The sequence below is a fragment of the Heyndrickxia camelliae genome, from assembly GCF_002844575.1.
Classification (GTDB): domain Bacteria; phylum Bacillota; class Bacilli; order Bacillales; family Bacillaceae_C; genus Margalitia; species Margalitia camelliae.
In genome coordinates this window covers 1-57,671 of sequence record NZ_PIQO01000020.1, presented here as the reverse complement: position 1 = coordinate 57,671, position 57,671 = coordinate 1, and the positions used below count along the sequence as shown (strand labels likewise).

The window sequence follows — 57,671 nt, the reverse complement described above, 5'->3', positions numbered from 1 at the left end:
CTGTAACGCTTTCGATTCTTTGGTTAACCACAAAGATTATTAGACTAAGCCAGCACTTTTCGACCTTTCCATTACTTAATCTAGGAAACATAGATATAAAATGACGAAAAGTATCTTTAGTTAAACCATCATATGAATTAGGAGTGAATATGTGACAAACTATGGGTATATACCTAGTTTTTTAAAATGACTGTACAAGTGATAAATCTACAACTTCGTCCGTATATCCCAAAGTTCAGGGAAAAAACGATGGTCTAAAACTTTTTTTAAATAGCTTACCCCCGCTGAGCCACCCGTACCAGGTTTGTGACCAATAATTCGCTCTACGGTTTTCATATGACGAAATCTCCATTGTTGCAGCCAGTCTTCAATGTCTACAAGTTTTTCTGCTAATTGATATAGATCCCAATATTGATCAACATTTTTGTATACCTCTAACCAAGCTGCTTCAACAGTAGGGTTCGTTTCATACGGTACAGAGTAGTCCCGTTCTATTAGCTGTTGATCAATATGGAATCCGTGCTTATTTAATGCTAGAATTGCAGCATCATATATACTTGGGGATTGAAATGCTTCTGCTAGTCTTTGATGCAAGACAGGATCTTTTTTATAGATTGCTAATATATGTTTTGTCTTATAACCTAATGCAAACTCAATCATCCTATATTGATAGGATTGAAAACCAGAGGCTTGACCTAATTTAGCACGGAATTCCATATATTCTGAAGGGGTTAAAGTTGATAAAACATCCCAGGCCTGAATAATTTGTGATTGTATTTTGGAAACACGTGCAAGCATTTTAAAGGCTGTTGCCAGTTTATCCGTTTGAATGGAACGAATTGCTGCTCTAAGTTCATGTAAGATTAATTTCATCCATAATTCACTTACTTGATGAATAATAATGAAAAGCATTTCATCATGATGATTGGATAATCTGTTTTGACTTGTAAGCAGGCGATCAAGCTCTAAATATTCCCCGTACGTCATTTTATTTGTAAAATCTGTATAGATGCCCTCTGTCGATTTCTTATCTGACATATTTTCACCTCCTATGTTATTTTGTAGAAACAGGTTTTATTATTGCTCGAACAGGACTGCCATCGGCTTCTTCTATTAATAACGGTAAAGAAATTAAATGGTAATCCCCTGGTGATACATGTGATAAAACAACATTCTCCAAAATATGAACCCCATTTTCAAAAAGTGTGTGATGGGTTTCTAAATCTTTACTATCTAAGGCATCTACTGAAGGGATATCCACTCCTAACAGTTTTATTCCCTTTTGCTTTAAATATGGACCTAGACTAGGAAGTAAAATAGGTATACTATCAGGAAAAATGTTCGGGTTGGCAGTTGATTTTGTTTTAAATAATAATCTGCTTATTCCCTCTAAATCAAATTTTTCAAGCTCTTTTGCACCGATAGTATCAAAAGGAGATACATCAATAATCCTAGCAATTCCAACATAAGTATTAATATCTAAATCCTTCACTTTCCGACCTTCTGTATCAAAATGATAAGGTGCATCTATATGTGTACCTGTATGGACGCTCATCGTGACTTTTCCTATATTGACTGAACCGCTTTCTTCCTTAGTAACTGCAACCTCATAGGAAAAGGGGGTATCACCTGGCCAAACAGCAATATCATTGGTTAAAGGTTGTGAAATATCAATCCACGTCATGACATGTTCTCCTTCCTAAGCAATTATTTCTCTAGTATTTTCATATTCTTTATATGTTTTCTGAATCATAATTTCTTTTAGGATGGAAATTGCATGGAATACATCTTTAAAGGAATTGTAAAAAGCAATAGGAGCAAGTCTAATTCCATTTGGTGCTCTGAAATCGGGAATAACCCCATTTGCCTTTAGCGCCTTGCAAATGCTTGCAGCTTCCTGATGTTCGAGATAAATATGACCTCCGCGTTTTGTTTCTTCTAAGGGATTAGCAATTACAAATCCGTATTCCAATAGTTCGTCCTTTATAAGGTCAAGCATATAATTTGTGAGTTTAATGGATTTTTCTCTTATTTTTAAGATGCCTACTTCCGAAAATAATTCTAGTGATCCTATTAATGGTGCTATGCTTAGTACATGTGGGGTTCCAATTTGATATGCACCAGCATTATCGGCAGGAGTTAATACATGTTCCATATCAAATTGGACTTCTTTTTTGGAGCTAAACCAGCCGGCAAGACCAGGAGCTTTTCCGAAATGATGTTGGTGAACAAATAAACCACCAACACTACCTGGACCGGCATTTAAGTATTTGTAATTGCACCAAAAAGCGAAGTCAACATTCCAATCATGTAGTGAATGTGGAATGGCACCAATGGAATGGCATAAGTCAAATCCAATATAAATATTTCGTTCACGTGCAGCTGCGGTCAAACGCTTGATATCCAGTATTTGTCCGCTTCGATACAGAACGGCAGGCAATACTACTAAGCTGATATCTTCTGTCATGGCAGCAATAATATCGTCCTCTTGAAGTGTTCGCCCATCCTTACTTTTTACTCTAATTAAATGAGTATCTGGATTATATCCTTTATGCTTGATTTGGCTCTGCAATGCATAAATATCGGATGGGAAATTTAATTCGTCCGCTAATATTTTTGTTTTATTTCCTTTTGGTTGATAAAAGGTTGCGACTAGTTGATGAAGATTAACAGTCGTGGAACCGGTTACAATAATTTCATCCGATAAAGCTCCTACAAGCGGAGCGGTTACGTCACCGAGTTTTTCTGAAAGATAAAACCAAGGATATTTTCCTTTCGTCCATCCATCTATTCCAAATTGCTTCCAAGAATCCAAGACTTGTAAAAGTGAACTTTCAGCACGTCTAGAAAGGATTCCTAAAGAATTTCCATCTAGATAAGTCATATTTTCGGGAAGGTAGAACTCCTTTCTATATTTTGCTAAATCATCTTTTGCATCTAATGCTTTAGCAAAATCCAGTGAGTATTTTTTCATACATGTATTCCTCCTATTCTGGTTGATAAATTGCATTTTCCTTACTATATAATCATAATACTAAAACTGAAAATATCATAAATTTTAAATATTAAAATAATATTGACAAATATCATCTCCTAAACTTACTATTATTTAGAAAGTATGAAAAATAAAGAAAGGGAAGTGAAGAAATGGAAAAAGGGAAACAAACCCAACAAAAAGGTCGCAAGCATATCGATTATGAATCAATAGCCTCATCCAGTAAATTCAAAGAACTTGTTTCAACCAAGAAAAAGTTTATTATCTCTGGCAGTATTTTCTTCTTAGTCTTCTACTTTGCACTACCAATACTAACCTCCTACACTACTATTCTAAACAAGAAAGCTTTTGGCGAAATCTCTTGGGCATGGGTATTTGCATTTTTACAATTTATCATGACTTGGGTATTATGTACTATGTATGTTAGAAAAGCTGCAACATTTGATAGGCTTGCGGATGAAGTAATATCCGAAAATATAAATAAAGGGGAAGTTGGAGCATGAGTGGAATGGTCATTACTTTATTCCTCATCATTGTAGCACTTACTTTAGTCATTACCTATTATGCTGCTAAGAAAACAAAAACCGCCGATGAATTTTATACCGCTGGCGGTGGTCTGAACGGTTGGCAAAACGGATTTGCTATAGCTGGGGACTATTTATCTGCTGCATCTTTTTTAGGGATTGCAGGAATGATTGCCTTAAATGGCTTTGATGGATTTTTCTACAGTATCGGATTTCTAATCGCTTATCTTGTTGTATTATTTATAGTTGCAGAACCATTAAGAAATCTTGGTAAATATACGCTTGCGGATATGATAAATTCGAGGTTTGATGCAAAAAAGGTTAGAGCAGTCGCTGCTTTAAGTACGATAACGATAGTAATTTTTTATATGATTGCTCAATTGGTCGGTGCTGGAGCTCTTATCCAATTATTATTTGGCCTTGATTATTGGGCTGCTGTTTTAATAGTCGGAGTCATGATGACCATCTATGTATTATTTGGTGGAATGACGGCAACAAGCTGGGTACAAATTGTCAAGGCAGTTTTGTTGATGATTGGTACACTCGTTATTTCCTTCCTAGTATTGTATAAATTTAATTTTAATATCGTAAATATGTTTCATGAAATGAAAACGATTACGCCACTTGGTTCAGATTATTTAAATCCTGGGGTTAAATATAAAATGCCATTGGATACATTATCTCTTATGTTAGCACTAGTACTCGGAACAGCAGGGCTTCCACATATATTGATGAGGTTCTTTACAGTTAAAAATGCAAAAATAGCAAGAAGCTCGGTTGTAACTGCTACATGGGTTATTGGCATTTTCTATGTTTTAACGATTTTCTTAGGGTTTGGTGCAGCGGCATTTGTGGGATTTGATAAAATTAAAGAAGCAAACGCAGCTGGAAATATGGCTGCTCCACTGTTGGCAGGTGCACTTGGAGGGGATTTCCTAATGTCGTTTGTATCTGCAGTTGCATTTGCAACCATACTTGCAGTTGTTGCAGGACTGGTTTTATCAGGTGCATCTGCATTTGCCCATGATATTTATGGCCAAATTATTAAGAAAGGAAATGTAACAGAAAAGCAACAAATGAAAGCCGCAAGATATGCTTCCGTAGGTGTAGCGATTCTTTCGATTCTACTTGCACTCATTGCGCAAAAAATGAATGTTGCCTTTCTGGTATCCCTTGCATTCTGTGTAGCTGCTAGTGCGAACTTACCAGTTATAATCTTTACAATCTATTGGAAGAAATTTAATACAGCGGGGGCAGTTACGGGAATGCTTTGTGGTTTACTGTCTTCTCTTATTCTTGTAATTATAAGTCCAAATGTATTTTCACCAGTAGAAGGTGCAGCTATTTTTATAGGTAAACCGCTTATTGATTTAACAAATCCAGCAATAATTTCTGTACCTCTCGGGTTTATTGGGGCGTATATCGGCACAGTCGCGTCGAAAAAACAGGATGTTAAACGTTTTGCAGAAGTCTCTGTTAAAGCGAACACGGGCTATCGTGAAAATGATATCTAGTAACAACGAAAGTAATGCTATAAGGGCATTACTTTTTTTATGGTCAAAAATAGAATGAAAGAACTTAAAAAGAGAATATATGTGATTATTAAATGATTTCATTAAATTTAGTATTTTTCGAACTATTTTCCTATATAGTATAGACGAGAATTAAATAATTTTGTACAATGTTTTCAGAATATTATTTGTTGTAGGAATAATCCTAAATAAATGATATTTCACTGGGTCTAATTCCTCAGTAAAATCATCTAACAAAAAATCTCAAAAGTGGGGGCAGAAGATGAAAAACAAAAAGATTATGGGAATCATGATGTCATTATTGCTGTCGACAGGTGTCATAGCAGGCTGTGGAACTGCATCAACTGGAGGTTCAGGGAAGGACAGCAAAACAATAGTCATTGGTGAAAACCTAGAATTGTCTGGTGCCGTTGCTTCTTACGGTTCATCAGCTGATAAGGGAATTGCATTGGCATTGGAAGAAATCAATAAAAAAGGCATCGATGGCAAGAAATTGAAAATTGTAAAAGTCGATAATAAATCAGATGCACAGGAAGCAACTAGTGCTGCACTAAAATTAATTAGTCAGGATAAGGTGTCTGCTATTATTGGTGCAGCAACGAGCGGAGATACACTCGCACAAGTAAAAATTGTAGATGATAAAAAAGTTCCTCTTATTACAACATCTGGTACAGCGTCAAATATTACTTATGATAAGGGGAAATTGAATGAATTTGTATTTAGAACTTGTTTCATTGATCCGTTTCAGGGGATTGTATCTGCCAACTTCGCTAGCAACAATTTAAAAGTGAAGAATGCAGCAATCTTTATTGACAGTTCAAGTGATTACGCAAAAGGACTTGCGAGCAACTTCAAGGATACCTTCACCAAAAATGGTGGAAAGATCGTAAAAGAGGAAGCATATTTAGCGAAAGATACAGATTTTAGAGCGCAGCTGACAAACATTAAAGCAAAAAATCCTGATGTAATTTTCGTACCTGGCTACTATGAAGAAGTAGGTCTCATTGTGAAACAAGCCCGTGATTTAGGTATTAAGGTACCTATTATGGGCGGTGACGGATGGGATTCACCTAAATTAGTGGAGATTGCCGGTGCAGATGCCCTTAATAATACCTTTATCACAAACCACTATTCTTCAGGAAATACAGAGGATCAAAAGGTTCAAGATTTCGTAAAAGCATACAAAGATAAATATGGTCAAGAACCAGATGGATTTAATGCTCTTGGATACGACTCTCTTTATTTGATTGCAGATGCAATTAAACGTGCAGGCAGCAGTGACCCAGTAAAGATTAAAAAAGCTCTTGAAGAAACCAAGGATTTACAGCTAGTAACAGGAACATTTACATTTGACGATAAACATAACCCGGTAAAATCGGCTGTTATTCTAGAGTACGTGGATGGTAAACAACAATTTAAAGCGAAAATTAATCCTTAAAAAAATACCACTTAGCAGGGGGACTTGTCCCCCTATTAAAGTTTTAAGACAGGAAAATGATATACAAGGAGAGTGCGTAAATGGAATTCATACAACAATTAGTAAATGGTATATCTCTCGGAAGTATATATGCACTAATCGCGCTCGGCTATACGATGGTGTATGGAATTGTGAAATTAATTAATTTTGCCCATGGCGATGTTTTCATGGTCGGTTCATTTATTGGTTTTTATTCTATTACTTATTTACATTTAGGTTTTTTTCCGGCATTGCTTTTATCGATGCTTGTATGTGCAATTTTTGGAATGTTAATAGAACGTATTGCCTATAAACCATTGCGGAATGCAACTAGAATTGCCGCTCTTATAACGGCAATAGGTGTTTCTTTATTTATCGAATACGGAATGGTATATATTCGCGGAGCGCAGCCTGATGCTTATCCAAGGAATGTTTTACCCAATAAAACATTTGACATATTTGGTGTAAGTATTAGCAGCCAATCCATATTAATTCTAGTTACATCTATTGTACTTATGATTATTCTTCAATTTATTGTTCATAAAACAAAGACAGGAAAGGCAATGCGTGCAGTTTCCCATGATGCAGAAGCGGCCAAATTAATGGGAATTAATGTAGATCGAACAATCTCGGCCACTTTCGCCATAGGTTCTGCTTTGGCGGGTGCTGCAGGTGTTATTTTTGGTATTTATTACATTAAGATTGAGCCCTTAATGGGAATGATTCCGGGGATTAAGGCATTTGTTGCTGCAGTTCTTGGTGGCATTGGCATCATTCCAGGAGCAATGGTAGGCGGTATTTTACTTGGGGTTATCGAATCAATTGTTAGTGCATTAGGATTTTCTTTATGGCGAGATGGAGTTGCGTTCGTTGTCCTAATTCTTATCTTAATTTTCCGTCCATCAGGACTGTTTGGAAAAAATATGAAGGAAAAAGTATAGAAAGGAGACGACTACATGCAAAAAAGAAAGCAATTCAAAAGTTTTTACATATATATCTTTGCAGCGATAATCGTCTTTGCCATTGTCCAGTTTTTAATCTCTGGACAGTTCATGAATGATTTTTATATTAATACGCTAATGGTTATTGTTATTAATATTATTTTGGCAGTAAGTCTACACTTAGTTATTGGAATAACGGGGCAATTTTCCATAGGACATGCAGGTTTCCTTGCAATCGGGGCATACTCTGCAGCAATTATTACCATGAAATTGCAATTACCATTTGCACTTTCCTTATTGGTAGGTGGTATTGCTGCTGCAGTTGCAGGATTAATTATTGGTATCCCAAGCTTACGATTAAAAGGTGATTACCTAGCGATTGCTACCCTTGGATTTGGAGAAATCGTTCGCATTACTTTGTTAAATATTAATTATGTTGGCGGTGCCAGTGGAATGTTGGTAGATAATCTAACTACTTGGCCATGGGCATTTTGGTGTATGGTTATTACGATTCTAGTTATTGTTAATTTTACTAACTCTACTCATGGCAGAGCCTGTATATCTATTCGTGAAAATGAAATAGCAGCAGATGCAATGGGGATTAACACCACTTACTATAAAGTAATGGCATTTGTCATTGGCGCTTTTTTTGCTGGGGTTGCAGGAGGACTATATTCCCATAACTTTTACATTATATCGCCTGGGTCATTTGGTTTTATGAAATCCTTTGATATATTAATTTTTGTTGTATTAGGTGGTTTAGGAAGCCTTTCAGGATCGGTGATTGCAGCAATTCTATTAAGTATTGTTTCTACATTCCTTCAAGATTACCCAGAAACTCGAATGATTATCTACTCTCTTGTTCTAATATTAATGATGATCTTCCGCCCGCAAGGATTATTAGGTACAAAAGAGATTACCTCCTTTTTCAAAAAAGGAAAGTCATCAGATGGGGGGAAACATGATGGAAAACAAACAGTTGCTTAAAGTTGAAAACGTAGGAATACAATTTGGTGGTTTAAAAGCTGTATCCAATACTAATGTAGAGATTAGTAAAGGGGAATTAGTTGGTCTCATTGGACCAAATGGTGCAGGTAAAACAACTTTTTTTAATCTTCTTACAGGTGTATATGTTCCAACGGAAGGAAATATTTTTCTGGATGGTAAGAGATTAAACGGACTTCCGCCATATAAAATTACACGTAAAGGTATCAGTCGTACCTTTCAAAATATCCGCCTGTTTAATGAATTATCAGTGCTGGATAATGTTAAGGTTGCTTACCACTCAAATTCAAAACATGGTATTATTAGTTCGATTTTTCGACTTCCTTCCCATTTTAATGGTGAAAGGGAAATGGAAGAAATGGCAATAGATTTTTTGAAAATATTTAATCTTGATGGATATTTATATGAAAAGGCAAAGAACTTGCCATATGGGCAGCAAAGAAGATTAGAAATTGCACGGGCTCTTGCTACTCAGCCCAAGTTATTATTATTGGATGAGCCTGCAGCAGGGATGAATCCGAATGAAACCGAAGAGCTTATGAATTTAATCAGCTTTATTCGTGAAAGATTCCATTTAACTGTATTATTGATTGAGCACGATATGCAATTGGTTATGGGAGTTTGTGAAAGAATTTATGTACTTGATCACGGCCAGCTTATTGCAGAGGGATCTCCGTCTGAAATTAGAAACAATCCTAAGGTTATTGAAGCATATTTAGGCGAGGAGGTCTCATAATGCTAAAAGTGGAAAATATTAATGTTTATTATGGGAATATACAAGCACTAAAAGGAGTATCATTGGAAATTAATCAGGGAGAGATCGTCACCTTAATTGGGGCGAACGGAGCTGGAAAAAGTACTCTATTGAAAACTATCTCCGGATTGTTAAAGCCTAAAACGGGGGAAGTTTTATATGAAGGAAAGTCGATAAGCGGCAAGGCTGCCCAAACAATTGTGAAGCAAGGTATTTCCCACGTTCCAGAAGGAAGACGGATATTTGCTAATATGAGTGTAATAGAGAATTTGGAACTGGGAGCTTTCTTAAGGAAAGATAAAATTGGTATACGTGAAGACCTTGAAAAGGTATTTCAATTATTTCCAAGGCTCTATGAGCGCAAGAAACAGTCCGCAGGGACATTATCCGGCGGTGAGCAGCAGATGCTTGCAATGGGCCGAGCGCTGATGGCAAAACCACGACTGCTTTTATTAGACGAACCCTCTATGGGATTGGCTCCGTTACTGGTTAAGACGATTTTTCGAATCATAGAGGAAATTAGCCAAACTGGCACAACTATTTTATTGGTGGAACAAAATGCTAATATGGCGTTATCTATTGCCAATCGTGCTTATGTAATCGAAACAGGGCGTGTAGTACTTTCTGGTACGCCGGACGAATTGAATGAAAGTGACCAGGTGAAAAGTGCTTACCTTGGAGGACACTAGAATTAAGTAATTTATTGAAATTATTCCAAATTGGCTGTGATACCAATTTGGATTTTTTTATGAAGTCATTTAGTAAATATTGGAGGTTTTTTAAATAATATGTCGAAATAAGGTTATATCATCATATATATTGGAGGGGAAAAAATGAAAAGGGTTGTTATAACAGGATTAGGAGCAATTACGCCTCTGGGAAATCATGTAGATGAGATTTGGAAATCTGTTATCAATGGTGAGTCAGGTATTGATTATTTAACAAGATTTGATGCAACTAACTTTTCAGCAAAAACGGCAGCTGAAGTGAAAGATTTTGATTTATCTAATTATATAAAAGTTAATGAAAGACATCGAATGGATCGGTTTACTCAATATGCAATTGCTTCTGCTATGATGGCGGTAAAGGATGCGGACGTAACAATAGGAAAGGACGTCTTACCAGAGAGGATAGGTGTATGCTTTGGCACAGCCATCGGAGGAATTGAAAGCTTTGAGGAGACTTATCAAAACCTAATAAATGGTGGTTATCAAAATGTATACCCTTTTTCAACAACGATGGTGATTTGCAATATGGCATCGAGTCAAGTTGCAATTGCACTAGGTGCAAAAGGTTATAATAATTGTATAGTTCTTTCTTGTGCCTCAAGTTCCAACGCAATCGGCGATGGATATAGGGCGATTCAAAGAGGAGATGCAGAAATGATGGTCGTTGGCGGAGCTGAGGCATCTATAACACCACTAGGTATTGGAGCTTTTTGTGCCATGGGGGCTATATCTACCAATCCAAATCCTCAATCCGCATGTAGACCTTTTGATGTAAATAGGGATGGTTTAGTTATGGGAGAGGGGGCAGGTGCCCTTCTGTTAGAAACTCTTGATTCAGCAATTAGGCGAAATGCTGAAATTTACGGAGAAATAATCGGATACGCCACTAATAGCGACGCCTATCATATCACAAGTCCAGCTCCCGAAGGAAAGGGGAGCATCGAAGTAATGAGGATGGCATTAAAAGACGCAAAAATAGAAAAAGAGGAAATTGATTATATTAATGCACATGGAACAAGCACCAAAAATAACGATAAATCGGAAACAGCAGCAATAAAAAAATTATTTGGAGAGGCTGCGTATCAAATTCCGATAAGTTCTACCAAATCGATGACTGGTCATATGATGGGGGCAACAGCTGCGGTTGAAGCTATATTTTCTTTATTGACGATTCGCGATGGAATTATTCCACCTACTATTCATTTAGAAAATCCAGATCCAGAGTGTGATTTGGATTACGTTCCTAATCTAGCTAGAAAAAAGAATGTAAGAACGGTTCTCAGCAATGCACTTGGATTTGGTGGTCATAATTCGGCATTAATTTTTAGGGCTGTGTAAGGGTCATGAAAAAAAGCTGAAACTTTTTTTCATGACAATCGTATAAAAATAGGGAATCAATTATTCACTATTACTAGATGACAAATAATTCAATTAACGTATTTTTTATTGGAAATTGTCTATGAATAAAGTAAAATATTAATAGAATATTGTCGAGAAACATACATAGGGAGTGATTTTATTGGCTATTTCTTTAGCAAAAGGTCAAAAAATTGATTTAACAAAAGGTAATGCAGGATTAAGCTCATTGTTAATTGGTCTTGGATGGGATCCAGTGAAGAAAAAAGGATTGTTTGGAACAAAAACACCCAACATTGATTGTGATGCCTCTGTTATAATGTTAAATGAGGCTGGAAAGCTAGAAAGTAAGCATGATGTTATCTATTTTGGGAATTTAACTAGTCAGTGTGGGAGTGTTCGTCATACAGGAGATAATCTTACTGGTGATGGCGATGGTGATGATGAGCAAATTTTCATAGATTTACATAAAGTTCCTTCCAGAATTCATCGTCTTCAGTTTGTTGTTAATATTTATCAGCCTGTTCAAAGAAAACAAGATTTTGGAATGATTGAAAATGCATTTATTCGAATTGTGGATAATATGACAAATGTTGAACTAGCACATTTTAACTTATCCGAAAACTATAGTGGATTAACAGCGCTTATTCCAGGGGAAATATATCGTCATGATGGCGAATGGAAGTTTAACGCAATTGGACAAGGAACAAAGGATACTTCGATTGGAGAAATAGCAAATAAGCTTGTTTAACATTTTTCCTAATGAGATAGCTCAAATTTTTTAGAGAGGAAGTTGTAACATGGCAATTAGCTTATCAAAAGGTCAGAAAGTAGATTTAACAAAAACAAATCCAGGGTTGCAAAATATTATTGTTGGATTAGGCTGGGACGTTAACAAATATGATGGAGGCAATGATTTTGATTTAGATTCCTCTGTATTCTTATTAAATGCTGAAGGAAAATGTTCATCAGAAGCTGACTTTATCTTTTTCAATAATTTAAAAGGCGGTAACGGATCGGTAGTTCACAATGGTGATAATCGTACTGGAGCGGGAGATGGGGACGATGAAACGGTTTCCGTTAATCTTGCTCAAGTACCAGAAAATATTCAAAAGATTGCTTTTACGATTACGATTCATGAGGCCGAAGCACGTAACCAAAATTTTGGACAAGTTTCCAATTCGTTTGTAAGAATCGTAAATGAGGCGAATGGTGAAGAATTAATCCGTTACGATTTAGGCGAAGATTTCTCTATTGAAACAGCTGTTGTAGTTGGGGAATTATACCGTCATAATGGCGAATGGAAATTTAATGCTATTGGCAGCGGGTATCAAGGCGGATTGGCAGCCCTTGTTAGAGATTTTGGCTTAGACGTTCAATAATTAATTATTTGAGGTGAGATCATGGGAATCGTTCTTTCTAAAGGACAAAGAATTGATTTAACAAAAACGAATCCAGGACTTACGAAAGCAATCATCGGACTAGGCTGGGACACAAACAAGTATAATGGAGGTCATGATTTTGATCTTGATGCCTCTGCATTTCTAGCGGATGCAAATGGAAAAGTAATTAATGATCTTGATTTTGTATTCTATAATAATCTGAAAAGTCCTGATGGCGGTGTTGAACATACTGGTGATAACCGTACAGGTGAGGGTGACGGGGATGATGAGCAAATTATTATCAATTTCCCAAAACTGTCACCACATATTGAAAGGATAGGGATAACCGTTACGATACATGAGGCGGAAGCACGTAACCAAAATTTTGGACAAGTTTCCAATGCCTTTGTCAGAGTCGTAAATCCGGAAGACAATCAAGAAATCCTCCGCTTTGATTTAGGGGAAGATTTCTCTGTTGAAACGGCTGTTGTGGTTTGTGAACTTTATAAACATCAAGGGGAATGGAAGTTCAATGCAATAGGCAGTGGATTTTCTGGCGGTTTAGCTGCGTTATGCCGTAATTATGGACTTACAGTTTGATAGTTTTATATTTTAAATAAGGGAAGTATTTCGGAGGAGTATTATAAATAAATGGCACAATTTTTTCATGACTTATTCCACAATTATGGAGAGTTCTTTTCACTACATGCAATAACATCTGAACTCTCAAATCCAGCAAGCTGGGGAGTTATTTTCAGTTTAATTATTTTAGAAGGTTTATTATCTGCAGATAATGCATTGGTGCTTGCTGTTATGGTAAAGCACTTGCCTAAGAAACAGCAAAAGAAAGCATTGTTTTATGGAATCTTAGGAGCTTATCTATTCAGATTTATTGCCATTGGAATAGGTGTATTCCTAATTAAAATCACTTGGATCAAGGTTGTTGGTGGTTTATACCTATTATGGTTATCGTTGAAAAACCTCCTCAAGAAAGAAGAGGAAGATGGCGAAGTCAAAAACAAAGGTTACGGTTTTTGGAAGACAGTGCTTTTAGTTGAATTGATGGATATCACCTTCAGTATTGATAGTGTAATTGCTGCTTTTGGTTTATCTAACAAAGTATGGGTATTATTCCTTGGTGGAATCTTAGGAGTACTTATGATGCGTGGTGTCGCTCAATTATTCCTAAAATTAATTGAGAAATTCCCTGAATTTGAGACTACCGCCTTTGTATTAATCGCCATTATTGGTATCAAAATGATTGCTGCTGCATTTGGTTTTGATGTAGGTGAGATTGTTTTCTTCAGTATTCTGGCTGTTATTTTCCTTGCTACATTTGTTGTGCATGCACTTAAGAAAAAGCCAACAAAAGGAGAAAATAAATAAATAAGGCAGTAACATAATTTTGAGGATATCTTCAAATTACTAGAAAGGGATAAAAGAAATTTTATCCCTTTTTAAAATAATAGAATAAAATCCATAAGTATTTTATCCTTAAAATTAATCCACAAGATGATTTTATGTTTAGTAGCGTCTATCGGCTAACGGATTTCTACGTCTCCTCCCTACGATAAGTCAGTATCACTTGTGAACTACCTCACTGTGTTTCCTTTATCCAGTCGAAGACTCCAAAGGTGAAATTTCAAAAGCTAATTTCACTGACCCGTATTCCGATAAACAAGGCGCTTGCACTTTTCTATTACCATTTAAGGATTCTATTAGAACGGGAGAGTTATTCATGAGACATTTTCCATTTCTTACAGACGAACAGTTAAAATCAACTTTTTATATCTCTCCGGAAAGTTGGACAAAAGAGTCTCCAAAGGAAGTATTGGCTTATGCGCTTGGAGGAACCCTTTATATGCCTGGTACTAGAACACAAATTTCTAATGATATCCTTGGTGGTAAATTTCTTTATGGAAAGTATGCAGGACTTACTTCCATGGTTATTTGTTTAGAGGATTCTATAAGCGACCATGAGGTTGTGGAGGCTGAAATCAATAGCGTTATTCAATTGCAAACGCTTTACAATGCCGTAAACAGCAGGAAGTTTTCTCAAGGGCATCTTCCACTTATTTTTATACGTGTGAGAGAACCAAAACAAATTGAAAAGCTCATCAACGATCTTGGGGCTGCATCTACTCTATTAAGCGGTTTTGTTCTACCAAAGTTTGATGCTCATATCGGAAAAGAGTACCTGGAACAAATTCAGTCCATTAATAATACATATTGCTTATCCCTTTATGCATTGCCAATATTGGAATCAAAAGAGGTAATTTATAAAGAAACCAGAATGGATACATTACTATCTATTAAGAAATTACTCGATCATTATGCTGAAATTGTACTAAATATTCGGATTGGGGCAACAGATTTTTCGGGTCTTTTTGGGATTAGAAGAGATAGCGAAACTCCAATTTACGATATAGCTATAATTAGAGACTGCATTGCAGATATATTGAATATTTTTGGAAGGATGGATCACGAATATATTATATCAGGTCCAGTTTGGGAATATTTTCAATTACCTGGGCAAATGGTAAAACCTTCAGTCAGAAATAATTTAGATGGTGTCTTGCCTACCGCTAACCAGTACGATCAAGCATTTATTCGTGAAATTATTCTTGATAAAAGCAACGGTATTGTTGGTAAAACCATTATCCATCCCTCTCATATTCGTCTAGTTCATGCTTTAAATGCAGTTACATATGAAGAATATATGGATTCTATTTCTATCATGGATCATATTCATTCACACAATGGTGTCATTACAAGTAACTTTCACAACAAAATGAATGAAGTTAAACCGCATTATCAGTGGGCGAGAAAAACTTTATTGAAATCTAAAGTATACGGGGTGCTACATGAGCAGCAAAGTTTTATCCAACTCCTTGAATTCAGTGAACGAGTGCACTTATAAAATACTAGATAATTTAACGGTCAATATAAAAATAACGGGTAATGATTTGAATATTCCTCCTGCTGTTTTATTCAAAATGGCTGCCAGAATTAATAAGAAGAGATCCTTTTTATTTGTAAGCAAAGTTCTTGGTAAACATCTTCCTGTCAATCCAATAACACCAATACTGGCCAGTTCCTTGTTAGCCAGTAAATATGTTATGGAAGTTTTACATAATGAGGATGAACAACTTATGAAGAAAAGGGATTTCTTTATGCAGTCTGTCCATTCAAAACGTATTTTATATGAGGTTAAACCATTTCAACTTTCGCAAAAAACGATATTTATTGGATTTGCGGAAACTGCTACAGCGTTAGGTCATGGTGTATTTGAAAACTTCCAAAATGCCTATTTCTTCCATACAACTAGAGAAAAAATGGATAATAAAGAAACCATGATCCAGTTTGAAGAGGAACATTCTCATGCGACTTCACATTATTGTTATATAGACCCTTGCCATGTACAAAACCAGAATCCGATTGTTTTTATTGATGATGAGCTTACGACAGGAAATACTGTTTTGAACATTATTCATGCGATACACGGCAAATTCCCCCGTAAAAGCTATACCATTCTTACTTTATTAGATTGGCGCGCGGAAGAAAGTATTCAACAATTCCGTCAAATGGAGAAAAAGTTGGGAATCGAGATAAATGTAGTATCACTCATAAAGGGCGAAATAGAAGTAGATAGTTCTAACGTCATGATGAATATGGAAGAATCCAATATTCATATAAAAAAAACAATGGGAAAAATTATTTCTGTTGATTTATCCGATTTAATGATAAGAATTTCGCCTTATTACCATCATTCTTCCAATACGAATTATTTATGGCAGACGGGCCGTTTTGGATTGGATAGTTCGGAGACGGAAGAGATTAATCAGTGTGTAGGCACTATCGCCCGCAAGCTTGTCTCACTTCGTTCAGGAGGAAAAACTCTCTGTCTTGGTACCGGGGAGCTGATGTACTTACCGATGAAAATTGCCTCACTGATGGGTGATCAGGTCTATTTCCAGTCAACAACGAGAAGTCCGATATATGTATCTCGTAACAACGATTATTTAATACAGAGTAAATATACATTTCCTTGTCCTGAGGATTGTTCTGTACAAAATTATTTTTATCAAATTGAGCCAGAAATGTATCAAGATGTATTTGTCTTTTTTGAAAGAGAGCTTGGTGAGAGTGAGAGAGCACCTCTCTTGCAACAACTTGCCGCACTTTTTCCGTATGTTTTTGTTGTAACATTAAGCAATGGAAAGGGTGAAGTTGTTCGTGAAAACGGTACATACTAAATCTTTTGGATCTTATTCAAATAAAGACGTTATTTTTTTGCTTAAAGATATCAGTGATATGTTGCACGAAACTTCAACGATGGATAAAGAAGAACAGATTCAGTCCGGCAAGCACTATTCGGAAATGCTCCCAATCGAAAATGAACCATCTAAAGAATATACGAATCTCTTTTTTTCATCCTTACATTCAAATAAATTAAAAATTGCAGAAGCGGTACAAGTAATAGCAGAGGAGATTATCAGGCAAAAAGGAAAGAAAACACTTTTAGTTTCCTTGGCGAGAGCTGGAACACCTATTGGTATATTGGTGAAAAGATATATTTTAGCAAAATACCAAATCTCACTGCCACACTATAGTGTTTCCATAATTAGAGGGAGAGGTATTGATGAAAATGCAATCAACTATCTTAGGAAGCATTACCCCGATTATGAATTTCAATTTATTGATGGCTGGACAGGAAAGGGAGCAATTAAACTAGAGCTAGATCAGTCCCTACAAACCATTAATCAAACAAACCAAACAAATATTTCTAACTCTATAGCAGTCTTAGCGGATCCAGGGCAATGTGCTGATATTTATGGAACGAGAGAAGATTTTCTGATTCCGAATGCTTGTTTAAATGCAACTGTGTCAGGTTTAATAAGTAGAACTGTCATGAATCGGGACCTCTTAAGCAGCAAAGATTTTCATGGTGCAAAATTTTATCAGGAACTTTCGCCCCATGATGTATCCAATTATTTTATAGATGAAATTTCCGCACAATTTGAGTCAATATTAGGAAATACAGTATCTTTTAAAATGGATGAACCAAATTGGTCGGGGTTAAGAGAAGTGCAGTCTATTCAAAAAATGTTGAAAATAAAGGATAAGAATCTGATAAAACCTGGAGTAGGAGAAACAACGCGAGTATTGTTAAGAAGAGTACCGTGGAAAATTCTTGTTCGTGATAAAATGGATAAGAATGTATCCCATATCTTATTGTTAGCAAAGGAAAGGAAGGTACCGGTTGAAGAATATCATTTGATGTCCTACTCCTGTTGTGGGATTATAAAATCGATAAAGTAACTAATTTTACTTTTTCAATCTAATACTTTTTGTTATCCAGTAAAGCAGTAAAACGATGGAAAGGTAAGGGATAAAAACAAGTAAGAAGTTGAGTTTTGCCCTTACGAATGTTTCGGTTATGAAAGTAAATAACAAGGAAAACCCGATGAACTCGAAAAACAATAAAATTTTAAATAGAAACATTTCACTTACCAAATCTTTAACTTCTTCTGTTATCTTCTGGTTGATTTTGTATTTAAACATACAAATAGACCTCCAAATTAGTCTATATTCTTATTAGTATGCGTCTTTATAAAAAGTATTATTCAGAGCTACTTCTAAAATTTTTATGAAGATGAAGGAATTTTTGAAAGGAAGGAATGGACCTAGAGTGAATATTCACCCAATAAAGGTTGATCTCGAACAACAGGATTGGAAGAATTTATTAGGTCTTCCTTTAGCTGAAAGAGGTCAGTATGTAAACGCTGATGACCAAGTTAAATATATACAAGTAACCGGCAAAATTTTGGGCTGTCCTTTGGATGAAGAGGAATATCTGGAATTTTTGTATTCACTTGTACATGAATCCAATGTTCCTATTCATCATTTGGATAAGGAGTTAGACAAGTCTATTTCAAATGAAGTATTCCAATCCATTCAAAGGATCATGAATATTCATCATGATCAAAAAGGATTGTCTATCAACCGTTTTGTTGCATTTATGGAAGGAGAGCGATTGCTTCCATTGAAAGACAAAGGAGAATGGTACAGGCATTATAGGGCGGCATATATTGAATTGCTTCAGATATTTCAAAGTAACCATCCCGATTTATTGCATCCTGATTTTCGCAGATTGATTGTAGATACTGTTAAATGGTCATGGAATCATATCCATCCGTGGGTGAAAGAAATGGATATGGAGAAAGAAGTCCCTAGAATTTTGTGGTTTGGAAATGCCACTAAAAGTCAGAGCTATTTTCTATACTTTTTGATATTGCTAGGCTTTGATGTTTTGATTATTCATCCTGAAGGAAAGGATGTATTAGTGGATTTCAAGGATGATACTATAAGTAAGTTTAAATATCCGTCTACAAAGCCATTAATGCCGTATCCACAAGAAAAGCCGGTCAGAAAATCTACCGTTGCCAAAAAGGCGTCTCAGGAAATGGAAAGAGTACTTCATTCGGATAATTCATTATTATACAAACCATGGCAGTTTCGTTCCTATAAACCGAAATCCATTACTCTGAAAACGACGTATGATGAAATTTTTCTAATTATGAGAGAAAAAGCTTTTATTAGACCAAGTTTTGAAGTGAAAAACGAAACAGTTTATATACCCAGCATTTTTGCAAAGGTATTAGGGATTTCGTTGAATCAAAAGGAATATTGGAGCAGAATTCAGGAAATTACCGATTTTGATTTGTTAAGTCTATATACACGATTTCCAATAGCAAAGGAAGTAAAGGGAAATCCGTTATATCATTATCAAAATGCATTAACCGATGGCAAACTGGACCCTATGAAAATGTTAAAAGCAAATTGGTGGAGATACAAGCAAATGCCTGACGGACTGCAGCTTGGTCTTGCATCTGCGATTTCAAGATATGTAGATAAAGCATTGTTAAACAAGTTAGATCATGAAACAGAGGAACAATTAAAACTTTATATGTTTTCTGCAGTATTGGAACTTCCTGAGACGATAATTAAATTGCTGCAACAATTTGATTATTCACAGACCGTTCCAAGAATCGTGATTTATAATAATGGCAATTGCGGACAGCTTGCAAGAAGTGATGCAGCACTTCTATTATTGTTAAATGAAGTGGGAATAGATATACTACTATATAATCCTACCGGTCAAAATGATATAGAATTATTTATAGATTCTTCCCTGTTTGATGCTCATTGGCTAGAGGAAGTTAGTTTTAATGAGGATTTTGAAAAGCACCGTAATAAACCAGGAATATTGATTAAAAAGTTTATTCATAAATTATTTTAAAAAGAGGGGAAAATAGCATGTCAGTGAATGTGAATGAATTACAAACTCTTAATCTAGAAAAAAAAGAGGAAGCATTGCAAAATCCAAATGACTTGAAAATGCAACTGCTTAATAATCCTGAAGTTGTTCAATTAGCCCAACAAATTGATACTAAAGATCAGCTTTCCTTGTTGGAATTTGGGAAAGAACCTGCCAATCAAATTTCAGCTTTTTCAGGTAGAGTGTTGAATTCCATTAAATCTAGCAGTATGGAAGAATCAAGTGCGTTGTTAAAACATCTTGGTAAAATCATGGACAAGTTTGACAGCAAGGATTTTGTAGAGGATAAAGGTCTTTTCTCTAAGATGTTTGGAAAAGGGAAGAAATTTATCGAAAAAATCATGGCCAAGTATCAAACTATGGGAAGTGAGATTGATAAGGTTTATGTGGAAATAAAAAAATATGAAACCGAAATGAAAAATTCTACTCTAACATTAGAGCAGTTATATGAAGAGAATTTTAATTACTATATGGAGCTGGAAAAGTATATAGTTGCTGCGGAATTGAAAATCGAGGATATTAGAAATAACGTACTTCCACAATTAGAAAACCGTGCTGCCAATATGGATCAGCTTGCTCAAATGGAATTGGATACCGTTCGCAATGCAGTTGAATTGTTAGAGCAACGTGCATACGACTTGGAAATGGCGAAGCAAGTAGCATTCCAATCAGCGCCGCAAATTAGAATGCTGCAAAGAGGAAATACCAAACTTATTGGAAAGATTAATTCCGCATTCGTCACTACGATTCCGATTTTTAAAACTGGATTAATTAATGCCATTGCTGCTAAACGTCAAAAATTAGTGGCTGATTCTATGAGTGAATTGGATAGAAGAACAAATGAAATGCTTATAAGAAATGCACAAAATATATCTGCACAGTCAACGGAGATAACAAGACTTGCAGGAGGTTCCAGTATTAAAATTGAAACAATTGAAGAGACATGGAGCATCATCATGAAAGGTTTAGAAGAAACACGGGCCATAGAAGAAGAAAATGTTCGCAACCGTGAAGATGGAAAGCGCCGCCTTGAAGAACTGCAAAATAGTTATGAACAATTTAAGAATAAGCAGACCAATCGGTAATTATGAAAAAAGCTATCACTAATATGTGGTAGCTTTTTTATATTTATACAAAGTATGTGCATGTTTATGTTATTAAATAGTGAAATATCACTATTTATTATTTTTGTTGTTGCATAATTATTCCTATGTGTTTATAATAATACAAAAATACAACATTGCATTTTATAGGAGATGAAAAAAGTTGAAGATTGGTATTATTGGTGCTAATGGATATGGTGGTGCCGAGCTTATTCGTTTATTACACCAGCATCCAAAAGTAGAAATTGAAATGCTCATATCCAATTCCACAAAAGGCACTGTATTAACAGACCAATATAAACATTTACATAATATTATCGAAATGCCATTAGAGGAATGGAATCCAAATAAAATCCAAAGTAAATTGGATGTCTTATTTTTTGCTACGCCATCCGGAGTCTCGAAGGAGATGTTGCCGTCTCTTCTAGAGTCTGAAATTACTTGTATAGATTTATCAGGAGATTTTCGATTGAAAAGTGAAGGCTTATACGAAAAATGGTATAAAAATAAATCTGCTCATATAGAAGATTTGCAAAAATCTACTTATGGATTAACGGAATTAAATCGAAATGAAATAAAAAATTCGAAATTCATTGCTAATCCCGGGTGCTATCCAACTGCTACACTTCTTGGGCTGGCACCAGTTTTAAAGGCAAATGTAATCGATATGAATTCAATTATCATTGATGGAAAATCTGGTGTTTCCGGAGCGGGAAGAAAACCAAGTGTAGGAAACTTATTCTCAGAAGTAAATGAAAATGTCACCGCCTATAAACTTGGTACACATCAGCATATTCCAGAAATAGAGCAAGAAATACAAAATATAACGGGTATTTCAGCTGCTGTAACTTTTACAACCCATTTAATTCCTATGACACGAGGAATTATGTGTACGATATATGCTGATTTAAAGCAAAAAGTGAATGTAGAGGAGATCTTGGAACTTTACAGAGAGGCATATAAAGACGATGGTTTTATTCGCATTAGACCGAAAGACAATTGGCCGTCTACAAAGGAAGTATACAGTACCAATTACTGTGATATCGGGATAAATATAGAGGAGCGAACTGGTCGGTTAACTATCATTTCAGTAATTGATAATTTAGTAAAAGGAGCAGCAGGTCAGGCAATACAAAATTTAAATGTTATAGCTGGTTGGGATGAGAGGACAGGATTAGCCGGCATTCCAATTTATCCTTAATGCAACAACTTTAGCAATCCTCAGGAGGGAAAGAAATGATGAATAGTAGACAATTAGAATTGGAGAAAGGAAGTCTTATGAAAGTAGTAAATGGACATATTGCATCACCTATTGGTTTTCATGCAGGTGGAATGCATAGTGGATTAAAGAGAAAAAGAAAGGATCTTGGTTGGCTCTACTCTCAGGTACCCGCAGTTTCCGCTGCTGTGTATACAACGAACCAGTTTCAAGCTGCTCCATTAAAGGTTACACAAGAAAGTTTAGCTGCTTCTCCATTTTTGCAGGGGGTAATTATCAATTCGGGAAATGCAAATGCGTGTACGGGGGAAGTTGGGATCAAGAATGCTTTTTTAATGAGGGAATGGTTTGCAGATCAAATGGATTTTCAAGAACATGAGGTTGCTGTTTGTTCTACTGGAGTAATTGGAGAACAACTGCCAATGGAAAAAATCCAGATTGGTATATCACAAATTCCTGCAGCAGAGGGACTTCACCATGCAGAGGATTTTAGTGAAGCGATTCTAACGACAGATACATTTGTGAAAAATGATTGTGTCTCCCTATTAATTGATGACCGATATGTTACAATCGGCGGAACTGCCAAGGGATCGGGAATGATTCATCCCAATATGGCTACCATGCTAGGTTTTATTACAACAGATGCAAAGGTAAATCCTTCTTCGTTACAACAAGCCTTAAAGATGACAGTGAATGATTCATTTAACATGATTACAGTCGATGGTGATACAAGTACAAATGATATGGTTCTAGTGATGGCAAATGGATTAGCTGGCAATCAAGAATTATCCGAATCACATCCTCAATGGTCCATCTTTTTAGATGGATTAAAAATGATTTGTACATCTCTTGCAAAACAAATTGCTCGTGACGGTGAAGGAGCAACTAAGTTGATTGAAGTACATGTAACCAACGCAAAATCTTCTATTGATGCAAAAATTATTAGTAAATCGATTATTGGTTCCAATTTAGTAAAAGCAGCTATCTTTGGCGAGGATGCGAACTGGGGAAGAATTGTAAATGCAATTGGCTATAGCGGTGTTACGGTCAATCCAGAACTTTTAAACGTTTCAATAGGCAATATCAAAGTGGTAGAAAATGGATTGCCTGCTGGGTTTTCTGAAGAAACTGCAAAGGAATATTTACAATCGGAAAATATTCAGATCTTGGTTGATTTAGGCGAAGGACATGGAAGCGCAACCGCATGGGGCTGTGATTTATCCTATGATTATGTCAAAATTAATGCATCATACCGAACATGAAGTTGGGGGAATGTTAGTTGAGTTATCTAATTATTAAATGTGGAGGAAGCATAACAGATAAGTTGCCGGATTCTTTTTATAGAAATATAGCTGCTTTAAAAACAGAATTTCATATAAATCCAATAATTGTACATGGTGGGGGACCTCAGGTTACAACGCTGCTGGAAAAATTACAGATTGAGTCCAAATTTATCGAGGGCCTACGAGTAACAAATGAATCTGTAATAGAAGTGGTGGAAATGGTGCTTTCAGGTACTGCCAATAAACAAATAGTTAGGAATCTTTTATCGGCAGGTGCCAAGGGGATTGGGCTGAGTGGGTGCGATGGAAAGTTATTGCAGGCAAAGTTGGTAGATGACCATCAAAAGGTGGGTTTGGTCGGAGAAATCGTTTCAGTGAATAATAGTTTATTAGATTTATTGCTATGTCAATCTTATATTCCAGTTATTTCTCCAGTGGCAGTGGACGAAACAAATAAACCGCTTAATATCAATGCAGATGAAGCAGCAGCAGCATTATCCAAAGCCTATCATGCACCAATTTGCATGGTTACCGATGTTCCAGGTGTTATGAAGGAAGGGAACGTAATTCCGAAGATTACCAAAAAAGAAATAGATGGATATATCAATACTGGCATCATTCATGGAGGAATGGTACCAAAGGTGAAAGCAGCAGTGGCTTGTATCCAACAGGGAGTTAAGGAAGTCGTCATTATGAATGGGTTGGAGGAAGATAATTTAATCAAATATGTAAGGAATGAACCGATTGGAACTTTAGTTCGTTTGGAGGAGGAATTTGTAGATGCTTAAAACATCCTCATTGATGAGTACGTATAAGCGGGCGCCGATTTCGATTGCAAAAGGAAATGGCAGTTTCGTATGGGATGAAAATGGTAACCAATATTTAGACTTTACTTCGGGAATAGCAACATGTAATCTCGGCCATACACCAGAGGCAGTAAAAAATGCTCTTATTCAACAGCTTGATCAATTATGGCATTGCTCGAACCTGTATCAAATACAAGTCCAAGAAGACTTAGCACATATTTTGGTAGAGAATAGTTGTTTTGATGAGGCGTTTTTCTGCAATAGTGGAGCAGAGGCAAACGAGGCTGCGATTAAATTAGCACGTCTTTATGCTAATCAAATTAATAATATGAAGGAACCAGAAATTGTTACCTTTAAACAATCCTTTCATGGAAGAACGATGGCTACTCTCTCCGCTACGGGTCAAGAGAAAATTCAAAATGGTTTTGAACCTTTATTGCAAGGTTTTACTTATCTTCCATATAATGATTTCTCATCATTGGAATATGTTAAGAACAGAACACCAGCAGCAGTAATGCTTGAATTGGTTCAAGGGGAAGGCGGAGTAATACCGGCTGATAAGGAATGGATACAAAAACTTGATACTATCTGTAAGAGTCAAAATATTCTTCTAATTATTGATGAGGTACAAACAGGAATAGGAAGAACCGGGACACTATTTGCTTATGAACAATATAATTTTGAACCTGATATTATAACATTGGCAAAAGGGTTAGGATCGGGATTTCCCATTGGAGCTATGCTTGCAAAGGAACATGTAGCGAGAGTATTTGGACCTGGAACACATGGGAGCACCTTTGGTGGCAATCCTCTTGCTGCAACGGCTGGACTAACAACAGTTCGCTATATTCTTGCAAATCATATTCTGCAACATAGTCAAATTCAGAGTAAGTACATCTTATCAGAATTGGAAAAGCTGCAATCTCACTGCCCTCAAATTAAAGAAGTCCGTGGAAAGGGTCTGTTAATTGGTTTGGTAATAGAGAATGCCAATAATATTGTGCAGTTAGCAAGAGAGGAAGGAATACTGATTTTGACAGCGGGAGAAAACGTCGTTCGATTATTGCCTCCTTTAACAGTCACTAAAGAAGAAATCGATCTTTTTCTTAAATGCTTCAAAAAAATTCTATTGAAAATGGAGAGATAAGATTGGAAAATGGATATCTCATCTTAGAAACGGGTGAAATTTTCCCCGGCCAGTTATATGGTCATACAGCAGAGGACATTATTGGTGAAGTTGTGTTTAATACGAGTATGACTGGTTATCAGGAAATAATGACGGATCCCTCCTATGCCGGTCAAATCATTGTATTTTGCTACCCGTTAATTGGTAATTACGGAATGAACTCATTTGATCAGGAAAGTAATGATTATTATGCAAAAGGAATTGTAACGAGTGAAATATCAGAAGTGCCTAATCATTATAAATCAGACAGCACAGTGGCGGAAATCCTCGAAAAAAAGGGGCTGCCGTTTTTAACAGGTGTGGACACAAGAGAACTGGTGAAAACGATTCGCAAGCGCGGTACGATTAAAGGTATTATTTCAAAAACTAAAAATATCCTTTTCCCAAAAATATCGGAACCCTTTTATATAGGGGAGGTATCGACCAAAAGCGTAATGACCTATGAAAACGATGGTCCGCATATTGTTCTAATGGATTTTGGATGTAAGAAGTCTATATTGACCTATTTGTTAAAGCGAAAATGCAAAGTGTCAGTTGTTCCTTATCATTTTTCCTTTATGCAAATAGAAAAGATGAACCCGGCTGGTGTTGTTTTAAGCAATGGTCCTGGGAATCCAATCGCATTAAAAAAATGGCTACCGGAAATTAAAAAAATTAGTGCTGCTTATCCGACGCTTGGCATTTGTTTAGGCCATCAATTAATTGCTTTAGCGTATGGTTCGCAAACGAAAAAACTGCCATATGGACATAGGGGAGCTAATCATCCAGTAAAAGATTTAAAGACTGGGAAGGTAATGATAACCTCCCAAAATCATGGTTATGTTGTAAAGGATGACACAATAGATGAAAAATTATTTAACATCACGTATCGCCATGTAAATGATGGCACCGTCGAAGGTCTTAGTCACGTTACATTACCGATTCAAACCGTTCAATTTCACCCTGAAGCGCATCCAGGACCTCAAGATACGGAACATATCTTTGATGATTTCATACAAATTCTAAATGAAACAACGGGAGTTTTGTCATATGCCATACAATAAAGAAATAAAAAAAGTGCTGGTCATTGGTTCTGGCCCCATTGTCATAGGGCAGGCCGCAGAATTTGATTATGCTGGGACGCAAGCCTGTTTGGCATTAAAAGAGGAAGGGATTGAGGTTGTATTATTGAACAGTAATCCTGCAACTATTATGACGGATGAATCGATTGCCGATAGAATTTATATTGAGCCAATGACCATTGAAACAATTGAAGAAATCTTAAAAAGGGAAAAGCCGCAAGGTATGATTGGAACGTTAGGCGGGCAAACAGGGTTAAATCTAACGGTTCAGCTCTATGAAAAACGAATTCTGGAGAAATATAATGTTAAGCTATTAGGAACTCCGGTGGAATCGATTCAAAAAGGCGAGGATCGTGATCAATTTAAACGATTAATGGAGGAAATTCAGGAACCAATACCACAGTCAAAAATTATTCATACGATCGAGGAAGGGAAGGATTTCTCCCAGGAGGTTGGTTACCCGCTGATTATCCGTCCCGCCTACACTCTTGGCGGTGCCGGTGGCGGTTTTGCAAGCAATGATCAAGAGTTGGAAAACGTTTTACAAAAAGGCCTGAATAGTAGCCCAATCCATCAAGTGCTAATTGAAAAAAGCATTAAGGGTTGGAAGGAAGTTGAATATGAAGTCATTAGGGATGCAAATGATACTTGTATTATCGTGTGCAATATGGAAAATCTAGATCCAGTTGGGGTTCATACAGGAGATTCAATTGTCGTTGCTCCTTCCCAAACATTATCGGATGAGCAATACCAAATTCTTCGAAATGCATCTATAAAAATTATCCGTGCGCTAGGAATCATAGGTGGCTGTAATATTCAATTTGCTTTAGATCCTATCTCGAACCAATATTATGTAATTGAAGTAAATCCACGGGTAAGCAGATCATCTGCATTAGCGTCAAAAGCAACTGGCTACCCGATTGCTAGAATCGCAACAAAGTGTGCGATTGGCTATCATTTAGACGAGATTCTAAATCCGGTAACGGGAAATACATTTGCAGCCTTCGAACCAGCTTTAGATTATATTGTCTTGAAATTACCACGTTTTCCTTTTGATAAGTTCCTTGACGGTAATAGAAAATTAGGAACACAAATGAAGGCCACAGGAGAAACGATGGCTATTGACCGTACTTTTGAAGGTGCTTTAAATAAGGGAATACGTTCTTTAGAGATGAAGCTTTTTGGTCTAAGCCATGGAATGTTTACTGGTGTTTCTAATGACCAATTAAAAAAACATATGGAAGAAGCAACGGATGTAAGGTTATTTGCAATAGCAGAAGCAATGAGAAACGGGATGACAGTCGATGAAATTCATCAATTAACTCTTATTGATCAATGGTTTTTAAAAAAGTTGCAAGGAATGGTTCAATTTGAAGCCGTGTTAAAAGAATATTCCATTGATACCATATCATCTACCCTAATGAAAAAAGCAAAACAAATGAATATAAGTGATGTTCGTTTATCCGAGCTTTTACAATGTACAGAACAGGATGTTCGATCAAAAAGAAGTAAATGGAATCTGAAACCAGTCTATAAACAGGTAGATACATGTGCCGCTGAATTTGAGGCTGTAACTCCTTACTACTATTCTACTTGGAATGGTTTCGATGAAGTAGAAACGACAAATCGTAAAAAAGCTATTATTATCGGTTCCGGACCAATTAGGATTGGGCAGGGAATTGAATTTGATTATGCATCTGTTCATGCCGTAAAGGCTTTGAAAAAGCTTGGATTTGGAACTATTGTGATAAACAATAATCCGGAAACAGTAAGCACGGATTTTTCCGTAGCAGATCGTTTATATTTCGAACCAACGACAGTGGAAGATATCCTTGCGATTATTGAAAAAGAAAAGGCAGAAGGGGTATTTATCCAATTTGGTGGGCAGACAGCGATAAATTTAGCAAATGATTTAACAAAGGAAGGTGTAAAACTGTTTGGAACAAGTATTGATAAGATAGACCTATTAGAGGATAGAAGGTTATTTTATCAATTATTATCAAACTTAAATATTCCACATATTAAAGGAGAGATAGCTTCCGATAAAGAGATGGTTTTAGAAGCAGCAGAAGCGTTGGGATTTCCCGTACTCGTGCGCCCTTCTTATGTAATCGGCGGACAGTATATGAGAATAATCTATAAAAAAGCGGATTTAGAGGAATATATTCTCTCCCTCCAGAACTTAGATAAGCGCGCATGGCCCCTAATGGTGGATCAATATATTCCTGGATTAGAATGTGAGCTGGATTGTATCAGTGATGGAAATGAAATATTTATTCCAGGCATTTTTGAGCATATTGAGAAGGCGGGTGTCCATTCAGGGGACAGCATTGCTGTATATCCACCGCAAACCCTAACGGAAGCTCAAATAAAATGTTTAGTAGAATACGCAAGAAAAATTTGTTGTAAAGCAGAGATAATTGGATCAGCGAATATTCAATATGTTATTCACAAAGAAAAAGTATATGTATTAGAAGTGAATCCAAGAGCATCCCGAACTGTACCAATATTAAGTAAGGTAACTGGAATTCCAATGGTGGAACAATCCATCCGTGTGCAACTTGGGCAATCTCTTCAACATACGGGGCTTGCTGCAGAACCTGAACTTGTTGCAGTGAAATTACCGATTTTTTCCTCTAGTAAGTTAAAGGATGTAGATCCTGTAATCGGACCAGAAATGCGCTCTACAGGAGAAGTATTAGGGTTAGGGAATACATTTGCAGAGGCATGTTGGAAAGTAATGAAAAATCCTATTAAAAAGGAATCGATTATATTCTGTTCTATTGTTGATAGAGAAAAAAGTAAGATGCTACCGTTATTTAAAAATTTGTACAATCAAGGAATAAAAATCATTGCTACTACTGGTACCGCAGAGTTTTTACAGGATAATGGAATGACAGTCATGCAAATAATCAAGACCAGGGATGAAGTGGAAACTGTGTTAAAGGAAAAGCATATCGCAGCTGCTATTATTATCCCAACGGTTGGGGGAAGGAAGCATACAACAGGATTTCAGTTGCGAGAGTTAGCAATTCTTCATGACATTCCTTTGTTTACTTCTGTCGATACATTTGCAGTCTTGACCTTTTTACAAAAAGATAAAATAAAACACATCCAGGCACTGAACGACTATCAGCGGATATTAGTACTTGATAAATAAAGGGGAGAGGTACATGTCTAATTTAGCGATAAATATAAATAATGGTGAAAAATACAATATAGATCGTAAGGATTTTTTAACATTAGGAGAGTTCTCGAGTAAAGAAATTCATGGACTATTAAAGGAATCAATAGAGTTAAAAAAGATGACCAAAGCTGGTAAGAATATTCCTTATTTAAAAGGAAAGGTATTGGGAATGATTTTTGAAAAGTCCTCCACTAGAACTAGGGTATCATTTGAAGTAGGGATGCTTCAATTAGGTGGTAATGCAATCTTTTTGAATTCAAAAGATATCCAGTTAGGTAGAGGGGAAACCATTCACGACACAGCAAAGGTCCTATCCAGATACGTGGATGCTCTAATGATTCGAACTTACAGACATGAAGTAGTAGAGGAATTTGCCAAACATGCTTCTGTCCCAGTTATTAATGGATTGACTGATTTGCATCATCCGACACAAGTATTAGCAGACCTTTTAACTATTTTAGAAAAGAAAGGGAAATTGTCTGGTCTGAAGATGTGTTATGTTGGGGATGGCAATAACAATATGTGTCACTCCTTAATAGAAGGAGCCATAAAGGTAGGAATGCATGTTTCCATTGCATGCCCAAAAGGATATGAGCCGAATGAACAAATTTATCTGAAAGCTATGAAGGATGCAAACGCAAGTGGTCTATTATTAGAAAAAAGTGAGAACCTTGCTGAAATGCTAAAGGATGCAGATGTGGTCATTACGGATGTTTGGACCAGCATGGGGAATGAGGAAGAAGCATCTGAAAGGATAAAAGTATTTACTCCATATCAAGTGAATGAAGAAAATTGCAAACTTGCAAAAAAAGATTTTATCTTTATGCACTGTTTGCCGGCACATCGCGGCGAAGAAGTATCCGCAAGTATTATTGATGGGTCTCATTCTGTTGTTTTTGATGAAGCTGAAAATCGTCTCCACGCCCAGAAAGCTATTTTGAAATTGCTATTATCATAGTATATTTTTTTAAACGTGTTGCATAAAAATTCATATTGTTATATATTTATACATGTTAAAGATTGTAAGGGAGAGATGAAAATGAGCAAGGAGAAAATTGTCTTAGCTTATTCCGGTGGATTAGATACTTCTGTATCCATAAAATGGCTGCAGGAAAAATATAATTATGATGTTATTGCCCTTGGTATTGATGTCGGGGAAGGAAAAGATCTGGAAGCCATTCGTCAAAAGGCATTAAATGTTGGAGCCATTAAAGCAATTATGGTTGATGCAAAGGAATTACTTGCAAAAGAATATATATTGCCAGCATTAAAAGCAAATGCGCTTTATGAAGGAAAATACCCTTTATCATCTGCATTAAGCCGGCCGTTAATCTCCAAACTTCTTGTAGATGTTGCAGAACAGGAAGGAGCGGTAGCCGTCGCACACGGATGTACGGGAAAAGGGAATGACCAAGTACGTTTTGAAGTTTCTATTCAAGCTCTTAATCCATCATTGAAAGTAGTGGCACCCGTTCGTGAATGGGGAATGACACGCGATGAGGAAATTGCTTATGCAGAAGAAAAAGGGATTCCGATACCTGTTGATCTAGATAATCCGTTTTCCATTGATGCAAATATTTGGGGAAGAGCTTGTGAGGCAGGTGTTTTAGAAAACCCTTGGAATGAGGCACCGGAAGAAGCTTTCGATTGGACGAATCCTATTGAATTAACACCAGATGAACCAGAGTATTTAGAAATCTCGTTTGTAAACGGTGAACCAGTTGCGCTAAATGATCAAAAGTTAGATCTTGTCAGTTTAATAGAACAATTAAATGTAATCGCAGGAAAACACGGAATCGGCAGAATTGATCATATTGAAAATCGCCTTGTTGGTATTAAATCCCGTGAAGTATATGAGAACCCTGCAGCGCTAGTATTAATTAATGCTCATAAAGAACTTGAATTTTTAACATTGCCAAGAGAAGTGACACAGTTCAAACCAACAATTGATCAACATTTTTCAAAAATTCTTTATGAAGGTTTATGGTACTCACCTATCAAATCTGCATTAGATGCATTTGTGAATGAGACACAAAAAGCTGTGACGGGAAAAGTTCGTGTTAAACTTCATAAAGGAAATCATGTAGTCGTCGGCCGTAAATCTGACAATAGTTTATATAATGAGGAATTAGCGACTTATTCAAAAGGCGACTTATTTGATCATAACGCTGCAGTTGGCTTTATCAAACTATGGGGATTACCAACAAAAGTATATGCAGAGGTCCATACGAAAAATGGGATTGAGGGTCCGGTCCCTCATCCTATAAAGTGAAACAATTATACCTAGGAGGAACGAAATGGAAAAGCTATGGGGCGGACGTTTTACAAAGGAAACAAACAAATTAGTGGATGAATTTACCGCATCCATCCATTTTGATCAGAAACTTGCCTTGGAGGATATTGAAGGAAGTCTGGCACATGTTCAAATGCTTGGCGAATGTGGTATCATTCCGTTAGAAGATGCAGATGCCATCATAATAGGACTAGAGAAAATTGAAAAGAAAATTGTTAACGGTGAGGTTGAGTTCGCCACCGAGCATGAAGATATTCATATGAATATCGAAAAAATGTTGCATGATGAGATTGGTCCAGTGGCAGGTAAGCTTCACACCGGGAGAAGCCGTAATGACCAAGTGGCTACAGATATGCACATATATTTAAAAAGAAAAACTGTTGATATCATAAAATTGGTGGAAGAGGTTCAGAAATCCATTCTAGGTCAAGCAGAAGCTAATGTGGAAACAATTATGCCAGGTTACACACATCTTCAAAGGGCGCAGCCTATTCTTTTTGCCCATCATCTGCTAGCGTATTTCTGGATGTTGGAAAGAGATAAAGAAAGATTAAGGGACAGTCTAAAAAGAATTAATTGGCTGCCCCTTGGGGCTGGAGCATTAGCAGGAACCACTTTTCCAATTAAACGGGAACGTACTGCAGAACTACTGCAATTTAAGCAAATCTATCCGAATAGCCTAGATGCAGTTAGTGACCGTGATTTTATTTTGGAATTTTTATCCATTGCTTCTATTTTAATGACACATATATCAAGACTCTCAGAAGAATTGATTCTCTGGTCCAGCCAGGAATTTCAATTTATTGAACTTGATGACTCATTTTGTACTGGATCTAGCATCATGCCTCAAAAGAAAAATCCGGACGTTCCAGAGCTTTTGCGCGGCAAAACAGGAAGAGTTTATGGCAATTTAATGGGACTGTTGACCGTTCTAAAAGGGTTGCCACTCGCTTATAACAAGGATATGCAAGAGGATAAGGAAGGCATGTTTGATACCGTAGAAACATTAGAGGGCTCATTAAGTTTATTAGCACCGATGATAGAAACAATGAAAGTAAACCGTGATAACATGTATGTAGCTGTTTCACAGGATTTTTCTAATGCCACTGATATTGCTGACTATTTAGTGACTAAAGGACTTCCTTTTCGTCAGGCCCATGAGATTATTGGGAAAATTGTTTTATATGCCATACAGCATCAAAAGTTTTTATTAGACTTGACGATGGAAGAATACAAATCATTTAGTCCGATGTTTAGTGATGATATTTATACTATTTTACAACCCAAACATGTAGTAGACGCAAGAGACAGTTTTGGAGGAACAGGAAAACAACAAGTTCTTGTTCAATTGCAATTAGCGTTTGACAAGTTTAATTAAGTACGTAAAGATTTAAAATAGTGTTCATTTTACAATGAGCACTATTTTTTGACATTTACAGTGACGCAATGAGTATTACTATGTTTTTAATATTTGTAGGAACCTCATTGCATCTATTTTAAGATGTTCATGATAAATGGAGGAGTTATCCAATACAGGAAGTGTTTCTTCAGCCGTCCAGTTTTTTAAAGCATCCCCTAAAAATATAAAGGTAGAAGACCAATATTGTATCTCCTCTTTTGTCATTGTTTTCTCTTCATTCCACTGCAGAATAATCTCATAGAACCTTTCAATAATTGTATATTCTTTTCTTAAAATAGTTAGCTTTTGTTTAATAAGTTTCAGTTCTAGACTGCTTTTACTTCTAAAGGGATTAAAACGCATACTATTTTCTGCTTTGCTTATATCTTGAAAGGCGTCTTGCAACTTGCTCCAGACCATTCCATCCATTTCAGCTATAAAATAATCTTTGTTAGTTGCTCCGTTCTCTAACCATACAGCTAGTCCCTCCAATTTCTTTACTAACATGTTTTTTATATTCTGTAACGATTCACCTGCAATTGTTGTGAAGTTAGGAGGAAAGATAAAGGCATGTATAAGCAATATAACAATAATGCCAATTACCGTATCGATTAACCTATATAATCCGTAGTCTTGTAATTTTGGTGCGAACACAAGAATTAAAAGAGTGGATAAGGCTATCTGATGGATAGATGTAATATTTACACCGAATAAAAGGGATATTCCTGTACTGATTAAAAGGATGAAGGCAATGGTCCAACCTTTTAAAGGCAATTCCGAAGTCAACATAACGGTGAAGATCACACCAAAAATGGTTCCAAGTATACGTGATAGTGCGAAACGAATGGATTTTAATATAGTTGTTTGCAGACATAAAATAACAGAAATAGGTGCTAAATAAGGATATTTGGAACCTGTCCAAACACATATTTGCCAGGAGATCCCCGAAGCTAGTGCCATTTTGAAGATGAACAGGATTTTTTCCCTTCGTAATAATTTCTTCTTTTTCAAATCCCAAGGCCCCTTAACCAAACCATTTTCTTTTTATTGTGGCTCAACAGATTCAAATTTATTTTTCCTAGAAATAAATGTTGTAGGCATGAATGATTCCTTAGTGAATACATTTTCGCAGTTCAAAGAACACTAGCAGTAAGATTCGAAGTTGTGAAAGGTGGAACCATTTTGTTTCAATTTATATCAAGATCACTTCCTAACCTATTTACCATTGGAAATTTAATTTGCGGAGTTAGTGCGATTACTTTAAATAATGAAGGATTTATCAGAGAAGGGGCATTAGTGATTTTTTTAGCTGCCTTTTTAGATTTATTTGATGGAAGGGTAGCTCGTAAACTTAAGGTAAATAGTGAATTCGGTGTGGAACTTGATTCACTTGCAGATATCGTGAGCTTTGGTGTAGCACCTGCCCTTATTTTTCACACGATAACCGCTCATTCTCTTTTTACACAACTTGCTTTTATTCTTTTTCCGACGATGGGAGCATTGAGACTTGCACGATTCAGTGCAAAACCGACAGTTGGACATTTTATTGGCATTCCCATTACTCTTGCTGGTCTAATCGTAGCAGGTATGGAAGTTTTTTTATATACAAATACATGGATTGTATTCATTTTAGCCGTCCTCATGGTCAGCCCTATAAAAGTTAAGAAGTTTTAGGCCCTTTTCATTGATATGAAGATATGAAAGCGTTACTATTATAGTAAAAATGATGCATTGTTGCATATTTTAAGGGAGATAAGGGTGAGAACATGGCGAAAATATACATATCAGGGGAAATACCGCAAATTGGATACAAGTTATTATCAGAACATGATGTTGAAGTGTATCGAGGAACTGAACTTATTACAGAACAAGAACTAAGCGAAAAAATAAAAGACGTTGATGCCTTACTATGTCCCTTATCAACACCTGTGACAAGGGATGTTATGAAGAAAGCAAAAAACTTAAAAATTATTGCAAACTTTGGAGCGGGCTTTAATAATATTGATACTGCCTATGCCAAGGAACACAATATTGTTGTCACAAATGCTCCAGGAGTTTCCACAGAGGCAACTGCTGAATTAACATTAGGAATCATTTTAGCAGTTATGAGGAGAATTCCTGAAGGAGACCAGCTTTGTCGGACAGTAGGATTCAATGGATGGGCACCGCTTTTCTTTTTAGGAAGAGAATTATCACAGAAAACATTAGGTATTATTGGTCTTGGAAGTATTGGACAAGCTGTCGCCAAAAGAGCTAAAGCATTTGGCATGAACATTATTTATACTTCACCTAGACGAAAAGATCGTACAATAGAAGAAGTATGTGATGCATCTTATGTCTCTTTGGATGAGCTGCTACGTCAATCGGATATCGTATCCATCCATACGCCGTACAATGCTTCTACACATCATTTAATGACATTAAGCCAAATAGAGAAAATGAAAAAGGATGCTTTTCTTGTAAATGTTTCTCGTGGGGCAGTTGTAAAGGAAGGGGACTTAGTGAAAGCTTTGCAGGATAAAATGATTGCAGGTGCTGCCCTTGATGTATTTGAATTTGAACCGACTATTACAGAGGAACTGAAGCAAATGAAAAATGTTGTTCTGACACCGCATATTGGAAATGCTACAATCGAAGCACGTAATGCAATGGCTGAATTAACTGCGAAAAATATTTTGCAAGTATTAAATGGTGAAAAACCCCTAACACCGGTAAATTAAGAAAATCTTGGTGTAATAGTAAACTTTATAAAATACTTAGAAAAACCCTCTATTGTTTGAGGGTTTTTTATGTTATTTGTTTTTTTGCTATAATTAATTTATTCATAAAAGAGGGAGAAGAATAATGACTAGCAGCCAAATAATAAAATATCAACATCGTAAATTAAAAAAGAGAAAAATATTGCAGAGAGCTATTGCCATCCTAATAGGAGGGATTATTGCAGCTGTAGGATTAGAAATTTTCCTTGTTCCCAATAGCGTCATTGATGGCGGAATTACCGGTATTTCTATTATGCTGGCACATTTAACAGGAATACCGCTTGGTGTATTTATATTTTTATTAAATCTTCCTTTTATTTTCATTGGTCGGAAACAAATAGGTAAGACATTTGCATTTTCTACTTTGTTCGGAATTGCGGTATTGTCGTTTTTTACGGCCTTATTTACACCAGTTCCCGCCTTCACACAAGATATTCTGTTAGCTACTATTTTTGGTGGAATTGTTATCGGTATTGGGGTTGGCCTTGTAATTAAGTTTGGAGGAGCAATGGACGGTACTGAAATACTTGCAATTCTTATTAACAAAAAGTTTCCATTCTCAGTTGGTGAAATTATCATGTTCATTAACGTGTTCATACTTGCAATTGCAGGATTTGTTTTTAACTGGAATAGAGCAATGTACTCTATAATTGCTTACATTATTGCAACCAAAACAATTGATGTCGTAGTACAGGGACTGGATCAATCAAAATCGGTGTATATTATAAGTGATAATTACAAGGAAATTGGAGATGCCATACTTGCAAGATTAGGACGTGGAGTAACGTATCTGAAAGGGGAAGGTGCTTTTACAGAAGATGAAAAACAAGTGATCTTCTGCATTATTAACCGCTTGGAAGAGGCAAAGTTAAAAACGATTGTAGAGGAATTGGATGATAGCGCCTTTCTAGCATTTGGAGATATCGCTGAAGTTCGCGGCGGGAACTTTAAGAAGAGGGATATTCATTAACGGAATTTAGAAATTACAAAAGGCTTTACTCTTGAGAAAGTAAAGCTTTTTTAAGTGGTAAAAATAAAATGGGAAAAATAGCTAATGCCTAACTAATAAAATATGTATATTGTATGTACTTTTATTTATGTTATTGTTTATTATTTTAAGAGAATGTTATAATACATTTATAATCTAAGAGAAGCTTTGTAGTAACAAAGAACACACAATGTTCACAATAGCCTACTAGTAAACAATTATATCTCTATAGTAATGTATTTGGTGGTGATTTACATGAATATCGGTATGTATGTAGTATTAGCGCTATTTTTATTAGCAATGGTAGCAACTTCATATATGTTCAATAAAATGATGAAAGAATAGCAACGGCAAAAAATTGCCGTTGTATTTTTTTATCCATGCAATTTTTACCAGTTTACTCTATCAGATTAGAGGTATTTGCTGCTACATTAATTCAGTGGCGTATAACATGTTCAAATAGACTAAAAGAAAGTTGGCCATTTAGCTATTTTAGCATTCTAAAATCGTACGCGTGTATGGTCACTTTTTTCACTGAGGATAATAGTTTATCTAACCCTTTGATATTGATTACCTTTAACTTTTCTCCAGTATCCAGAGAATATTCTTCAATAAAATATTTCGTTTCTTTGTGGTCGTTATAACGCATCACGTACAATTTTCCATCTTGAAAGTATGTTCCTTCATTACGTCTGACACCATCTTTTCGCGCACCTTTAATAGTAAATTTAATAGTGGATTTGTTTGTGGTCGTATTAAACGTAATTACTTCTCCTAAACCGTTCAGATAGTAAAATGTATTTTGAAATAAATATGCTGAGTTTCTCGGATTGTAAGGAACTGCTGCTGCCCCGTTTTTATATGTGGCCAGAATAAATTTCTCTTGTTCTAATGTTTTTTTATTAATACGGAGGAGAACAGTATTTTCACTATTATCCTTTACGTACTCACTGAGAACAACATAATAAAAATCTTTGTCACACACTATTTGAGAGAGGTTAGCATAGTCATAGGATTTTTCATTTTTAAGCTCAACAATATCTTTTACCTTCAAGAGTTCTTTTGTAATAGTAACTTTTTTAAGGTCGTACTTCTTTTCGATATCATTTGTTAATATAATTATATCGTTTTGATCAATACCAGAAGTTAAAATATAATGAGGTATGTTTCCATTCTTAAATCCATTTTTATTCCCAAATAATACATTTGAGTCATATCCGTTTTCGCCACTTGACTTGTTTACACCTGTATTAAAAATACTAAAATATACATTTTGATTTTCTAAATACCCAGTTCTTTCCCCGGTGTGTTGTTCTTTTTCCATATTGAATTCTTGATATTTAGTCCCAACAAGTCTAATCTTGTCCTTATCAACCAAAAGAACGCCTTGTTTTCCCTTCGCCATGGACCCTAGCTCTAAACTTTTCATTTTATATCCAGTGGCAGCTCCGGTATCATCCACGAATACAGCATAGCTTAGCCCCTTATTATTGGCATCTTGATCAATGGTGGAGGAGAATAAAATTGCTGCCTGCTTATTTTCTAGAAAATTTTTTTGTCCAATCTTTTCTTTTTCAATCAATGTAGAAGTATCAACGCTTTTATTTTCTTGAATAAAGTAAATCAGTACACCTCCTACAGCAATCAATACAACTAATAAGAAAATGTATTTTTTCATTTTATCCCCCTTGTCAAATGGCAATAAGTCTCTTTAAAACTTATTGCCATTGCGCCTTAGATATTCCGAACTAGTTTTGTAGAAGAAGCATCACGTACATCCCGTGGATAAACTCCTAGGCCTCCGTTCTTATCTAAGTCTAAATTTCCATGTAATTTATATGCTGACCATATTAATTTTGAACAATTTTTCGCACCATTATAGCCTGTTAATCGATTAGTAGCAAAATTATAGGAATAAGACTCACCAATTTCTCCATATGCCCAATTTGCAGCAGCGCTGCGATTGGTCAAAGACGTGCTTACGGATTTAACACAAGCACCACCTTTATCAACTAATCTGCTTGTAGTAGATATTTTGCGGACTCCAGCCCCTGGAACAGATTCTACTATTGTGTTGCTCGCATAATATAAACCAACATGGCCATGGTTTAAATAAGCGGTTTGTGAATCAGTATAGAAGAAATTTCCTTTAGAACTGCTACCAACAGGTACGGTTCCACCGCTTCCACCATTTAAATTATATTTATGCTCGATTGTTGCTTGTTCTGCATCATTTTTAAGTTCTTTATATATTTGTGCAACAATTTCTTCCTTTGATTTTCCAGTCTCTTTAGCAATAGCCTCCACGTTAGATAATAATTCTTGCTCAGAAACATCTGGCTGCATTTGTAATATGTCACTTAAATATGGCAATTGATCAATTGCTGCAAATGTACTTGAAACATGAATACACACAAGTCCAAATGCTAATATTCCTGACAATAATAATTTTTTCATACAAAATCCTCCTCTTTATCCATAATGATGTATTTCTAAGCTGAATATGAGTGAATTTTTTTCGGGTCTCTCCTTTCTTTAAAAAAGTAATTACAGAATAATCATAAAATTATGTCAAATTATTGTAAATATACCAAAATTACTATTTGTCATAAACCATGGAATAGTTGTTTATATAGTAAATTTAATTTAAAAGCCTGAACGATTTTAATCTAAAAAAATCCAAACAAATAACCCGCTATTATAAGAATAGGGGGCTTTCGTATTATATTGCTTTTAATTCATTCTTTTTTATTTTACGCTGTTTTCGTAAACTTTGTTGTTTTTCACATAGATGAAAGGGAACTCCGAGGGAAGTTCCCTTTCTTTCTATACTTTTTTAAACTTCTATTGTTCCAATGATAGTTTTAATACGTTCTTGCTCTTCGCCCTTATCTAAGTATTCGAAAAATCCAAGTCGATTACCCCAAGGGTCTGTGAAAGTTCCCCATTTCACAGGTACTTCAGGTCTTGAAAGTATTTCAAATCTATCAATCTTTAACTCGTCTATCAGTCTGTCTCTTTCAGCTTCAATGTTAGTAACTCCTAAACGTAAAGGTCCGTTCCCCTCGGTAAGAGTTCCTTCTGCGACCTGCAACCAACAACCAGGAATGAGTTCCCACTCAGCAAATCCCTCGTGTGGAGTGAAATCAGGCTTCTTATTAAGCAGTGTTTCATACCACTTTTGCCCTTCTTCAATATTGGCAACTCTAACCTGAGTAGTCATTTCAAAAATCATCTATATCCCTCCTAAATATGTATTATCAAATATAATAATACCATAATTTAGGAATTAATCCTGTAAGAGTTTTCAAGCTGTTCTTAACATCTGAACTGTTGTATTGTTTGATTTTTGGCAGGCAGAAATAAGCATTTGTTCAACTTGTTTTTCAAATGCTAAATGCTTGTCAATTTCTAACCAACGAAACCAATAGAGATAGTTATCAAGGTATTTTGTAGCTACATCTTGGAAACGTCTAATCCACGTTTTCAATCGGCTATGAAAGTTATTAACGTGCTGAATATGAAAAATCCCTTTCTTCACAGTTGCTTTTGACGTTCATTGATTGTTTCGTGTTGTAATCCTTTAATTTTGGCAAACTTCTTGTAGTTCGTTGCTGTATCAGTGCATAGTAAAGCACTTGGATGAATGTACTTCCCAATCGCTGCATCAATTTCTTCAGCTTTGACACGACCTGTACCAGCTTTTAGAGCAACTATATTATGATTACGGTCTTGTGCAACAACTACAGCAATCTTTAGGTCAGATATGCCTCTTTTTTTCGTCTTTTGTAGCACGTTTCTTAGCTTTACGGTGTGTAACTTCTCGCCCTTTCATTGACTCACGAAAGAAAGTCTCGTCACTTTCCACAATACCTTGGAGTTGTTCGAATTCTATTGAACGAAGTGCATTTAAGATTTTATGTCTCCAATAAAAAGCTGTTGATATGTGTATTTTTAGGCGTTTAGCAATTTTAGGTAGAGTATAGCCTTCAACCATCATTTCCATATACTTTACCCATTTTTCAGGGTAGCGTACAGCCTGAAAACGGAGTGTTGGTCATATCGTTAAATGTCTTATTGCAATCTTTACACAGATAACGTTGACGTGTCTTGTACTTTCCGTTACGTTTCACTGATGTACTTCCACAATGAACACAAGCCATTCCCGCTATTAAAACGAGTTTCACGAATAGTTTTGAGAAGTTTAGTAATCTTATCAGGCTCATCTGGAAACAAGTCATTTTTAAGAGCTTTAAAAAGCTCTAATTGTTCTTCTTTTGAAAGTACATTAACGTCTTCATACACATCTAACCACATACCGAACGCCTCTCCTAGACCACGATTATATCAACCTTAAACAGGTGGTCAAGAAAGCAACAATCTATACGAAAACAGCGTTATTTTATACATTCCAATCTAACTGTAGTTTTACAAATTTGGATATTTCTGTAAAAGTTGTTTCTGTGGAAAATTTTAATGCTGTTCACGAGAATCATTGAGTACATCTTAAGAACTAAGGCCATTTGTCGAAATAGAGTCAAGGTCTGAACCCATAATATAATACCAACTGGAGAAATTATATGATCCGGCTCTTATTTTGGATATTGCGTTTGAAACATTTGAGATTAATGTTTTGGTAGTATTTCTTGCATCTTTTCAAGCAAAACCAAGCAATATTGCCCAAGCTAGTATGTCAATATAATTTGCATTGAAAATTGCTTTACTCGGTAATCAACATTATTTAAAAGCAGTTTTGAAAACCACTCTGACCCTTCGGAACATAATATTCTCCGAAGTTTCAGCGAGCTAACACGGAAAATAATGCTTACTATTCCTCCTGCTAAAAAGGGTCTTAATAGATAGAACGATAATCGATTTCAAATTAGTTTTATGTTGAGCAATGGCGGACATTCCTAGAAAGAAAAACAATACCGGAACAATTTCTTATAGTGCAACACAAATAATGAACACAAATGGTTTTGCAATTGTTGGGATTGCAATGGATTAGATAACTCGAATAACTAAACTTACAATTTAATGATTATCGATTTGAGGTCGGTTTTTATATTTCTCGTAATAGTATTGAAAGACATACATTGTAACTTGATTTTATAAAAAATAGAAGGGATAATTTAAATTTAGATAATCTTACCAAGGATGCATAGCCTATTTTCTTGAACCAATGGAGCAAAATATATGTAAAAAAAGTGTCAATAACCAGATTTGCTTTGATATATAAAGCAAACTTACCAAAAGTATATTTTAAGACCCATATAGATCCTATAATGAAAGGTCCAAATATTAATGGCAATTCGCTAATAATATTAGGCTTTATGTGCACTGGAAACCACCACCACTTTTTCCTTTCAGCAATTATACCTTCGATAATAAGGTAAAAGCACATAAATAATGAACCTGGGAGGAATCTTTTGAATGTTTTCTTTCCTATAAAGGGGGAGGAAAGCCAAGGTAAGATGAACATTAAAATAATATACTTTTTTTTATTTTTCATACTGCACATCCCTTTACTCCATATATTAACTTTATTTTTCATATTTTCCTTTGAGTTATGTGGGAATGTTTTTCCTAATCATTTCTTTCCTTTTCATTTCGTATTTATATAACAAGAAGGGGAGGAGATGTGACATTGACAAATAAATTAATAACTTTATGGGAAGAGCATTTATTTTGGTTAGAGGTTTTGCAAGACCATGCGTATTTTGTAAGGGATCATCTATCTGTTAATGAGGTTGAATATGTGCAAACCGCTCAACAATATATCCTTTTATTTGGTGATCTTATTAAAATGTTAAAAGACATTCCACAAACTCTAGAAGCTTCAGATGATGTCATGATCCATTTTTCCCGACAATGTTGGCCGGGAGGGTATTTTGAATTTGATGGGAAACTTCAATCACTAAGAATTGATAACAAGGTAAATTTAAATTTATCACCTACCTATTTAAATGGTACTTTAGCTGAAAATCAGGAGTACTTACGAATTTTAAGTCAGATAATGCAAGGAAAGGAACCAAAACCACTTTCGTTAGTAAATTTAATGGATTTATGGCTGGAGGATCAATTGGGTCATGCGACATTATTTCGCAATTTAGTGGATCCTATTGAAGTATTTCCAACCAAAACGATAGAGGGTTTCATTAGTAAATATCAAGTGTTTATTGTTCAAAATCATCACTTAAAAGGATATTTAAGGTTTAAAGAACCTGGTTTTGCACGACAACGAGAATTTGCTCATGAGGTTGGCCGTACGACGCTGGAAATGAGTCAATATATATATTCAATGGTAACAAAATATAAGGAAAATAAGATATTAAATAAAACGACTTTACGTTTTTTAGAACATCATTTTCCGGAAACTTGTTATTTTATAAAAAAACTAAGTTATTATGACCCGAGTATCCAGGAACCTGCCAGTAAATGTTCTTTAAGAAGACCGGAGTATTTATCTGTTTGATACTTTATAATTATTTTCCTGATGAGCATGACAAATTGGATAAATTAAAAGTATAATAAACAAGAAGAAAAAACTCACTGGTAATAAAGGGGGCATAACAATGACAAAAGATAGTCTTTTGTCTAAGTCTACAGCCACTCATGCAAAGCCTGGATTAGAAAAGGCGATACTTTGCATGGGGCTAAATAAATAATCAATCGCCAAATCTTCAAAGGCTTTGCACCTTATTTGTTCATCATTTAAATAAGGGGCTGGCTAAAATGAAATATGTAAAGGCAAGTTCGGTCTTACCGGAAAAGCTTATTATCGAAATTCAAAAATATATTCAGGGAGAATCCATTTATATACCAACTACAGAATCTAATCGAAAAAAATGGGGGACCAAATCGGGAGGAAGAGAATATATCGAAAAACGCAATGCGGAGATAAAAGCTGCATTTCGTGACGGTACCTCTATTCAAGATTTGGCCGATAAATATTTTCTTTCTGTTGAAACAATCAAAAAAATCGTCTATACAAAGCACTGAAATTTTCAGTGCTTTTGTATGTTGACTTTTTTTATAATTAATTTATACATATCCATGCTCATCTGTTTCTTTTATATTAAAAAGGAGTAAGTAGGAGGTGCGAAAATGAATCCATTCATTCGGGCAGATCAATACCAATTCATTAAATTTCAGACGCAAATTCTTATAAATAGCCATGCAACAGTAAATGACAAAAATGTTTTAAATGCAGTCAAATCATTGGCCAGAGACAAAGTATCGGAACTTTTTTCTGATTTAGAGGAAGACCAAAAACACTTACTAGATCCTCTGATAGATATAGAAGATAATTCAAAAGCAGAAGAATTTTTGGAAGATTTAAAGCCGTATGTTATTCCTTTTAAAAATGTCACAGAACAAACCTTGAAAAAATTATTTCCAAAAGCAAAAAAGTTAAAGCTTCCATCTATAGTTGGTGTTGATTTTAAGGAAATTAGCTATTTGGGGTGGGATGATGTAGGGACAAATAGGAAGTTTTTGATTGTTCCTTATCAAAATAAACTTATTGGACTTTCTGGATCATTTACTCCCATTGCCAAAAAAGGCGTTTGTATGCTTTGCAATCGGCACTCGGAAGTAGGGTTATTCATGTCTGAAAAAAAAGGTAAGATCCAGGGTACGTTTGTGAGAAGAGGAAATTATATTTGTCAGGATAGTATGAAGTGTAATGAAAACTTAATATCTCTTTCAAAATTAGAGGATTTTATCTTGCTTCTACACGGCAAGAAGAATGAATGATGAGTAGAGGCTGGGCATAAATAAAAAAAATATTGAAAATTATTAAGCCCAATAGTAAACACGTATGAAATCAAGGTTTTTAAATTTGATTTCATACGTGTTTTTGACTTTCAATGGTTTTTGTTCCAGCGTCTTTTTTTATACCCATTTATATTGTGGGTTAAAGCAATAAATTTAAGGCAATTAGGGTAAAAAGACGTAAAATGATGAAAAAACATGAAAGAAAATGCATTATTTGATTGACAACGTTGAACCATACTGAATAAGATGGAATTATGATTGACTTTGATTTGAAAGGGTGTATCACATGTTAGCAGAGGAACGCAGACATAAGATACTTGACATAATCCAAAAGGAAGGTCGCGTTGTTGCCAAAGATCTTGCTGACATGTTTGATATATCCATAGATTCAATTCGAAGAGATCTTTCTATTATGGAGGAGCAGGGGCTACTTCAAAAAACATATGGAGGAGCGATTCTCCATAACCCAACTCCGAAGGTACGCACATTGCCGCAACCAGAATCAATGAGATATGGTTTGGCGGCCACGCATCAAAATGCGATATCTAAGTTAGCGGCCTCTTATATTAATGTGCATGACACGGTTTTTATTGGAGGTGCTGGCATTCAATTTGGGATGCTAAAGCATCTACCTTCTCATTTTCCGTATACAATAATTACAAATTCCATGAAAATTGCTGAGGAACTTAGAAAACGAGAAAATATCACATCCTATTTAATTGGTGGAAAATTACGGTGTGACTCAGCTGGAAGTATGATAGATACATTGGCTATCGAAATGATTCGTAAATTCACATTAGATATAAGTTTTATTACTGGAGGAGGCATAGATTCACAGGGGATTAGTACAGCTACTCCAGAGGGAGCTGCATTTACAAGAGCAGTTTCAGAAATTTCACGCAAAAATATTTGTTTAGCTCCACATGAAAAGGTGGGTCACCGGATGTTTGTCATGTCTGCTCCTATGGAAGCTATCGATTTAATGATTACCGACCAAGGAGCTTCAGAGACTGCCATTCACGAAATAAAAAGAAAACATGTTCAAGTTATATTCGCAGATGAAAAGGAAACGGAGAGAGTAAATAATGAAATGGCTTAGTGTTGAACAAACACCGCAACTACATGGAAGTGTAAAAATTCCTGGTGCAAAGAACAGTTCTCTTGCCTTACTGGCAGCAGCTTGTCTGGCTGATGATACTGTAATATTGCAGGGAATCCCAAATATATTAGATTATCAAGTAATCTGCCAAATTGGAAAAGAGATTGGACTTGAAATAACAAGGGATGCAGCAGGTACCGTATATATTGATTCTAATAGAATTTTTCATACAGGATTAGATCCTATAAAATCATCTTCATTTAGAACAGCGTATTATTTTATTGGTGCATTACTTTCTAAATTTGGCAAGGTATCACTAGGATATCCTGGTGGAGATAATTTTGTTAGCCGCCCAATTGACCAACATATTAAGGCATTAGAAAAATTGGGAGCAACATTCACTTTTCATGAAGACTATTATGAAGTAGAAGCGTCTGAATTAAAAGGAGCTACTATCTATTTTGATACAATAACTTCCGGTGCAACCATAAACAGTATGCTAGCAGCAGTTCGTGCTAAAGGAACTACCACTTTGTTAAATGCTGCACGTGATCCGGAGGTAGTAGACACAGCCATGTTCCTGAATAAAATGGGTGCAAAAATTAGTGGCGCCGGTACAGATACTATTCGAATTACAGGCGTTTCACAATTAAATGGCTGTATACATACGGTCATACCTGATCGCTTAATTGCAGGGGCATTTCTAATTTCCGCTGGCATGGTAGGCGGTACTGTGACAGTGCAGGACATTGTTCCCGAACACTTAAGGAATTGTGTTGTAAAATTACAAGAGATTGGTCTCGAATTTATGATAGAAGGCAACTCTATTACTTCCTATTCGGATGGAAAATTAAAGGCAACTAGAGTTCGGACAGGAATGTATCCTGGATTTCCAACTGATGTGCAGCAGCCGATGACCGCCCTTCTTACACAAGCAAATGGAAAAAGTATCATAAGTGAAAAAGTATATCCAAATCGCTTCAATCACGTTCCTCAATTAGTGAAAATGGGGGCGGAAATTAAAGTCCGTTCAGGTGTTGCTTTTATAAAAGGGAAATCATCTTTAAAAGGCGCTGCCGTTCATGCATCCGATATACGAGCAGGAATCTGCTTAATTCTTGCCGCTTTGGCAGCAGAAGGTCAGACAATGATAACCGGGGTGCAGCATATTGAACGTGGGTATGAGAATGTAGTAGAAGCGTTTCAATCCCTGGGTGCAAGAATTAACCTAAAGGATTCTATTATGTCCGAAGATGATATTCAGAAATATGGAGGTGTTTATCATCAGCTATAAGTGGCTAGATTGGGCCCAAAGAATACAGGCAATATCTCAGGCTGGTCTTACTTATTCGCAAAATCAATTTGATAAAGAACGCTATGAAGAATTAAGAGGCATAAGCGCAGAAATCTTGGAAGAGTATACAGATCACGATATGCTGTATGTTAAAGAAATCTTTGCAAAAGAGTTTGGGTATCCAACGCCAAAGGCAGATGTTCGCGGAGTCGTATTTCAAGATAAAAAAATCCTGATGGTAAGGGAAAAAAACGATGATAAGTGGTCTTTGCCAGGTGGATTTTGTGAAGTTGGATTATCAGCAAAAGAAAACATAGTAAAAGAAATAAAAGAAGAGGCAGGTTTTCATGTTGTACCTACAAAATTACTTGCTTTGTTTGATATGAGAAAACATGGACATCCCCCACAAGGATTTCATTATTATAAAATTTTTATTCGTTGTGAAATTATAGGTGGTCATGCAAAACCAGGAATAGAGACAAAGGATATTCGTTTTTTTAGCCAAAATCATTTACCAGAGCTTTCTACAAAAAGAAATACAAGTTCTCAAATTAACATGATGTTCGCTTTTTTAACTAATCCAAATATGGAAACTATACTAGATTAATAACTAGAGTGATACCGAAAAAATAAAGTTCCTTGAATGATGTCCATCATCATTCGGCCATGCTATTTGATTTTAATATAATCATATAGGAACGCTTTTTATCAAAAAACCGCTTTGATTCGGTACCGACACCCAAAGTTAGATTCTTCACTTTAACTCTTGGGAGTCGGTACCTTCGTTGAAATGAATCAAAAGCGGTTTTCTTTTATTTCAAAAAACGGAAACCAGTAAAAATGACTATCTAAATGTGAAGGGAACACAGGATAGCTTGACGGGAGAATTACCGCTTGTTCCATATATGGAACTTTTAATAAACCTAATCAATAAAAGTTATTCATTTGATTTAATGATGCAAAAAGAACTTTCCACGCACTTAATTAAAAGAAATAAGATCACTGTTATTGCGTATATATTAAAGAGTCTACAACAGGGGGATTATTTTTGTTTCAATTTTTTCTAATTGCAGGATTAGCTTGTATTTTTATTTCGGCGATATTAATGGGCGCTTGGACGGATGGAGACAGGCAACGAGCCAATTATTATTCCGAAACGCCAAAGCACAGAAAACAAAGGGTGAATACTCGACTTGTATTTGGTCTAATTGGCGTGATCGCATTGTTTATTTCAGGAATCATCTATTTTTATTTTAAAGGCTCTGTTAAATAATTATGTTGATATTTGAATAAAACGAACTGTTGTTCTGTAATGGTTATATAAATAAGGACAAAAGTGAGTGATTTCAAGTGGCATTAATGGACATTATCAAGGAGATTCAAAAACTCAATACCGCTGACCAACTTCGTATGAAAGAGTTTTTTACTAAATCTCTTGCGTCTTATACTGCAAGTGAGCCTATTTTTAAAGAGGTGTCCGAACAGAAACATAAAGATGGCTATACTTGCACTCACTGTCATTCGCATAATGTTGTCCGATTCGGAAAATATTCCGTCAAAGTAGGAATGAAAACAATGGAACGCCAGCGTTATCGTTGTAAAGATTGCAGGAAAACCTTTACCGATGTCACGAACACCCTTTTAGGCGGGTCGCATCTTCCTCATAAATGGCTGGATTTTATTCAGTGTATGCTGTGTATGCTTGAAGGAAACTCGTTACGCAAGGCATCTGAGTTGATTGAAGTTCACTATGTCACCCTTTTCTATTGGAGGCATAAGGTTTTATCCGCTTTAAAACAAATGGATTTCGACCAATTTTCTGGTATCGTCGAAATGGATGAAACCTATTTCCTATACTCTGAGAAAGGAAAACGGAATATAAATGGGCGAAAATCTCGTAAACGTGGTGGTGCTTCTCAATTCCGTGGTATCAGTAAAGAACAAGTTTGTGTATTGATTGCCAGAGACCGTCAAAAACTGACTTATTCCAAAGTGATTGGTCAAGGACGTATTGTAAAGTCCCGATTAGAGAAAGCAATCGGCTCCAAGCTATCCAAAACGAATGGCCTTTGTACTGATGCGTGGCGGGCTTTTAAGACTTACGCTAAAGAAAAAGGATTGGAGCACTATCCCTTCAAATCGGATGGGAAGGAACGAGTCAAAGGTCTCTATCATATCCAGAATGTCAATAACTATCACAGCCGCTTAAAAGGCTGGATGGACCGTTTTAAGGGAGTGGCAACCAAATATCTTGACCATTATTTGAGTTGGTTTCAGTTCCTTGATGTAATCAGATTCCGTAACGATTCTACAACGGTAAGTAAAATGGTGATAGATAGTTGCTTATTCTCGACTGATGCGACTTATGATAGCCTTAGATTATCAAGTTATGTCCGTTAATTAAGGGAGTGGATAGTTTGTTCCAGGATATTTTGATTGAAGTAGATATAGATACATTAGAAAACAGGACGAACATTACTGGAATTATATATTTTATGATTGATTATCATAGGTACTTCCCAGACCAAGATTGGTCGGATTTTGTGGTGATAATCCTGTCTTGGTGGATTAAATCTTGTAAAGGAATTATTGTATATGAAGTTGGAAGAACCTATGAATTTGACTTTATGGACGGCACACCTACTGTCTTTGCCAAAAAGATTAACGAAACACAAGTTGAAATTTTGTTTTGTGAAGGTAGCTCACCGAAAGTTAATTTTTCAGGAGTGTTTGCTATTCAACAATTAAGAGATTCTTTGCTTTCCACCTCTAAAAAGGTAATCAGGGCAATCGACAGAAAACAGTGGTCAAGTAAGGAAATTGATGAGTTAAAAGATTTGACGATTTCCTTAGAAAAATACCCATTATAATAGTTTTGAAGGGACCGTCGCAGTCCCTTCAATTTTTAAAATCAACAATAATCTTTAACAGAGCCATTTTAAATGAAAATATCACAAAGGGGAGAAACTATGAATTTAAATTTTATGGAAGCTATTGAAATATTAGAGCGTACACCTCAAACGTTAGAGAATTTTTTATCTGGATTATCTGAAGATTGGTTACAATGCAATGAAGGTAAAAATACATGGAATGTAAGAGAAGTGGTGCAACATTTAATAGAAGCGGAGAAGAATAATTGGATTCCAAGACTGAAATGGATAATCAAGGAGGGTGAAACTCAACTATTTCCTCCCTTTGAACGTTTTTCTCATTTAAATGATACAGAAGTAACGGAAATAAACAGAATTTTATTGAAGTTTAAAACAATCAGAGAAAAAATATAATAGAACTGAAGAGTTTAATTAAACCAGAAATCCATTTCGAATTAACGGGTGTACATCCTGAATTTGGCAAAGTTAAGTTAAGAGAATTATTATCCACATGGGCAGTTCATGATTTGACACATATTGCCCAAATTGTACGTATCATGGCCGAAAGATATAGGGAAGATGTTGGACCATGGAAGGAATATTTGGGGATTTTGAATAAAAAATGAATTCGAGTATCACTATCAAAGGTTGAAATGATGGTGGGGAAAGATAAAACTCTAAAGGCATTGTCAAATGCGTTTGTTTTCATCTCCAACTTTTTATTGATTTTACCGGCTACTCTTTCCTTTATTTACATGTGATTGTATATTCAAAATAAAGGACATAAATGGAACAGTAACTAGTAATAATAGCTACACTGTTTCTTGGTATACACAATAACTAATTCATAAAAAGGATTATGGTTATGTTTAAAGTAATAGAAAAAAAAAGGAGTATAATGCAATGGGGAATATTGAAATCAGAAGACCGTTACAAGAGGAGCGGACAGAGCTATATCAATTTTTCAATAATGTGATTAGAGATACTTTTGAAAAAGAGGGAATATCTAATTTATATGATGATATCGAAAATGAAATTGTCCAAAAGAAAGAATTGCTAGAAAGGGATTATAATAGTAAAGGTGCAGAGCGCTTCTTTTGGATTGCCGTCGATAAAAGTAAAAATAGGATTATCGGCTCGATTGAATATGGACCTTCAAGTCAACTTATTGCTGTATGCACGCAAGGTAAATTAAAGGATGTTGTGGAGGTTGGGACGGTCTTTGTTCATCCCGAATATCAGAGACAGGGCATCGGGACGCTGCTTTTAAATGTCATGTTCATTACTTTGGAAGGTAGAGGATTTACAGAATTTTGTTTGGATAGTGGATATTCTAATGCACAGAAAATATGGAGAAAAAAATTTGGAGAGCCCGATTTTCTTATGAAGGATTATTGGGGGAAAGGGAAGGACCATATGATTTGGAAACGATTTTTACCCGACTCCGAAAAACTTACAAAGAAAGATGCTCAATAAAATAGATTGGAGAAAAGTTCAATCATGTTTAGAACCAAGTGCAGGAAAAGGCGATCTAGTCGAAGGCATTAAAAACAATTTGAGTATACTAAAAATTATCATAGAAGTAATAAACATGACATTGACACAATCGAACTAGACGAAAATTTACGCTTTATACTTCAAGGAAAAGGCTATAGAGTTATTGCAGATGATTTTTTAAACTTTAATACTTACAAAAAATATGACGTTATTGTTGCAAATTTTCCATTCTCACAGGGTGACAAACATACTCTCAAAGCAATTAAATTAATAGAGCAACAAAAAGGAGGTCAATTAGTCTGTATTATTAATTCTGAGACTTTAAAAAATCCATATAGCAATACAAGAAAAAGAATTGATCCGTAAATTAGAGGAATATAATTCAGAAGTAGAATATATAGAAAATGCCTTTTTAGATGCAGATAGAAAAACAAATGTAGAAATAGCGTTAATAAATTTGAAGTTGGAAAAGCAGCATAACAGCGTGATATTGGACGAACTAAAGCAGGAAGAAATACATAAAAATGATACTGAATATAACAATCATTATCTAATAGATTCAGATTTTATAAAGGGAATTGTCAAGCAATATAATTTTGAAGTGAAAGCCGGATTAAAATTAATAGAAGAATATAACAGTCTTAAACCTCTTATGCTAACCACTTTTAAAGATAATAGTAACCCAGTATTAAAACTTTGCTTAGAATATGAGGATAAAGAAGGTAGCAGCCTAGAAAATGGCTATATAAAACAAATTAGGCTTAAATACTGGAAAGCATTATTTAGTAATGATCAATTTATGGGATTATTCACCAGTAATTTAAAACAAAAATATCTTCAATATGTGCAAGAGCTTAAAGATTATGATTTTTCATTCTATAACATTTATTCTTTACGGATTCAACTAAATAAAGAAATGATCCAAGGTGTAGAAGATACTATATTAAACTTATTTGAAGAGTTTTCTTATAAACATTACTATGATGAATCATCTAAGAATATCCACTTATACAATGGATGGAAAACTAACAAGGCATATAAAATAAATAAAAAAGTTATTATTCCTCTGATGGATTTTATGACATTGTATATTCATGGGGAAGATATAACCCAACAAACTATACAGTAATGGATAAACTAAAAGACATTAAAAAAGTATTTAACTATTTAGACGATGGTAAAACGGAAGAAATCGATATGCAGCAAACATTAAAAATGGCTGAACATTACGGAGAAACTAGAAAAATAGAATTAAAGTATTTTTATGTGACATTCTATAAAAAAGGTACTTGTCATATTGAATTTAAAAATATGGAGCTTTTGAAAAAATTTAACCTATTCGGATCACAGAGAAAGGGCTGGCTTCCTCCTTCTTATGGTAAAGCCGAATACAAAGATATGACACCAGAAGAAAAAGCAGTTATAAACGATTTTGAAGGGGAAAGCTCATATAATAATGTTATGAAAAATAAATCATATTACTTTATGAACACGGAAGAACTATTGAAGTTGTCATCTTGAGGAAAAACACTATAACATATCGCTTTCGGTATTCGGACTTGAAAATGCGATATAACAGTCGAGCCCGAATATCACGGTGGATTTTTTGGAAATGTGAAAAATCGCATAACAATCACACTTTTTGTTTGCAAAAGTGAACTTAAGTAAGATATTTTCTTATAAAAGGTACATTTGAGAAGGAGTTGATAGTATCAAACCTCGTGAAATGATATTTTATATTGATGATAAAGGTCAATATTTTGATAGAGTTCATCAATTTGGATACACTAGAATACCTGAAAAATGGATCAATGAATGGGCATCAGAAGGTATTCAGATTATAATTCTAAAAAAAACACAATAAAACTCATTTCCATTTATAGTATTACAGAATTATTAATTCAATTATGAGGTATCACTATGAATAATTTCCCTTTAATTTTGAAGCAATTACGTAAGAAGAATAATTTTTCACAACAGCAATTAGCAGATACTTTAAATTTAGATCAATCATCTATTTCCTATTATGAATTGGGTAAAAAAGAACCTGGTATAGATATACTAATTAAAATCGCTGATTTATTTGAAGTGAGTTTAGATATACTTGTTGGAAGATAAAAAGGAGAATCAACTTTTAGGTTTACTGATATTGGTGAAAAATATTAGATACAATATTCAGCAAACGGAGATAAGCAGCAAAAGATCCGATTGTTGGATTTTTTATATATAAAAAGTTGAGAAATTTTGAAAATAATACTTGATATTATAAAATTAAATTGATTAAATTAATTTAAGATAAACTAAAAGGGGGATTTTCACATGAAATTTCCCTTTTATCTCGAATTCTTGCTAAGATATATTTATCTGAAAGGGAGCGGGAATAATGTACAACGAAACTATTAAGAAAAAATATTTAAACAATAATAAAAATGCATTAGAAAAGTTGTTCTCTCTATCAAGTCACTATGAAGAAATGTATAAAACTGATCTGTGTGATTTTAATTTAACACAATTTAAAATATTTATATCTGAAACAAGAAATAAAAGTAAAGAAGATTTATTTGCTACAGTTGATAGTATAAATGATTATGTTGACTGGTCAATAAGAGAGGGAATAAAGAAAAGCAACATCAATCCACTTGCGATATTAGATGAAGAATGGATGGATGATTTTTTTTAGTAAAAGAGTAATAAAACAAGTCTTTTAATAAGGGGAGATAATATAATGTATTCAATACAACAATTACAGGCTTTAGACTATCTATTAAAAAGAATAGTAAATGAGAAGGAGTATAAATTCTATAAACAAGATTTAAAATTTGTAGTAGAGGTTAAAGGTAGCTTGTGGTATGGGGATTTTATTCAGGTAGATAATACGTCTGCATATCAAAAATATATAGATGATGGTGGAGATGTAGAAACTGTATATTTTAGACCAGACAATGGATCGAAAATCTTACAGGATATTTGGAAAAGATATGTTGAGGTTTGCCAGGCAGGATTTAGTAATCCATTTGAAAGAATCAAAGATTTACACTTATTATTTAATTCATTAATAAATATTCTTGAAACTACCGAAATTGATGAGTCTAGTAGTCCTTTTTATCCTTATCTATTGAATGCAATAACTCTCGATAACAAAATAGAACTTCCTTTTATCAATTTAAAAGGAGAAACGGTTAAATTGATATCAATTATTGAAAATAAAAAGTAAATGAGTAATAGAAAGTCACGCCTCTCTATCACTATAAAACAGGTATTTTAATATAAAGTTAAAAAGACTAAGATTCTAATATAATCTATATAACAATCAAAAGATTCTTGTGCTTTGTTTTTAGCTGTTTCAACTATTTGGTCTGATAAATTGATGGCTTCCTGAATAAAATCTTTTTCTTTATCAGTGGATGCTTTATTTAGAATGTGATGTAAATGATGATTAGATTTCATCAAATCTTTATACTTGTCATTAAAATTTTCATAGAGAACTTTTAGTTGAAATTCTTTACCTAGTTCAAGAACAGGAATATTGTTTAATTTACTTTTACGGTTATTTCTAATAAGTAAAATATTTAGATTTCTAGTACCTAGATAATCATTATTTATGTCGAAAAAAGGCTGTTTTTTAAGGTGAGCAACAATATCAATAGTTTGATCATTCTCGACTTTTTCAATTGTTATATAATCATTTAGTTGCAATTTTTCTTTGAAAATGTGAAAATTACCATTCCTTTTCATGAAAGAATAAAAGGTGAAATCTCACAAGCTTTATGTAGTTCAATTCTAACATGACCATTACTATTAAACATATCTTTCTCGTTAATATACGTAATAAAGACAAAAACATATTTATCCAGAATCTTATTTACTTCATTCTCATAAAACTGTTGAATATTTGAACCGAAATAAACTATATCGTAGGTTTTTGAACCATTTATTCCAAAAGGAAGGCGATTAACTCCATGAAACATAAAAATAAACTCCTTTATGAAATACTGCTTTAAATTACAGTTTAACAGAAAATAAAGTCTTGTAGTTATGGTAATACAAGGAAATTATAAAACGAATATTTTAAAGGGAGTGAATGAAAATGATGGTTGGTAATGTAATTTCTAAAGACAATCAATTACAGGTAATAACAAGGGTATTAAACGATAGGGTAATTGCGAATACTTTACTTTTAGAGGAGTATATTAGTAAAAATATCATGATCAAATATAAGGGAGAATTGAGAACAATTCAAGAGATAATTGATATTGAATGTGAAAACTATTTATCTAAGAGCAATATTATCGAAATGTAATCAAATGGCAATTTTAAAGGAGGTACTGTTGATGGAAGTGAAAAGTTGGGATAGAAATTATTATGAAAAGATAGATTGGAAAGAAGTTCCGATGTGGAAAGCATTAAAAATTTGGGCAAATAATCAAAAACATATAAAATGTATTGATGGTAATCTGTATTATTTTTATCATGGTCAAGAGGCTTTGAGTAAAATCACACACAATCAAATTCAATTTGGAAAATGGTTTGTTGAGAAGATGTAATAAAATAACTATTTTGTCTTATAGAAGGAGGTTTAACATATGAACGAAAATAAAATGATTCATATTCAAGCTACACAAAAACAAATAGAAAAGGCGATTTTGGGAGGAATTAAGAGTACCATAATAGCACATGGAGACATAAATAAACAATTGATTGATAGTACAGTTAAAAGAATATATGGACATATGAAACAGCATATGAAAATTAACTTTTCACAATAAATCTTAATAAATATATAATTAAATTAACACTAATGATAATCTTAAAATGCTACAACACGCTATGACAATCCGTAAATGGATCGATGAACTAAATGAACTAGCTTGGAGTAATGTACCTGATATTGAACATAAACACGAAGAATACATAGCTAACATGAGCACATTATTCCAGCAGCTACAACAAGAATACGGAATGACAAAGCAAATGTTTTCAGCATTAACGGAACAAGCATTGACATTATAAATTAAATTGAAAAGGTGGAATTAATAATGATTAATTTAAAGAAGATTGAACTACCAAGACAGACACAAGAGAAACCATATGTAATTACTTTTTCTAAATTACCAAAAGTAAATTTAACAAAGTAATAAAAGTGAATTAAATAAACGAGACGGAGGTGCAATACTAATGGCAGCATACATAAAGAAAAACTCATATACAGTTTAAGTTGTTGGGTTGGCAGTTATAACTGGGTATATTTGAATTCATTCTTTATAAGATAAATAAATTCATAAAAAGAAAAGGAGAGAGGATAGTGAGAGTTATTAATGAATATTTTGATCCGTTTATGTCGCTGGTAAATTATGATTCTACTTCACAAGAGTACATTATAGTTACACAAGAATGGGATAGGCATGCAGGAAACTATTGGGGTAGAAGTGTTGATGGGTTTAATACACAAGATGAAGCAGAATCTTGGCTTCACGAGAGAAGAAAACAAATAGAAATAGAAGAAAGTTTTTAAGATAAATTTCTATTTTTATAAGGAAAGGAAATGGTTAAGATGAATAAATACGAAGGAAAAGATAATTATGGGAAACCTAAAATGGAATATGTAGGTACGATTAATAATATGTCAGATGAAGAATTGTTTAATGAAACTAAAAGTAAAATATGGCTTTCTGCTTATGCAAATAATAATCCAAGATCAGATTATCACTGGCATGTAGATGTTTGTTATGACGCTTGGAAAGAACGTAATGATGGAGAAGGGTATAAGAAAGCTTATGACGAGGTTGTCAAAGGACTTTAAAATAAAAATCTGATTTTAACGGAAATGGAGGTA

General features: G+C 34.9%; 60 protein-coding genes and 2 pseudogenes. 51 read left to right on the top strand and 11 right to left on the bottom strand.

Features of this window, described 5'->3' with window-relative positions; genetic code table 11:
* Window positions 1-207 precede the first annotated feature (207 nt).
* Genes kynA through kynU form a run of 3 tightly spaced genes read right to left on the bottom strand, consistent with a single transcriptional unit; the run spans window position 208 to window position 2,974 of the window.
* Window positions 208-1,038, bottom strand: coding sequence for a tryptophan 2,3-dioxygenase (gene kynA, locus CWO92_RS20065; RefSeq protein ID WP_101355990.1), 831 nt, complete (start codon window positions 1,036-1,038; stop codon window positions 208-210).
* Between the two features lie 16 nt (window positions 1,039-1,054).
* Window positions 1,055-1,684, bottom strand: a complete 630-nt coding sequence (kynB, locus tag CWO92_RS20060; RefSeq protein ID WP_101355989.1) for an arylformamidase — start codon at window positions 1,682-1,684, stop codon at window positions 1,055-1,057.
* A gap of 15 nt (window positions 1,685-1,699) precedes the next feature.
* Entirely contained in the window at window positions 1,700-2,974 is a 1,275-nt protein-coding gene (gene kynU / locus CWO92_RS20055; protein WP_101355988.1) for a kynureninase, read from the bottom strand.
* Between the two features lie 173 nt (window positions 2,975-3,147).
* Between kynU and CWO92_RS20050 the strand changes: the two genes are divergently transcribed.
* From CWO92_RS20050 to CWO92_RS19980, 15 genes are all read left to right on the top strand, one after another.
* Entirely contained in the window at window positions 3,148-3,498 is a 351-nt protein-coding gene (locus CWO92_RS20050) for a DUF485 domain-containing protein (RefSeq protein ID WP_101355987.1), read from the top strand.
* On the top strand, window positions 3,495-5,033 hold the full coding sequence (locus CWO92_RS20045) for a solute symporter family protein (protein ID WP_101355986.1): 1,539 nt from the start codon (window positions 3,495-3,497) through the stop codon (window positions 5,031-5,033). Before CWO92_RS20050 ends, CWO92_RS20045 begins: the two co-directional genes overlap by 4 nt.
* 280 nt (window positions 5,034-5,313) lie before the next feature.
* Window positions 5,314-6,489: an ABC transporter substrate-binding protein gene (locus CWO92_RS20040; RefSeq protein ID WP_101355985.1), complete on the top strand. Its 1,176-nt coding sequence runs from the start codon at window positions 5,314-5,316 to the stop codon at window positions 6,487-6,489.
* An 80-nt stretch (window positions 6,490-6,569) separates the two neighbouring features.
* Window positions 6,570-7,448: a branched-chain amino acid ABC transporter permease gene (locus tag CWO92_RS20035; RefSeq protein WP_101355984.1), complete on the top strand. Its 879-nt coding sequence runs from the start codon at window positions 6,570-6,572 to the stop codon at window positions 7,446-7,448.
* Window positions 7,449-7,463: 15 nt separating this feature from the next.
* Window positions 7,464-8,435, top strand: a complete 972-nt coding sequence (locus CWO92_RS20030) for a branched-chain amino acid ABC transporter permease (protein WP_101355983.1) — start codon at window positions 7,464-7,466, stop codon at window positions 8,433-8,435.
* Window positions 8,410-9,189 carry an ABC transporter ATP-binding protein gene (locus CWO92_RS20025; RefSeq protein WP_437177566.1) on the top strand — a complete coding sequence of 260 codons (780 nt, stop codon included), beginning with the start codon at window positions 8,410-8,412 and terminating at the stop codon, window positions 9,187-9,189. The genes CWO92_RS20030 and CWO92_RS20025 overlap by 26 nt, the downstream gene beginning before the upstream one ends.
* Window positions 9,189-9,896, top strand: coding sequence for an ABC transporter ATP-binding protein (locus CWO92_RS20020; RefSeq protein ID WP_101355981.1), 708 nt, complete (start codon window positions 9,189-9,191; stop codon window positions 9,894-9,896). The genes CWO92_RS20025 and CWO92_RS20020 overlap by 1 nt, the downstream gene beginning before the upstream one ends.
* A gap of 144 nt (window positions 9,897-10,040) precedes the next feature.
* Complete coding sequence (fabF, locus tag CWO92_RS20015) at window positions 10,041-11,273, top strand: beta-ketoacyl-ACP synthase II (RefSeq protein ID WP_101355980.1); 1,233 nt, start codon at window positions 10,041-10,043, stop codon at window positions 11,271-11,273.
* A gap of 181 nt (window positions 11,274-11,454) precedes the next feature.
* Entirely contained in the window at window positions 11,455-12,042 is a 588-nt protein-coding gene (locus tag CWO92_RS20010) for a TerD family protein (RefSeq protein WP_101355979.1), read from the top strand.
* A gap of 49 nt (window positions 12,043-12,091) precedes the next feature.
* Complete coding sequence (locus CWO92_RS20005; protein ID WP_101355978.1) at window positions 12,092-12,673, top strand: TerD family protein; 582 nt, start codon at window positions 12,092-12,094, stop codon at window positions 12,671-12,673.
* A gap of 21 nt (window positions 12,674-12,694) precedes the next feature.
* A complete protein-coding gene (locus tag CWO92_RS20000) occupies window positions 12,695-13,273 on the top strand; it encodes a TerD family protein (RefSeq protein WP_101355977.1) in 579 nt (192 codons plus the stop codon).
* A gap of 51 nt (window positions 13,274-13,324) precedes the next feature.
* Window positions 13,325-14,059: a DUF475 domain-containing protein gene (locus tag CWO92_RS19995; RefSeq protein WP_101355976.1), complete on the top strand. Its 735-nt coding sequence runs from the start codon at window positions 13,325-13,327 to the stop codon at window positions 14,057-14,059.
* Between the two features lie 352 nt (window positions 14,060-14,411).
* Window positions 14,412-15,593, top strand: a complete 1,182-nt coding sequence (locus CWO92_RS19990; RefSeq protein ID WP_101355975.1) for an HpcH/HpaI aldolase/citrate lyase family protein — start codon at window positions 14,412-14,414, stop codon at window positions 15,591-15,593.
* Entirely contained in the window at window positions 15,538-16,929 is a 1,392-nt protein-coding gene (locus CWO92_RS19985) for a phosphoribosyltransferase family protein (protein ID WP_101355974.1), read from the top strand. The genes CWO92_RS19990 and CWO92_RS19985 overlap by 56 nt, the downstream gene beginning before the upstream one ends.
* Window positions 16,889-17,995, top strand: coding sequence for a cysteine protease StiP family protein (locus tag CWO92_RS19980; RefSeq protein WP_101355973.1), 1,107 nt, complete (start codon window positions 16,889-16,891; stop codon window positions 17,993-17,995). The genes CWO92_RS19985 and CWO92_RS19980 overlap by 41 nt, the downstream gene beginning before the upstream one ends.
* A 6-nt stretch (window positions 17,996-18,001) precedes the next feature.
* On the opposite strand, the gene CWO92_RS19975 is transcribed toward CWO92_RS19980, so the two are convergent.
* Window positions 18,002-18,238 carry a hypothetical protein gene (locus tag CWO92_RS19975; RefSeq protein WP_101355972.1) on the bottom strand — a complete coding sequence of 79 codons (237 nt, stop codon included), beginning with the start codon at window positions 18,236-18,238 and terminating at the stop codon, window positions 18,002-18,004.
* A gap of 103 nt (window positions 18,239-18,341) precedes the next feature.
* On the opposite strand from CWO92_RS19975, the gene CWO92_RS19970 reads away from it, so the two are divergent.
* The 11 genes from CWO92_RS19970 (at window position 18,342) to argH (ending at window position 33,531) form a co-directional block, all read left to right on the top strand.
* Entirely contained in the window at window positions 18,342-19,976 is a 1,635-nt protein-coding gene (locus CWO92_RS19970) for a YceG family protein (protein WP_165786732.1), read from the top strand.
* A 17-nt stretch (window positions 19,977-19,993) separates the two neighbouring features.
* Complete coding sequence (locus CWO92_RS19965) at window positions 19,994-21,100, top strand: toxic anion resistance protein (protein WP_101355970.1); 1,107 nt, start codon at window positions 19,994-19,996, stop codon at window positions 21,098-21,100.
* A 181-nt stretch (window positions 21,101-21,281) separates the two neighbouring features.
* Window positions 21,282-22,319: an N-acetyl-gamma-glutamyl-phosphate reductase gene (gene argC, locus CWO92_RS19960; protein WP_101355969.1), complete on the top strand. Its 1,038-nt coding sequence runs from the start codon at window positions 21,282-21,284 to the stop codon at window positions 22,317-22,319.
* A gap of 35 nt (window positions 22,320-22,354) precedes the next feature.
* Entirely contained in the window at window positions 22,355-23,599 is a 1,245-nt protein-coding gene (gene argJ, locus CWO92_RS19955) for a bifunctional ornithine acetyltransferase/N-acetylglutamate synthase (RefSeq protein ID WP_302466788.1), read from the top strand.
* Window positions 23,600-23,616: 17 nt separating this feature from the next.
* Window positions 23,617-24,408 carry an acetylglutamate kinase gene (gene argB / locus CWO92_RS19950; protein ID WP_101355968.1) on the top strand — a complete coding sequence of 264 codons (792 nt, stop codon included), beginning with the start codon at window positions 23,617-23,619 and terminating at the stop codon, window positions 24,406-24,408.
* Window positions 24,401-25,573 carry an acetylornithine transaminase gene (gene argD / locus CWO92_RS19945; RefSeq protein WP_101355967.1) on the top strand — a complete coding sequence of 391 codons (1,173 nt, stop codon included), beginning with the start codon at window positions 24,401-24,403 and terminating at the stop codon, window positions 25,571-25,573. Before argB ends, argD begins: the two co-directional genes overlap by 8 nt.
* A 2-nt stretch (window positions 25,574-25,575) precedes the next feature.
* Window positions 25,576-26,655, top strand: a complete 1,080-nt coding sequence (locus CWO92_RS19940) for a carbamoyl phosphate synthase small subunit (protein WP_101355966.1) — start codon at window positions 25,576-25,578, stop codon at window positions 26,653-26,655.
* The gene (gene carB / locus CWO92_RS19935) at window positions 26,642-29,833 is read left to right on the top strand and encodes a carbamoyl-phosphate synthase (glutamine-hydrolyzing) large subunit (protein ID WP_101355965.1); all 3,192 of its coding nucleotides are present in this window, start codon (window positions 26,642-26,644) and stop codon (window positions 29,831-29,833) included. Before CWO92_RS19940 ends, carB begins: the two co-directional genes overlap by 14 nt.
* Before the next feature lie 13 nt (window positions 29,834-29,846).
* Window positions 29,847-30,818 carry an ornithine carbamoyltransferase gene (gene argF, locus CWO92_RS19930; protein ID WP_101355964.1) on the top strand — a complete coding sequence of 324 codons (972 nt, stop codon included), beginning with the start codon at window positions 29,847-29,849 and terminating at the stop codon, window positions 30,816-30,818.
* Window positions 30,819-30,899: 81 nt separating this feature from the next.
* Window positions 30,900-32,132 (top strand): argininosuccinate synthase, encoded by a 1,233-nt coding sequence (locus CWO92_RS19925; RefSeq protein ID WP_101355963.1) that lies wholly within the window; start codon window positions 30,900-30,902, stop codon window positions 32,130-32,132.
* A gap of 25 nt (window positions 32,133-32,157) precedes the next feature.
* Entirely contained in the window at window positions 32,158-33,531 is a 1,374-nt protein-coding gene (gene argH, locus CWO92_RS19920) for an argininosuccinate lyase (protein ID WP_101355962.1), read from the top strand.
* 78 nt (window positions 33,532-33,609) lie between these two features.
* Here argH and CWO92_RS19915 read toward each other — a convergent pair whose 3' ends face one another.
* A complete protein-coding gene (locus tag CWO92_RS19915; protein ID WP_101355961.1) occupies window positions 33,610-34,563 on the bottom strand; it encodes an FUSC family protein in 954 nt (317 codons plus the stop codon).
* Window positions 34,564-34,734: 171 nt separating this feature from the next.
* On the opposite strand from CWO92_RS19915, the gene pssA reads away from it, so the two are divergent.
* From pssA to CWO92_RS19900, 3 genes are all read left to right on the top strand, one after another.
* Window positions 34,735-35,226, top strand: a complete 492-nt coding sequence (pssA, locus tag CWO92_RS19910; RefSeq protein WP_101355960.1) for a CDP-diacylglycerol--serine O-phosphatidyltransferase — start codon at window positions 34,735-34,737, stop codon at window positions 35,224-35,226.
* Window positions 35,227-35,318: 92 nt separating this feature from the next.
* The gene (locus CWO92_RS19905) at window positions 35,319-36,272 is read left to right on the top strand and encodes a 2-hydroxyacid dehydrogenase family protein (RefSeq protein ID WP_101355959.1); all 954 of its coding nucleotides are present in this window, start codon (window positions 35,319-35,321) and stop codon (window positions 36,270-36,272) included.
* Between the two features lie 124 nt (window positions 36,273-36,396).
* On the top strand, window positions 36,397-37,281 hold the full coding sequence (locus tag CWO92_RS19900; RefSeq protein ID WP_101355958.1) for a YitT family protein: 885 nt from the start codon (window positions 36,397-36,399) through the stop codon (window positions 37,279-37,281).
* A 505-nt stretch (window positions 37,282-37,786) separates the two neighbouring features.
* Here the strand turns inward: CWO92_RS19900 and CWO92_RS19895 are convergent.
* The 4 genes and pseudogenes from CWO92_RS19895 to CWO92_RS19880 all read right to left on the bottom strand — a co-directional run bounded on the left by CWO92_RS19895 (window position 37,787) and on the right by CWO92_RS19880 (window position 41,616).
* The gene (locus CWO92_RS19895; RefSeq protein ID WP_101355957.1) at window positions 37,787-38,977 is read right to left on the bottom strand and encodes a YycP family beta-propeller protein; all 1,191 of its coding nucleotides are present in this window, start codon (window positions 38,975-38,977) and stop codon (window positions 37,787-37,789) included.
* A 56-nt stretch (window positions 38,978-39,033) separates the two neighbouring features.
* Window positions 39,034-39,756, bottom strand: coding sequence for a YiiX/YebB-like N1pC/P60 family cysteine hydrolase (locus CWO92_RS19890; RefSeq protein WP_101355956.1), 723 nt, complete (start codon window positions 39,754-39,756; stop codon window positions 39,034-39,036).
* A 379-nt stretch (window positions 39,757-40,135) separates the two neighbouring features.
* Window positions 40,136-40,534 carry a VOC family protein gene (locus tag CWO92_RS19885; protein ID WP_101355955.1) on the bottom strand — a complete coding sequence of 133 codons (399 nt, stop codon included), beginning with the start codon at window positions 40,532-40,534 and terminating at the stop codon, window positions 40,136-40,138.
* 72 nt (window positions 40,535-40,606) lie between these two features.
* Window positions 40,607-41,616: pseudogene (locus CWO92_RS19880) on the bottom strand (IS1595 family transposase).
* 1,330 nt (window positions 41,617-42,946) lie between these two features.
* Here CWO92_RS19880 and CWO92_RS19870 point away from each other — a divergent pair.
* The 16 genes and pseudogenes from CWO92_RS19870 (at window position 42,947) to CWO92_RS19800 (ending at window position 55,052) form a co-directional block, all read left to right on the top strand.
* Complete coding sequence (locus tag CWO92_RS19870; RefSeq protein ID WP_101355954.1) at window positions 42,947-43,774, top strand: DUF2935 domain-containing protein; 828 nt, start codon at window positions 42,947-42,949, stop codon at window positions 43,772-43,774.
* A 260-nt stretch (window positions 43,775-44,034) separates the two neighbouring features.
* Window positions 44,035-44,301, top strand: coding sequence for a CD3324 family protein (locus CWO92_RS19865; RefSeq protein ID WP_101355953.1), 267 nt, complete (start codon window positions 44,035-44,037; stop codon window positions 44,299-44,301).
* Window positions 44,302-44,406: 105 nt separating this feature from the next.
* Complete coding sequence (locus tag CWO92_RS19860) at window positions 44,407-45,057, top strand: FusB/FusC family EF-G-binding protein (RefSeq protein ID WP_101355952.1); 651 nt, start codon at window positions 44,407-44,409, stop codon at window positions 45,055-45,057.
* A gap of 307 nt (window positions 45,058-45,364) precedes the next feature.
* Window positions 45,365-46,177 (top strand): DeoR/GlpR family DNA-binding transcription regulator, encoded by an 813-nt coding sequence (locus CWO92_RS19855; RefSeq protein ID WP_101355951.1) that lies wholly within the window; start codon window positions 45,365-45,367, stop codon window positions 46,175-46,177.
* Window positions 46,164-47,471, top strand: a complete 1,308-nt coding sequence (gene murA / locus CWO92_RS19850) for a UDP-N-acetylglucosamine 1-carboxyvinyltransferase (RefSeq protein ID WP_101355950.1) — start codon at window positions 46,164-46,166, stop codon at window positions 47,469-47,471. The genes CWO92_RS19855 and murA overlap by 14 nt, the downstream gene beginning before the upstream one ends.
* Window positions 47,461-48,078, top strand: a complete 618-nt coding sequence (locus CWO92_RS19845) for an NUDIX hydrolase (protein ID WP_101356015.1) — start codon at window positions 47,461-47,463, stop codon at window positions 48,076-48,078. The genes murA and CWO92_RS19845 overlap by 11 nt, the downstream gene beginning before the upstream one ends.
* Window positions 48,079-48,519: 441 nt before the next feature.
* Window positions 48,520-48,744 (top strand): DUF5316 domain-containing protein, encoded by a 225-nt coding sequence (locus CWO92_RS19840; RefSeq protein WP_101355949.1) that lies wholly within the window; start codon window positions 48,520-48,522, stop codon window positions 48,742-48,744.
* 86 nt (window positions 48,745-48,830) lie between these two features.
* The gene (locus CWO92_RS19835) at window positions 48,831-49,871 is read left to right on the top strand and encodes an IS1595 family transposase (RefSeq protein ID WP_437177567.1); all 1,041 of its coding nucleotides are present in this window, start codon (window positions 48,831-48,833) and stop codon (window positions 49,869-49,871) included.
* Window positions 49,872-49,888: 17 nt separating this feature from the next.
* Window positions 49,889-50,341, top strand: coding sequence for a hypothetical protein (locus tag CWO92_RS19830; protein ID WP_101355947.1), 453 nt, complete (start codon window positions 49,889-49,891; stop codon window positions 50,339-50,341).
* Between the two features lie 99 nt (window positions 50,342-50,440).
* Window positions 50,441-50,967, top strand: a pseudogene (locus CWO92_RS19825) (DinB family protein).
* Window positions 50,968-51,244: 277 nt separating this feature from the next.
* Window positions 51,245-51,817 carry a GNAT family N-acetyltransferase gene (locus CWO92_RS19820; protein WP_101355946.1) on the top strand — a complete coding sequence of 191 codons (573 nt, stop codon included), beginning with the start codon at window positions 51,245-51,247 and terminating at the stop codon, window positions 51,815-51,817.
* A gap of 376 nt (window positions 51,818-52,193) precedes the next feature.
* Complete coding sequence (locus CWO92_RS26365; protein ID WP_268877609.1) at window positions 52,194-52,967, top strand: DUF4942 domain-containing protein; 774 nt, start codon at window positions 52,194-52,196, stop codon at window positions 52,965-52,967.
* The gene (locus CWO92_RS26360) at window positions 52,967-53,359 is read left to right on the top strand and encodes a DUF4942 domain-containing protein (protein WP_268877608.1); all 393 of its coding nucleotides are present in this window, start codon (window positions 52,967-52,969) and stop codon (window positions 53,357-53,359) included. The genes CWO92_RS26365 and CWO92_RS26360 overlap by 1 nt, the downstream gene beginning before the upstream one ends.
* Window positions 53,360-53,758: 399 nt before the next feature.
* Window positions 53,759-53,956 carry a helix-turn-helix domain-containing protein gene (locus CWO92_RS19810; RefSeq protein WP_101355945.1) on the top strand — a complete coding sequence of 66 codons (198 nt, stop codon included), beginning with the start codon at window positions 53,759-53,761 and terminating at the stop codon, window positions 53,954-53,956.
* A gap of 265 nt (window positions 53,957-54,221) precedes the next feature.
* On the top strand, window positions 54,222-54,518 hold the full coding sequence (locus CWO92_RS19805) for a phage lytic cycle repressor MrpR family protein (RefSeq protein WP_101355944.1): 297 nt from the start codon (window positions 54,222-54,224) through the stop codon (window positions 54,516-54,518).
* Between the two features lie 45 nt (window positions 54,519-54,563).
* Complete coding sequence (locus CWO92_RS19800) at window positions 54,564-55,052, top strand: hypothetical protein (protein WP_101355943.1); 489 nt, start codon at window positions 54,564-54,566, stop codon at window positions 55,050-55,052.
* 47 nt (window positions 55,053-55,099) lie between these two features.
* On the opposite strand, the gene CWO92_RS19795 is transcribed toward CWO92_RS19800, so the two are convergent.
* Both CWO92_RS19795 and CWO92_RS19790 read right to left on the bottom strand, forming a co-directional pair.
* Window positions 55,100-55,534, bottom strand: coding sequence for a hypothetical protein (locus tag CWO92_RS19795; protein WP_133120589.1), 435 nt, complete (start codon window positions 55,532-55,534; stop codon window positions 55,100-55,102).
* A 35-nt stretch (window positions 55,535-55,569) separates the two neighbouring features.
* Window positions 55,570-55,806, bottom strand: coding sequence for a hypothetical protein (locus tag CWO92_RS19790; protein WP_101355941.1), 237 nt, complete (start codon window positions 55,804-55,806; stop codon window positions 55,570-55,572).
* Window positions 55,807-55,925: 119 nt separating this feature from the next.
* On the opposite strand from CWO92_RS19790, the gene CWO92_RS19785 reads away from it, so the two are divergent.
* The 6 genes from CWO92_RS19785 (at window position 55,926) to CWO92_RS19760 (ending at window position 57,638) form a co-directional block, all read left to right on the top strand.
* Window positions 55,926-56,138, top strand: coding sequence for a hypothetical protein (locus tag CWO92_RS19785; RefSeq protein WP_101355940.1), 213 nt, complete (start codon window positions 55,926-55,928; stop codon window positions 56,136-56,138).
* 31 nt (window positions 56,139-56,169) lie between these two features.
* Window positions 56,170-56,382, top strand: a complete 213-nt coding sequence (locus tag CWO92_RS19780) for a hypothetical protein (protein ID WP_101355939.1) — start codon at window positions 56,170-56,172, stop codon at window positions 56,380-56,382.
* Window positions 56,383-56,421: 39 nt separating this feature from the next.
* Complete coding sequence (locus CWO92_RS19775) at window positions 56,422-56,604, top strand: hypothetical protein (RefSeq protein WP_101355938.1); 183 nt, start codon at window positions 56,422-56,424, stop codon at window positions 56,602-56,604.
* 46 nt (window positions 56,605-56,650) lie between these two features.
* Complete coding sequence (locus CWO92_RS19770) at window positions 56,651-56,848, top strand: hypothetical protein (RefSeq protein WP_101355937.1); 198 nt, start codon at window positions 56,651-56,653, stop codon at window positions 56,846-56,848.
* A gap of 292 nt (window positions 56,849-57,140) precedes the next feature.
* Entirely contained in the window at window positions 57,141-57,350 is a 210-nt protein-coding gene (locus tag CWO92_RS19765) for a hypothetical protein (RefSeq protein ID WP_101355936.1), read from the top strand.
* A 39-nt stretch (window positions 57,351-57,389) separates the two neighbouring features.
* Window positions 57,390-57,638, top strand: a complete 249-nt coding sequence (locus tag CWO92_RS19760) for a hypothetical protein (RefSeq protein WP_101355935.1) — start codon at window positions 57,390-57,392, stop codon at window positions 57,636-57,638.
* Window positions 57,639-57,671: the final 33 nt, after the last annotated feature.

Bases quoted from the DNA above. Each gene is read 5' to 3' on its own strand.
- kynA (WP_101355990.1), bottom strand. From the start codon at position 1,038: ATGTCAGATAAGAAATCGACAGAGGGCATCTATACAGATTTTACAAAT.
- kynB (WP_101355989.1), bottom strand. From the start codon at position 1,684: ATGACGTGGATTGATATTTCACAACCTTTAACCAATGATATTGCTGTT.
- kynU (WP_101355988.1), bottom strand. From the start codon at position 2,974: ATGAAAAAATACTCACTGGATTTTGCTAAAGCATTAGATGCAAAAGAT.
- CWO92_RS20050 (WP_101355987.1), top strand. From the start codon at position 3,148: ATGGAAAAAGGGAAACAAACCCAACAAAAAGGTCGCAAGCATATCGAT.
- CWO92_RS20045 (WP_101355986.1), top strand. From the start codon at position 3,495: ATGAGTGGAATGGTCATTACTTTATTCCTCATCATTGTAGCACTTACT.
- CWO92_RS20040 (WP_101355985.1), top strand. From the start codon at position 5,314: ATGAAAAACAAAAAGATTATGGGAATCATGATGTCATTATTGCTGTCG.
- CWO92_RS20035 (WP_101355984.1), top strand. From the start codon at position 6,570: ATGGAATTCATACAACAATTAGTAAATGGTATATCTCTCGGAAGTATA.
- CWO92_RS20030 (WP_101355983.1), top strand. From the start codon at position 7,464: ATGCAAAAAAGAAAGCAATTCAAAAGTTTTTACATATATATCTTTGCA.
- CWO92_RS20025 (WP_437177566.1), top strand. From the start codon at position 8,410: ATGATGGAAAACAAACAGTTGCTTAAAGTTGAAAACGTAGGAATACAA.
- CWO92_RS20020 (WP_101355981.1), top strand. From the start codon at position 9,189: ATGCTAAAAGTGGAAAATATTAATGTTTATTATGGGAATATACAAGCA.
- fabF (WP_101355980.1), top strand. From the start codon at position 10,041: ATGAAAAGGGTTGTTATAACAGGATTAGGAGCAATTACGCCTCTGGGA.
- CWO92_RS20005 (WP_101355978.1), top strand. From the start codon at position 12,092: ATGGCAATTAGCTTATCAAAAGGTCAGAAAGTAGATTTAACAAAAACA.
- CWO92_RS20000 (WP_101355977.1), top strand. From the start codon at position 12,695: ATGGGAATCGTTCTTTCTAAAGGACAAAGAATTGATTTAACAAAAACG.
- CWO92_RS19995 (WP_101355976.1), top strand. From the start codon at position 13,325: ATGGCACAATTTTTTCATGACTTATTCCACAATTATGGAGAGTTCTTT.
- CWO92_RS19990 (WP_101355975.1), top strand. From the start codon at position 14,412: ATGAGACATTTTCCATTTCTTACAGACGAACAGTTAAAATCAACTTTT.
- CWO92_RS19985 (WP_101355974.1), top strand. From the start codon at position 15,538: ATGAGCAGCAAAGTTTTATCCAACTCCTTGAATTCAGTGAACGAGTGC.
- CWO92_RS19980 (WP_101355973.1), top strand. From the start codon at position 16,889: ATGGAAAGGGTGAAGTTGTTCGTGAAAACGGTACATACTAAATCTTTT.
- CWO92_RS19975 (WP_101355972.1), bottom strand. From the start codon at position 18,238: ATGTTTAAATACAAAATCAACCAGAAGATAACAGAAGAAGTTAAAGAT.
- CWO92_RS19965 (WP_101355970.1), top strand. From the start codon at position 19,994: ATGTCAGTGAATGTGAATGAATTACAAACTCTTAATCTAGAAAAAAAA.
- argJ (WP_302466788.1), top strand. From the start codon at position 22,355: ATGATGAATAGTAGACAATTAGAATTGGAGAAAGGAAGTCTTATGAAA.
- argD (WP_101355967.1), top strand. From the start codon at position 24,401: ATGCTTAAAACATCCTCATTGATGAGTACGTATAAGCGGGCGCCGATT.
- carB (WP_101355965.1), top strand. From the start codon at position 26,642: ATGCCATACAATAAAGAAATAAAAAAAGTGCTGGTCATTGGTTCTGGC.
- argF (WP_101355964.1), top strand. From the start codon at position 29,847: ATGTCTAATTTAGCGATAAATATAAATAATGGTGAAAAATACAATATA.
- CWO92_RS19925 (WP_101355963.1), top strand. From the start codon at position 30,900: ATGAGCAAGGAGAAAATTGTCTTAGCTTATTCCGGTGGATTAGATACT.
- argH (WP_101355962.1), top strand. From the start codon at position 32,158: ATGGAAAAGCTATGGGGCGGACGTTTTACAAAGGAAACAAACAAATTA.
- CWO92_RS19905 (WP_101355959.1), top strand. From the start codon at position 35,319: ATGGCGAAAATATACATATCAGGGGAAATACCGCAAATTGGATACAAG.
- CWO92_RS19900 (WP_101355958.1), top strand. From the start codon at position 36,397: ATGACTAGCAGCCAAATAATAAAATATCAACATCGTAAATTAAAAAAG.
- CWO92_RS19895 (WP_101355957.1), bottom strand. From the start codon at position 38,977: ATGAAAAAATACATTTTCTTATTAGTTGTATTGATTGCTGTAGGAGGT.
- CWO92_RS19890 (WP_101355956.1), bottom strand. From the start codon at position 39,756: ATGAAAAAATTATTATTGTCAGGAATATTAGCATTTGGACTTGTGTGT.
- CWO92_RS19885 (WP_101355955.1), bottom strand. From the start codon at position 40,534: ATGATTTTTGAAATGACTACTCAGGTTAGAGTTGCCAATATTGAAGAA.
- CWO92_RS19865 (WP_101355953.1), top strand. From the start codon at position 44,035: ATGAAATATGTAAAGGCAAGTTCGGTCTTACCGGAAAAGCTTATTATC.
- CWO92_RS19860 (WP_101355952.1), top strand. From the start codon at position 44,407: ATGAATCCATTCATTCGGGCAGATCAATACCAATTCATTAAATTTCAG.
- CWO92_RS19855 (WP_101355951.1), top strand. From the start codon at position 45,365: ATGTTAGCAGAGGAACGCAGACATAAGATACTTGACATAATCCAAAAG.
- murA (WP_101355950.1), top strand. From the start codon at position 46,164: ATGAAATGGCTTAGTGTTGAACAAACACCGCAACTACATGGAAGTGTA.
- CWO92_RS19835 (WP_437177567.1), top strand. From the start codon at position 48,831: ATGGACATTATCAAGGAGATTCAAAAACTCAATACCGCTGACCAACTT.
- CWO92_RS19820 (WP_101355946.1), top strand. From the start codon at position 51,245: ATGGGGAATATTGAAATCAGAAGACCGTTACAAGAGGAGCGGACAGAG.
- CWO92_RS26360 (WP_268877608.1), top strand. From the start codon at position 52,967: ATGGATAAACTAAAAGACATTAAAAAAGTATTTAACTATTTAGACGAT.
- CWO92_RS19810 (WP_101355945.1), top strand. From the start codon at position 53,759: ATGAATAATTTCCCTTTAATTTTGAAGCAATTACGTAAGAAGAATAAT.
- CWO92_RS19805 (WP_101355944.1), top strand. From the start codon at position 54,222: ATGTACAACGAAACTATTAAGAAAAAATATTTAAACAATAATAAAAAT.
- CWO92_RS19800 (WP_101355943.1), top strand. From the start codon at position 54,564: ATGTATTCAATACAACAATTACAGGCTTTAGACTATCTATTAAAAAGA.
- CWO92_RS19790 (WP_101355941.1), bottom strand. From the start codon at position 55,806: ATGTTTCATGGAGTTAATCGCCTTCCTTTTGGAATAAATGGTTCAAAA.
- CWO92_RS19785 (WP_101355940.1), top strand. From the start codon at position 55,926: ATGATGGTTGGTAATGTAATTTCTAAAGACAATCAATTACAGGTAATA.
- CWO92_RS19780 (WP_101355939.1), top strand. From the start codon at position 56,170: ATGGAAGTGAAAAGTTGGGATAGAAATTATTATGAAAAGATAGATTGG.
- CWO92_RS19775 (WP_101355938.1), top strand. From the start codon at position 56,422: ATGAACGAAAATAAAATGATTCATATTCAAGCTACACAAAAACAAATA.
- CWO92_RS19770 (WP_101355937.1), top strand. From the start codon at position 56,651: ATGCTACAACACGCTATGACAATCCGTAAATGGATCGATGAACTAAAT.
- CWO92_RS19760 (WP_101355935.1), top strand. From the start codon at position 57,390: ATGAATAAATACGAAGGAAAAGATAATTATGGGAAACCTAAAATGGAA.